The 48391-nt window shown below is 43.6% G+C and carries 45 protein-coding genes, 1 tRNA gene and 1 pseudogene; 18 read left to right on the forward strand and 29 right to left on the reverse strand.

Annotated elements, in window-relative coordinates:
• Nucleotides 1-14 precede the first annotated feature (14 nt).
• From AB6E08_RS13020 to AB6E08_RS13035, 4 genes are all read right to left on the reverse strand, one after another.
• Nucleotides 15-860, reverse strand: a complete 846-nt coding sequence (locus AB6E08_RS13020; protein WP_372159976.1) for a hypothetical protein — start codon at nt 858-860, stop codon at nt 15-17.
• A 194-nt stretch (nt 861-1054) separates the two neighbouring features.
• Nucleotides 1055-2296, reverse strand: a complete 1242-nt coding sequence (locus tag AB6E08_RS13025; protein ID WP_372064513.1) for an integrase domain-containing protein — start codon at nt 2294-2296, stop codon at nt 1055-1057.
• Between the two features lie 173 nt (nt 2297-2469).
• Nucleotides 2470-2546 (reverse strand) — tRNA-Val (locus AB6E08_RS13030).
• Nucleotides 2547-2811: 265 nt separating this feature from the next.
• Nucleotides 2812-3480: a DUF2726 domain-containing protein gene (locus AB6E08_RS13035; RefSeq protein ID WP_029223195.1), complete on the reverse strand. Its 669-nt coding sequence runs from the start codon at nt 3478-3480 to the stop codon at nt 2812-2814.
• Between the two features lie 286 nt (nt 3481-3766).
• Between AB6E08_RS13035 and AB6E08_RS13040 the strand changes: the two genes are divergently transcribed.
• Nucleotides 3767-3952: a hypothetical protein gene (locus AB6E08_RS13040; protein ID WP_009846910.1), complete on the forward strand. Its 186-nt coding sequence runs from the start codon at nt 3767-3769 to the stop codon at nt 3950-3952.
• Nucleotides 3953-4143: 191 nt separating this feature from the next.
• On the opposite strand, the gene AB6E08_RS13045 is transcribed toward AB6E08_RS13040, so the two are convergent.
• Nucleotides 4144-6102 carry a diguanylate cyclase gene (locus AB6E08_RS13045; protein ID WP_372064510.1) on the reverse strand — a complete coding sequence of 653 codons (1959 nt, stop codon included), beginning with the start codon at nt 6100-6102 and terminating at the stop codon, nt 4144-4146.
• Nucleotides 6103-6360: 258 nt separating this feature from the next.
• Here AB6E08_RS13045 and AB6E08_RS13050 point away from each other — a divergent pair, with 258 nt between their 5' ends.
• Entirely contained in the window at nt 6361-7467 is a 1107-nt protein-coding gene (locus tag AB6E08_RS13050) for a M20/M25/M40 family metallo-hydrolase (RefSeq protein WP_372064508.1), read from the forward strand.
• Between the two features lie 155 nt (nt 7468-7622).
• Here AB6E08_RS13050 and AB6E08_RS13055 read toward each other — a convergent pair whose 3' ends face one another.
• Together AB6E08_RS13055 and AB6E08_RS13060 are read right to left on the reverse strand one after the other, a co-directional pair.
• Complete coding sequence (locus tag AB6E08_RS13055; protein ID WP_012604104.1) at nt 7623-8045, reverse strand: DUF3859 domain-containing protein; 423 nt, start codon at nt 8043-8045, stop codon at nt 7623-7625.
• Between the two features lie 69 nt (nt 8046-8114).
• Nucleotides 8115-8483: an ATP-binding protein gene (locus AB6E08_RS13060; RefSeq protein ID WP_372064506.1), complete on the reverse strand. Its 369-nt coding sequence runs from the start codon at nt 8481-8483 to the stop codon at nt 8115-8117.
• A 275-nt stretch (nt 8484-8758) separates the two neighbouring features.
• Between AB6E08_RS13060 and metA the strand changes: the two genes are divergently transcribed.
• Both metA and pilW read left to right on the forward strand, forming a co-directional pair.
• Nucleotides 8759-9700: a homoserine O-succinyltransferase gene (gene metA / locus AB6E08_RS13065; protein WP_012604106.1), complete on the forward strand. Its 942-nt coding sequence runs from the start codon at nt 8759-8761 to the stop codon at nt 9698-9700.
• Nucleotides 9701-9869: 169 nt separating this feature from the next.
• Nucleotides 9870-10619 (forward strand): type IV pilus biogenesis/stability protein PilW, encoded by a 750-nt coding sequence (pilW, locus tag AB6E08_RS13070; protein WP_009846916.1) that lies wholly within the window; start codon nt 9870-9872, stop codon nt 10617-10619.
• 88 nt (nt 10620-10707) lie between these two features.
• Here the strand turns inward: pilW and rlmF are convergent, their stop codons facing one another.
• Together rlmF and AB6E08_RS13080 are read right to left on the reverse strand one after the other, a co-directional pair.
• Nucleotides 10708-12009, reverse strand: a complete 1302-nt coding sequence (gene rlmF / locus AB6E08_RS13075; protein ID WP_372064503.1) for a 23S rRNA (adenine(1618)-N(6))-methyltransferase RlmF — start codon at nt 12007-12009, stop codon at nt 10708-10710.
• A gap of 4 nt (nt 12010-12013) precedes the next feature.
• Nucleotides 12014-12511, reverse strand: coding sequence for a YgjP-like metallopeptidase domain-containing protein (locus tag AB6E08_RS13080; RefSeq protein WP_004734935.1), 498 nt, complete (start codon nt 12509-12511; stop codon nt 12014-12016).
• 153 nt (nt 12512-12664) lie between these two features.
• Between AB6E08_RS13080 and AB6E08_RS13085 the strand changes: the two genes are divergently transcribed.
• The gene (locus AB6E08_RS13085) at nt 12665-12901 is read left to right on the forward strand and encodes a glutaredoxin family protein (protein ID WP_372064501.1); all 237 of its coding nucleotides are present in this window, start codon (nt 12665-12667) and stop codon (nt 12899-12901) included.
• Between the two features lie 576 nt (nt 12902-13477).
• Here AB6E08_RS13085 and AB6E08_RS13090 read toward each other — a convergent pair.
• Nucleotides 13478-14350 carry a LysR family transcriptional regulator gene (locus AB6E08_RS13090; protein ID WP_102258528.1) on the reverse strand — a complete coding sequence of 291 codons (873 nt, stop codon included), beginning with the start codon at nt 14348-14350 and terminating at the stop codon, nt 13478-13480.
• A gap of 110 nt (nt 14351-14460) precedes the next feature.
• On the opposite strand from AB6E08_RS13090, the gene AB6E08_RS13095 reads away from it, so the two are divergent.
• Complete coding sequence (locus AB6E08_RS13095) at nt 14461-15660, forward strand: MFS transporter (protein WP_102453538.1); 1200 nt, start codon at nt 14461-14463, stop codon at nt 15658-15660.
• 85 nt (nt 15661-15745) lie between these two features.
• Nucleotides 15746-16312 carry a DUF1415 domain-containing protein gene (locus AB6E08_RS13100; protein ID WP_372064498.1) on the forward strand — a complete coding sequence of 189 codons (567 nt, stop codon included), beginning with the start codon at nt 15746-15748 and terminating at the stop codon, nt 16310-16312.
• A gap of 38 nt (nt 16313-16350) precedes the next feature.
• Here the strand turns inward: AB6E08_RS13100 and AB6E08_RS13105 are convergent, their stop codons facing one another.
• Nucleotides 16351-17421, reverse strand: a complete 1071-nt coding sequence (locus AB6E08_RS13105) for a diguanylate cyclase domain-containing protein (protein WP_372064496.1) — start codon at nt 17419-17421, stop codon at nt 16351-16353.
• 187 nt (nt 17422-17608) lie between these two features.
• Here AB6E08_RS13105 and AB6E08_RS13110 point away from each other — a divergent pair, with 187 nt between their 5' ends.
• Nucleotides 17609-18184 (forward strand): nucleoside triphosphate pyrophosphohydrolase family protein, encoded by a 576-nt coding sequence (locus AB6E08_RS13110; RefSeq protein ID WP_372064494.1) that lies wholly within the window; start codon nt 17609-17611, stop codon nt 18182-18184.
• A 136-nt stretch (nt 18185-18320) separates the two neighbouring features.
• Here AB6E08_RS13110 and AB6E08_RS13115 read toward each other — a convergent pair whose 3' ends face one another.
• The 16 genes from AB6E08_RS13115 to AB6E08_RS13190 all read right to left on the reverse strand — a co-directional run bounded on the left by AB6E08_RS13115 (nt 18321) and on the right by AB6E08_RS13190 (nt 34933).
• A complete protein-coding gene (locus AB6E08_RS13115; protein WP_017109820.1) occupies nt 18321-18809 on the reverse strand; it encodes a GNAT family N-acetyltransferase in 489 nt (162 codons plus the stop codon).
• Nucleotides 18810-19090: 281 nt separating this feature from the next.
• Nucleotides 19091-19192, reverse strand: a complete 102-nt coding sequence (cydX, locus tag AB6E08_RS13120; protein WP_004734907.1) for a cytochrome bd-I oxidase subunit CydX — start codon at nt 19190-19192, stop codon at nt 19091-19093.
• Between the two features lie 10 nt (nt 19193-19202).
• The gene (gene cydB, locus AB6E08_RS13125) at nt 19203-20339 is read right to left on the reverse strand and encodes a cytochrome d ubiquinol oxidase subunit II (RefSeq protein WP_372064491.1); all 1137 of its coding nucleotides are present in this window, start codon (nt 20337-20339) and stop codon (nt 19203-19205) included.
• Nucleotides 20340-20351: 12 nt separating this feature from the next.
• Nucleotides 20352-21938 (reverse strand): cytochrome ubiquinol oxidase subunit I, encoded by a 1587-nt coding sequence (locus AB6E08_RS13130; protein ID WP_372064489.1) that lies wholly within the window; start codon nt 21936-21938, stop codon nt 20352-20354.
• Between the two features lie 156 nt (nt 21939-22094).
• Nucleotides 22095-23513 carry a PLP-dependent aminotransferase family protein gene (locus AB6E08_RS13135; protein ID WP_372064487.1) on the reverse strand — a complete coding sequence of 473 codons (1419 nt, stop codon included), beginning with the start codon at nt 23511-23513 and terminating at the stop codon, nt 22095-22097.
• Between the two features lie 204 nt (nt 23514-23717).
• Complete coding sequence (locus AB6E08_RS13140) at nt 23718-25172, reverse strand: lytic polysaccharide monooxygenase (RefSeq protein WP_372064517.1); 1455 nt, start codon at nt 25170-25172, stop codon at nt 23718-23720.
• 489 nt (nt 25173-25661) lie between these two features.
• Complete coding sequence (locus AB6E08_RS13145; RefSeq protein ID WP_009846928.1) at nt 25662-26021, reverse strand: DUF6559 family protein; 360 nt, start codon at nt 26019-26021, stop codon at nt 25662-25664.
• Nucleotides 26022-26050: 29 nt separating this feature from the next.
• Entirely contained in the window at nt 26051-26809 is a 759-nt protein-coding gene (gene btuD, locus AB6E08_RS13150) for a vitamin B12 ABC transporter ATP-binding protein BtuD (RefSeq protein ID WP_371995732.1), read from the reverse strand.
• A complete protein-coding gene (gene btuC / locus AB6E08_RS13155; RefSeq protein WP_004734896.1) occupies nt 26796-27791 on the reverse strand; it encodes a vitamin B12 ABC transporter permease BtuC in 996 nt (331 codons plus the stop codon). Before btuC ends, btuD begins: the two co-directional genes overlap by 14 nt.
• 133 nt (nt 27792-27924) lie before the next feature.
• On the reverse strand, nt 27925-28953 hold the full coding sequence (locus AB6E08_RS13160; RefSeq protein ID WP_012604124.1) for a succinylglutamate desuccinylase: 1029 nt from the start codon (nt 28951-28953) through the stop codon (nt 27925-27927).
• 268 nt (nt 28954-29221) lie between these two features.
• The gene (locus AB6E08_RS13165; protein ID WP_372064484.1) at nt 29222-31018 is read right to left on the reverse strand and encodes a M3 family oligoendopeptidase; all 1797 of its coding nucleotides are present in this window, start codon (nt 31016-31018) and stop codon (nt 29222-29224) included.
• Between the two features lie 108 nt (nt 31019-31126).
• Nucleotides 31127-31762: an alpha-ribazole phosphatase family protein gene (cobC, locus tag AB6E08_RS13170; RefSeq protein WP_372064482.1), complete on the reverse strand. Its 636-nt coding sequence runs from the start codon at nt 31760-31762 to the stop codon at nt 31127-31129.
• Between the two features lie 25 nt (nt 31763-31787).
• Nucleotides 31788-32405 (reverse strand): bifunctional adenosylcobinamide kinase/adenosylcobinamide-phosphate guanylyltransferase, encoded by a 618-nt coding sequence (cobU, locus tag AB6E08_RS13175; RefSeq protein WP_372064480.1) that lies wholly within the window; start codon nt 32403-32405, stop codon nt 31788-31790.
• A 9-nt stretch (nt 32406-32414) separates the two neighbouring features.
• Nucleotides 32415-33221, reverse strand: coding sequence for an adenosylcobinamide-GDP ribazoletransferase (locus AB6E08_RS13180; RefSeq protein ID WP_371995737.1), 807 nt, complete (start codon nt 33219-33221; stop codon nt 32415-32417).
• Nucleotides 33221-34249, reverse strand: coding sequence for a nicotinate-nucleotide--dimethylbenzimidazole phosphoribosyltransferase (cobT, locus tag AB6E08_RS13185; protein ID WP_009846936.1), 1029 nt, complete (start codon nt 34247-34249; stop codon nt 33221-33223). Before cobT ends, AB6E08_RS13180 begins: the two co-directional genes overlap by 1 nt.
• A gap of 72 nt (nt 34250-34321) precedes the next feature.
• Nucleotides 34322-34933, reverse strand: coding sequence for a flavin reductase family protein (locus tag AB6E08_RS13190; protein ID WP_012604130.1), 612 nt, complete (start codon nt 34931-34933; stop codon nt 34322-34324).
• Between the two features lie 664 nt (nt 34934-35597).
• On the opposite strand from AB6E08_RS13190, the gene AB6E08_RS13195 reads away from it, so the two are divergent.
• The 3 genes and pseudogenes from AB6E08_RS13195 to AB6E08_RS13205 all read left to right on the forward strand — a co-directional run bounded on the left by AB6E08_RS13195 (nt 35598) and on the right by AB6E08_RS13205 (nt 39007).
• The gene (locus tag AB6E08_RS13195) at nt 35598-36293 is read left to right on the forward strand and encodes an NAD-dependent epimerase/dehydratase family protein (RefSeq protein ID WP_372064478.1); all 696 of its coding nucleotides are present in this window, start codon (nt 35598-35600) and stop codon (nt 36291-36293) included.
• Between the two features lie 185 nt (nt 36294-36478).
• On the forward strand, nt 36479-37852 hold the full coding sequence (locus tag AB6E08_RS13200; protein ID WP_009846939.1) for an L-cystine transporter: 1374 nt from the start codon (nt 36479-36481) through the stop codon (nt 37850-37852).
• A 393-nt stretch (nt 37853-38245) separates the two neighbouring features.
• A pseudogene (locus AB6E08_RS13205) lies at nt 38246-39007 on the forward strand (YdcF family protein).
• 161 nt (nt 39008-39168) lie between these two features.
• Here AB6E08_RS13205 and AB6E08_RS13210 read toward each other — a convergent pair.
• Both AB6E08_RS13210 and AB6E08_RS13215 read right to left on the reverse strand, forming a co-directional pair.
• Nucleotides 39169-39690: a DUF2058 domain-containing protein gene (locus tag AB6E08_RS13210; protein ID WP_012604134.1), complete on the reverse strand. Its 522-nt coding sequence runs from the start codon at nt 39688-39690 to the stop codon at nt 39169-39171.
• Between the two features lie 192 nt (nt 39691-39882).
• Nucleotides 39883-40926, reverse strand: a complete 1044-nt coding sequence (locus AB6E08_RS13215) for an AraC family transcriptional regulator (RefSeq protein ID WP_372064475.1) — start codon at nt 40924-40926, stop codon at nt 39883-39885.
• A gap of 169 nt (nt 40927-41095) precedes the next feature.
• Here AB6E08_RS13215 and AB6E08_RS13220 point away from each other — a divergent pair, with 169 nt between their 5' ends.
• The 7 genes from AB6E08_RS13220 (at nt 41096) to purT (ending at nt 48270) form a co-directional block, all read left to right on the forward strand.
• Complete coding sequence (locus tag AB6E08_RS13220; protein WP_372064473.1) at nt 41096-42109, forward strand: DUF2804 domain-containing protein; 1014 nt, start codon at nt 41096-41098, stop codon at nt 42107-42109.
• Between the two features lie 87 nt (nt 42110-42196).
• On the forward strand, nt 42197-43045 hold the full coding sequence (locus AB6E08_RS13225; RefSeq protein WP_372064471.1) for a sterol desaturase family protein: 849 nt from the start codon (nt 42197-42199) through the stop codon (nt 43043-43045).
• 206 nt (nt 43046-43251) lie between these two features.
• Nucleotides 43252-44676, forward strand: coding sequence for an exodeoxyribonuclease I (gene sbcB / locus AB6E08_RS13230; protein ID WP_372064469.1), 1425 nt, complete (start codon nt 43252-43254; stop codon nt 44674-44676).
• A 25-nt stretch (nt 44677-44701) separates the two neighbouring features.
• Entirely contained in the window at nt 44702-45073 is a 372-nt protein-coding gene (locus AB6E08_RS13235) for a CidA/LrgA family protein (protein ID WP_372064468.1), read from the forward strand.
• A 2-nt stretch (nt 45074-45075) separates the two neighbouring features.
• Nucleotides 45076-45753 (forward strand): LrgB family protein, encoded by a 678-nt coding sequence (locus AB6E08_RS13240; RefSeq protein WP_012604141.1) that lies wholly within the window; start codon nt 45076-45078, stop codon nt 45751-45753.
• A 286-nt stretch (nt 45754-46039) separates the two neighbouring features.
• Nucleotides 46040-46927, forward strand: coding sequence for a cytidine deaminase (gene cdd, locus AB6E08_RS13245; RefSeq protein WP_012604142.1), 888 nt, complete (start codon nt 46040-46042; stop codon nt 46925-46927).
• A 167-nt stretch (nt 46928-47094) separates the two neighbouring features.
• Nucleotides 47095-48270 (forward strand): formate-dependent phosphoribosylglycinamide formyltransferase, encoded by a 1176-nt coding sequence (gene purT, locus AB6E08_RS13250; protein ID WP_372064465.1) that lies wholly within the window; start codon nt 47095-47097, stop codon nt 48268-48270.
• Nucleotides 48271-48391 lie beyond the last annotated feature (121 nt).

Genomic DNA, 48391 nt, shown 5'->3' on the forward strand with positions numbered 1-48391 from the left:
ATCGCCCAAACTGGTTAAATTTTAACAGTGACAACTACCCTGCCAGATAGGGATAGGTAGCCTGAACAGCCACCGGAGACAACGGATGTGTTTTTAACATACAGAGTATATCCACAATTCGATAGCTCCCGTAATGCAGTAGATGCATGGTATTCCGGTTCCAGGTAATATGCGCTCTGTTGATAATCTTTGTCGTTGAACACCAGCTTTGAAACGTCACTCTCTCTAATAACGACTTCTAACAAGTTCACTGATAAATTGAGTTCACTTCCTATTGGAAAGTTAAAATCATTGTTACTACGTGTTGCTTTATCACAAACTACAAAACGCGAATTACTCATCCCATTTCTAATTTTCTGCATTATGGGATGACCATTATCGGTATTACTCCCAAGCTTAAAATCATAAGGAGAAACAGGTATTGACTCATTTAAGGCAAAGCGTTGCTCTTTGTCATCGAAAGTAACCACACCTTTGAATGTATCAGTCGTGATATTTTCAGAAGCTAAAAGCTTTTTCGTATCACTTTCTGTTACTTGTAGATATTCAACACCAGCAACTAATGTAGAAGCTCCTAAAAAAAGTGTGTTAATTTTGGGTGGATTAACACGAGAGAGATATTCTCCTTCCAAAAGATGATGCATGAGCATGATTTTTTTTGAATAATCGCTTTCACTTAAAACAACATCTTGCCTTGTCAGTTCATCCAGTTGCTTATCAATGCCCCATACGTTGTAACCATTGGGTACATCAACTAACAGCGGTATATCGAGCTCAAGACACGTTTTCAGCTTATCCTTCATTGACACTTTCGTATCAATGTCACTCAACTTATAAAAAACCTTGTTGATAAATCTCAAACCATCATCCTTGCAAGCTACCGATAAAGAGGTCTATTCATGCTATTAATAGCATAAATAGCAGAGTGTCGGAATCAATAAAAACTGGAAAATGATGTCGATGTCAACGTTCTTCTCATGCACGAGATAACATCATGGGAAATTTTTCAAATATTAATGGTATTGACACTCAGTTATGCTTGGAGCTAATCAACCTAACCCACAACCTTAAGGCTCTTTTTACCACTCATTGACAAGTTTCCCGTTGCAGCCTCTTCAATATGATCACTCCACCACGCCATGAGAACTTTACGACGTTCAAGGTAGTCTGTACGGTTGTATGCGCTTCTTACCTTATCTCTATCTACATGAGAAAGTGCAGCTTCAATGATGTCAGGGTCAAAGTTCTGTTCATTTAGAGTGGTACTAGCTAATGCGCGTAAACCGTGAGAAGTTTGCCTGCCCTTCATGCCCATTCTTACTAATGCCTTATTTGCTGTCTCTTTATTGATGTGATTTTTGTTACTTTTGTCGGCAGGGAAAAGGTATTCACTATCACCCGTGATGAAATCAATGGTTTCCAATAGATCTAGAGTTTGTTTTGTTAAAGGGACAGTATGCACTCTTCCCTTTTTCATTCGTTCAGCAGGAATGACCCAAAGCATCTTTTCTCTGTCAATTTCATCCCAACGTGCACCAGCAGTTTCAGCAGGTCTTGTCATGGTGTGAAGTTGCCATTCTAGCAAGCAGCGAGTGATAGGTTTAATTGACGCGTAGTTGATTGTTTTGAGGAGTTCAGGAAGTTCATCAGGAGTTAACGAAGCTTGATTGGTCACCTTAGCTGTTTCAAAGGCTTTACCAATACCTGCGAGCTTGTTGTGCTCAATAACACCTGTGTTTACTGCAAAGGTCATTATCTCATTGAGATTGCGACACAAGCGCCCTACTGTTTCTAATTTACCTTGGTTCGCAATAGGTTTAATTGTTTTGATCGCTTGAGGAGCTGTAATATCGCTAAGTGGACACTGACCTAGATCCGGCAAGAGGTACTTTTCTATTCGTTGTTTTAACTTTTTAGCCGTTTGCTCTTTGACGCTTGTTCTCTTCACTTCAATCCAATCATCAAATACCGACTGTAACGTATTCGCCAATTCTAACTGTTTTTCTCTAAGAGTAGTGTCACGGTGCTCTTTAGGGTCAATACCATCAGCAAGTAGTTCTCTCGCTTCAATAGCTTTGGTTCGAGCTTTAGCAAGCGATACAGATGGGTATTTACCAATACTGAGGTTTGCTCGCTTACGAGTAATTGGACGGTAGTAGTTAAAGAGCCATAATTTGGAACCATTGGGCTTTATTCTCAATGCAAGACCATCACCATCGAGCAGGCTATATTCCTTTTCTTTTGGTTTTGCTTGTAAGATCTGAGTCGCTGTTAATGGGGTTGTTTTCCTAGCCATAGTAACATCACCAATCCGTATTTCCTGTAGTGTTACTAACAGTGTTACTTTAAACGGTGGATTTTACAACACATCATCGGTTCTCTTAGGACTATGAAATAGCTAAGAGACTGATAAAACAAGGAATTACAGGCACAAAAAAGCCCACACTAGGTGGGCTCTTTCGTATAATTTGGTGCCCGCTACTGGACTCGAACCAGTGACACCTTGCATGTCATGCAAGTACTCTAACCAACTGAGCTAAGCGGGCAATGCTGTGAAACTTATCTAACCGCTTTATTAAGTGGCTAACGCTTCAGAACGAGATGGATAATAGCGAGTGATTTGGATCCGTGCAAGGATAAATTTGCACAAAACTGTTCGTTTGCTTTTAAAAACAACAATCAGAATAAATTTTAAACACAAAGCAGATCAATGGCTTGAACTAGATCACATTTAAGTTCAACTTCGATGATTACCTACACCAGCATGCTTCGTGTCTTTTATCCCTTTACTGAGCACTTCGGCGCAAGGTATTAGTTAGAATCTTCGTCCATGTCGAACACGACGTTGTAGTTCTCGGTATAAGTACAGTTAGGTTGACGGCTACAAGTAAAGAAACGTCGGCCTTTATAATCGCCATGGCTTGCGAGTTTGATGATCATAGGGCTGCTACATTTCTTACAGAATCGAACTTCTTTAGATGGCTCAATCAAATCGATGTGTGCTGCCAGTAACCTCTTCAAACGGCTCACTTGATAACTGTGCTTTATTGAAGCGCCAATAAGTGGAAGGCCAGCCGATTTACAAACGTGCATCAATAGCTTCTCGCGATCAACCTTTCCTTTATTCAGCTCTTTTCCATTATCCAATTCGATGATTACACGTGGCTCTAACGTTCGCGGGTCGCACACTACAAAGTCAAAATAACTGCGTGAGATTTTGTTGTTCGCAATAAACCAGTTCTTTTTATTGTTCGCCTTAGCGGGGACAACAATGTTAGACATGCTCACTTTAGCAAATACTTCCCCATGGTTACCCACTGCGGATTTGAGTGCGTTATAGAAGGTCGCTTGTTGCGCCGACATTAACGAGCCTTTCTTTTGATAAGCATGATCTTTGGTGTCATCATTTTTTACTAGATAGTTTTGAATAAAGTAAAAAAACACAACCAGAACAATTACAACGATAAAGATATTAGTCATTTTCCAACACAATCACATTTGTATAGGGATTAAGAGAGTGGTTAGCGTATGTAGAAAAGCGTCACGTGGCAAGCAAAAGAAACAGAGCTGCGAATTGGAATCATGACCTTTGAACGCTTTAATCGTCAGAGGCGGTCTCTTTATCGGCTTCGACAGTTCAAGACATACATCTCCTATTTAATAATCAAATCATCAATTACATATTAAATTGATTTAGATCAAATCGCACCAAGTTGTGACCAATTAGCATAAAAAACGTTAGGCAAATGTTAATAAGGAAATTACTATGGAACTCAAACAAGACCCAAGATGTTATACCGACGTGTGTGTCGATGGTAAGTGGTTCCATTATGACCACTGTGGCACTCAAGCTTATATGCTAAAAGGTGGCGCTTCAGCAGTCATTGAACTCGCTCGAGAACCAGCAACAGAGAGTGAGCTAGTTGAAATGTTAGAAAGTATCGCTAAGTAATACTCTTAATAGATAATATAAAAACTAAGCGAATAGGAGTTGACAACACCCTTACTCGCTTAGTTGCTTAGTTAAATGGTTGCTTTAGGTTCTTTTACTCGATTAAATTTAAACGCTTCTGCCTAAGGGGTATGATTCAGATGAGGCCGCCAAGTATTTAAATTACAGGTTCATTTAAGCTGTATTTTTAACTAAGCAATGACCACTTGGTTACGCCCTGATTGTTTTGCTTGGTATAAAGCGTCATCTGCTGATTTCAAATGCTGTTTGTAGGTACTGCTATTTAATTCTTGATACGTTAAATGAATGGTCGCACCAATTGATGTAGTTAACGCTAACGGACCGGAATACGTTTCTATCGTTTGATCAGCGATTGTTTGCCTTATCATTTCCAACTGTTTGTTTGGGTCTTGAGTGCCAGCAAGCAGTAAAACGAATTCTTCCCCACCCCATCGAGCCAACACATCGTTTGTTGATAGCGCTCGCTCTATACGCTGAGCAACCTCTACCAAAACTTGATCCCCAATATCATGTCCGTATGTATCATTGACTCGTTTAAATTGGTCTAAGTCCAAAATAGCAAGCGTATACCCGAACGGCGACAAACGGTATGGCATTGGCTGAGTTAACAATTGTTCCAGGTAGCGTCTATTGAATAAACCTGTCAACTCACATCTCGTCGATTGCTTAACCAACTCTTTGTTGGTCTTGTGCATAGTGCATAACCTTACCAGAAGTACAGCAAAGCTTATGATGACCATAACACCGAGTACGACAACAATGCGGTCTTTTAAGCTCTGTTTATCTAGCGTCACCTCTGCGAGCTCTTTTTCTGCATTAAGCAGTTCATTCTCTTTCGCTAATGAAGCCGTAGCAAAGTCTTGTTCTAATAAAAAGATATCACTCTGACGCTTTTCAAATAACAGCGCTTTGTTGCCCTTGTAATAAAGCTTGAAATACCGAAGTCCAATTTCACTGTTGCCTTTAGATTCATAGTATTCTGCAAGCGCTTTGAAACCAAGCACCTTCCAACTACGGCTGCCAACAATATCAAACATCGTAGACGAACGTTTTAGATCAAAGAAAACAAAATTATCTTGGTTCAAACCGATATTTGCTAAAGCTCTGTTTAAGTAACACTGACCCAGTTGGAGTGTGTACTTTGCAACACCCGGGTAACCAATACATTGGTTTGTTACTTTCCTTGCTAACTCAAAGTTCTTTTCTGCTAGCAGTACTTCACTCTGAGCTTTTAGAAGAAGGATTTTGTACCTTTCACTTACGCTATCATCATTAAATTTGGTGGCACTTTTATAAGCCTCTCGACCTTTTACTAAGTCGCCACTGCGTAGATAAGCAAATGATTCATTAACATATAACACACCGATGGTTGAACCATCGCGTAATCCACTTTTGATATAGAGTTTTTTGGCCTGTTCGATAAGTTTGAGTGCTTTCGGCCAATCTTCCAGATAGATATAAAGCAATGCCATATTCGACATCAACTTACTGTTATAGATATGCCGTGGGTATTTCTTGCCAAGATTTAAGCCCTTATGAAAAAAATATTGAGCTTCGGAAAAATCATTTTGGATGTTTTTGATCGACCCCACAGTGTTGTAGGCTTTTATCAACAGTTCTTCATACTGGATTGATTCAGCGATACTTATTGCTGCTTTAACTTGAGATTCAGCCTCTACTAATTCACCTTGACTCATCTGCTCAATCGCTAGTTCAACTAAAGATTGCGCCTTTAACCACCCCATATCTTCACGCTGTGCTAATGCCTTGATCTGTCGTGTGTATTCAGACACAGCCTGTTTATCGAGATCATGCTGTGCGAGATTCGATAAAATCATTAGTTCATAACCACGATAGATGGCTTTATGTTGCGTAGGGCTCGTTGCTTTTAAGGTTTCAAGCTTTTGGGAGGCAAGCTTTGGATCACCGCGAGACACATTAAGGATTTCAATGAGTTCAGCGCCATATTGAGTCGCTGATAACTCTTTTTCGGGACTGTACGCGCCTGGGGTTTCTGGTCGAATAGTCTGTAAATCGTCGTCATAAGTTGGATAGAGTAAATACAATCCTAGTACAACACTGATCAGTACGACGAGAAAAAATGAGCCTAACACTCTGTTGTTATTCATTTATAAGTGCCATTACTGATTGCATACCAATTTAATCGACGGTTACCTTAAGCGGTTTCACATTGTACCCGACACATATGGAGATTTAAATCCTGCACATGGGTCGACCCGCGTAGTATTTTTCTCATAAATTAGAATAATCAGATAATTTTCTTGATTTAACTCAGGCAATGATTCTGTAAAAAGGCGTTATAGTTATTTTCCTGTTCCAGCCTCCGTGACTTCTTTAGAAACAACGGAGCAAAATGAGAATTAACAATGACCCAAATTAATGAACAACGTCTCGTAGAACATTTCTGCGATCTAGTGAAAATTGATAGTGAATCTCGTAACGAAAAAGCGATTGCTGAAGCTTTGGCTGAGCAACTCGGTGAACTGGGTTTTGAAGTTCACAAACTGGCGGTTCCTGAAGAAGTGTCTAACGGTTTCAACATCTACGCTCGTCTAGATGGCACTCTTCCAGGTAGCACAGTATTCAGCTGCCACATGGACACAGTAACGCCAGGTATCGGCATTGAGCCAATCATCGAAGACGGTATCATCCGTTCAAAAGGCAACACAATTCTAGGTGGCGACGACAAGTCTGGTATCGCAGCTATCATGGAAGCGGTTCGTTGCATCAAAGCTGAAGGCCAAGAGCACAAAACTATCGAGATTGCGTTTACTGTATTCGAAGAAGGCGGTCTGTTCGGCTCTTTGAACTTCGATATGTCTTACATTCAGTCTGAGCACGCTATCGTACTAGATACAGGCGGCCCAATTGGCACTATCGTCAATGCAGCACCTGGCCAACAGAAAATCGTTGCGAAGATCAAAGGGCGCCCTGCTCACGCGGGTTTAGCGCCAGAAGAAGGCATCAGTGCCATTCAAGTTGCAGCAGACGCGATCACTAAGATGAATCTGCTTCGTATCGATGAAGAAACAACAGCAAACGTGGGTATTGTTGAAGGCGGTCAAGCGACTAACATCGTTATGCCAGAACTTAAAGTCGTGGCTGAAGCTCGCTCTCTAAACGGAGAAAAGCTAACAGCTCAAGTTGAGCACATGATCTCTACATTCCAAGAGAGTGCAAAACAGTTCGGTGCTGAAGTAGAAATCGAATCGACTCGTGCTTACGATGCATTCGTTATCGCAGACGATCACCCGCACATTCTTTCTATCAAATCCGCATTCGAGAAGCTTGGCGTAACAGCGAACACTAAACGCACTGGCGGCGGTAGCGATGCAAACAACTTCAACGCGAAAGGCCTAACAACGGTTAACCTTTCTACAGGTATGGCGAAAGTTCACACCACTGAAGAGCACATTGCAGTGAAAGACATGGTCGCAATCACTGAGTTTGTTGTGGCTTACGTGACTCAATAGTCTTACTGGTTAACTAGCCTGTCTTATTTGTTAACTAGACAATCTTACTCGTTGACGAAATAGAAAATGCCATCTAGTTAACGTCAAAAAGCCGAGTTCACATGTAACGTGTGACTCGGCTTTTTTGTTGTCTTAATTTAGACAGAAGTTCCAATCTAAAACCCCCTACGCTTCCAAAACTGCCCTTCGTCTTTCGCAACAAGGTCGAATGTCTTATCAGCAATGATGTTGCCTTTTAGCTCGACGGTCATGCGCCATTTACCGAGTTTGTTGGAGACAGGCGCCCAGATAGTATCGCCTAAGTAAAAATCCCAGTCATTGTTGCCGACATGCTCTTCACCATCGAACGGTTCGAGCACTTCACCCGTGTCGGTGGTGATGTTCGGGTGATAGATGCAGTAACGGATTTTTTCACCTTTGGCTTTTTTGATATTCAAGATATAGCCAAATTCCACGTCGATTTCAGCATCAACGGTAGTGGTGAACTCTTGGATTTTTGGAAGATCTTTAGATTTGGAATCCCACGTTGTATAGATGCCGTAAGATGTCATGTCGACCACAACAGAGCGCTTTGCCATTTCAATCGTTACCTTGGAGTTGTTCTATTAATTCTATTTGCCACTCACCCAAGCTGGATAAGCACGAGGCTATTCTTGCCAATCTTTTGCCATGCGCTTATTCACCGACGGTTCAATGTCGTGAATGCTGCCATATTGCTCTCGGCACACTTCTATAACTAAATCCGCTTTATATTTGAGTGCGAGTTGGCGGTAGGCTTTCATTTCCCACTGCTTAATAAAAGTATTCGACACCACAACGTCTAACCCTTGCTTCAAGCCGTCTTCTGCAGTGTTCTGACACCACTCATGCGCTTGCTGCAACTGCCTTGGGTCAAAATTATAGTCGCCTTGCTCATTCACGTAATACATATCCGCTTCGACATGCAATGCATCGTAGGTTTTTGCTTTTGTTGACTTGCCGGAACCGGGCAACCCTCGAATGAGTATTAACTTCATCTGTCACTTTACAGGCTAATTTTAAAACATGAGTTTATCTTAAATAGTGACGAGTTTCTCTGATAACTGCCGTTGCTCAACATCCGAAAACCGAGTCCTTATACTCGACTCAGATAATCACTGAATACAATGAGACTCCCCTCGACGTCGGAGAATGACTTCTGAAAGCAAACACAAATAATTTACAACTATCCATTTTGTATATCGACAAGCGTATCAAACTACTATAGATTTAGATGTATAGACGTCTACATATCTAGCTTAGGGAGAAAGCTTTGCCTATTCGCATTCCAGACCAATTGCCAGCATCTGATGTTCTTCGTGAAGAAAACATCTTTATTATGCCGTTATCAAGAGCATCGACACAGGAAATTCGTCCACTTCGAGTCTTGATCCTCAACCTAATGCCAAAGAAGATTGAAACTGAAACTCAATTCTTGCGCCTACTATCCAACAGCCCATTGCAAGTCGATGTAGAGCTGTTGCGTATTGATGACCGACCAAGTAAAAACACGCCGACAGAACACCTTGATAACTTCTACCGTCAATTTGAAATGGTCAAAGGGAGAAACTTTGATGGATTGATCATCACTGGTGCGCCACTTGGCTTGGTTCAATTTGAAGACGTTATCTACTGGGATCATCTAAAAACCATCATGGAATGGGCAAACAAGCATGTGACCTCAACCTTGTATGTGTGTTGGGCTGCTCAAGCTGGCTTAAAGCTCTTGTATGATTTACCAAAACGAACTCGTAAAGATAAGCTTTCTGGGGTTTACAACCACGAGATACATAACCCGTACCACCCAATTTTACGTGGCTTCGACGATACCTTTTTGGCACCGCACTCTCGCTATGCTGATTTCTCTCAGGAATACTTGGCCGAGCATACCGACCTTGATGTTCTTGCGACTTCTGATGTGGCGGGCGTATACCTTGCGGCAACCAAAGATAAGCGAAACGTGTTTGTAACCGGTCACCCTGAATACGATGCGCATACACTTCACAACGAATACATTCGTGATTTGGGTGAAGGCATGGAGCCTGTGATACCAATCAACTACTACCCGAACAACAATCCAGACAACAAGCCTGTAGCAAGTTGGCGTAGTCATGGACACTTATTGTTTTCAAACTGGCTTAACTACTGCGTTTACCAACAAACGCCTTACGATCTGGATCACTTCAGCGAAGACAACTTCACCAAGGACGACTAAGTTCTTTCTTCCGATTCACAAACACATTAAGCCGTCTTCCATAGGTTGTTGATAAAACACCAAATGGGACACGGCTCTTTTATGGTGTTTGGGTCGCATTCCATAATCGACATAACACTTAAATGTATTCGATTTCATATCATAGGTTTGTGTTCAAAAGGAGCTGCACATGCCTAACAAGTCGCTATTACCAAAATCCACCCTGATATCTCATCTAACGCTATTCGCCTCTCTTTCTTTGGTAGGTTGTGTTTCTGTAACCGAAGGTCCACCAAAAATGGCAAGTGATCCAATTGCGATGTCTCAATCACGTATTGAATTGGGTTTGGGCTACATGGGACAAGGTAATATGGTCAAGGCACGTGAAAACCTAGAGCTCGCTATCAAACACGCTCCTAGCTATTACCGCGCCCAACTTTCGATGGCACATTATTACGAGCAAGTTGGCGAAGTAGATGAAGCAAGAACCACTTACCGCAAAGCACTCAGTCTAGATTCAAGAAACGGCAATGTATTGAATAACTACGGTACGTTCTTGTGTAAACAAGGCGAATACGAGCAAGCTGATAAATATTTCAATCGCGCTATTGACCAACCCTACTACTACCTTGTCTCTGCAAGTTATGAGAATGCGGCATTCTGCGCGTTTAAGGCTGGTAATACCGACCAAGCAAAATACTACTTCACACGAGCGATTGACCACGATCCAAATCGCGTAAAATCGATACTACAGCTATCAAAAATTGAAGTGAGTGACGCCGATTACAACGACGCTAGGCTTCGTTTATTCAAATTCCACCAGCGTTATGGCTACCAAATTCCATCGCTTAAAATCTTGGTCGATCTCGAAAACAAAGCAGGTAACAGTGCTCTAGAGAAGAAATATCAGAGTAAGTTAGATGAGTTACTTTCTGCTTAGCGCATATGAAAAACACAAAAAACGGGCTTGTTGCGTTAACAACAAGCCCGTACGTATTTCTGCTTAATATCTTAACTAAGTACAGCCGCTATTTAAGCGCAACCCACTCTTGTCTTTGCTCGTCATCCATAAAGGTCCATGCGATAAAGCGACTCACCTTCTGGCCTTGTGACATCTCGACGACTTTCACTTGTTTAGCTCGCAGCTTACCCAACTCTGAACGAACTATATCGACGTTGTCTTTCTTAGAAATCAATGTCGTAAACCACAAGACTTGAGTAGCAAAAAATTGACTCTCTCTTGCCATCTTCATAATGAAAGCGGCTTCACCACCAGGGCACCAAAGCTCGGCTTTTTGACCACCAAAGTTTAGGGTTGGTTTATCGTGCTTAGTGGATTTATCTAACTTAACTGGCTTCTTATTCGTTTCTGGCTTGAACGACTGACCGGCTTTCTTAGCACGGTTTGCCGCTAGATTATCCAGTTTACGTTGTGAGCCCTTTTCCGCCTCTTCAAGAGAGCTGTGGAATGGCGGGTTACAAATAGTGACATCGTAACGTTCATTATCCTTAATCACACCCTTAAAGATAGATTCAGAGTCGGCTTGCAGACGAGCTCGGATCTTACCTTTTAGATTAGGGTTACTTTCCGCAATGAAGTTCGCTGTTTTGATGGAGATTGAATCAACATCAGTTCCCGTGCAGCGCCACTTATACTCTGTCACACCAATAATTGGATAGATACAGTTTGCACCAACACCAATATCTAATGCTTTCACAGAAGCATGATTATAGGGTTCGCCTTGACCATCGCTATTAAGGATGTCGGCTACTCTGTGAATGTAGTCTGCACGGCCAGGAATTGGCGGACACAAGTAACCAGCAGGAATATCCCAATGTTTAACGCCATAGTGATGCGCCAACAAAGCTTTGTTAAGTCGCTTAACGGCTAATGGATCAGAGAAATTAATGGTGTCTTCACCCACTGGGTTCTTGATCAGATGCTCTTTTAGCTCGGGCAAGGCTGCAACCAACAACTCGAAGTCATAACGACCAGTGTGCTGGTTTCTTGGGTGTAATCCACCTTGAGGTTTTTCAGCCGAGCGTCTTTTCTGAGCTGCGTTCTTGTTAAAAGCCGTTTTATTGAAAGAACCCTTATTAGATGATCCTTTATTTGCACCCGGTTTGCCTTTGCTGTCTTTTGCAAAAGGTCGCTTTGCTTTGTTATTGCCCGCGCCTTTAGGTGCACTATTCTTGCGACTTTTATCAGATATTTTCTTGGTAGAAATACGCTTGTCGCTGCCTTCTTTAGCTTGGTTATCTTTTGTTTTTGCTGATGAAGTACTGTTTTTCGACAGGCTTAGCGTCGTTCTATTTTGTGATTGGCTCATTGGGCTACTTCTTTAAATCTAAATACATCATGAATAAACGGGCATCCAACTCAAGTTGATGATATTCCGGTTCCATGTGACAGCATAGTTGGTAAAAGGCTTTGTCGTGCTCTTTCTCTTTGATATGCGCCAGTTCGTGTACCACCAACATTCTCAGCAAAGGTTCTGGCGCATTTTTAAAAACACTGGCGATACGAATCTCATTCTTCGATTTGATCTTTCCACCGTGATTCTTCGCGACGTAAGAGTGCAGACCTAATGCATTATTAATTAGGTGTATCTTGCCGTCATAAATCACTTTACTGATCGGTGGTGTTTTTTTCATATAACGATTTTTAATCTCAATCGCATAGTCAAACAGGGCTTTCTCGCTTTTTATTTCATGATTCTTTGGGTAGCGAGCTTCGAACCACGGCACCAACTTTCCCGATTCAACTAGTTGAGTTACCGGGTCGAGAATGTGCTTCGGGTAGCCTTGGATATAGCGTAAAGAAGGATGCATGCTGAAAGACCGTACAAGTTACACCACGACAATACGTTGTGGTCTTGAAAATTGAGCCGCATAGTGTAACTGATCACACTTTTCTAATCACCTAGGATTCGTTACACTTTAGCGAGATTCACCAAGAGCTAGACTCAAAAAGAGATTATAAAAATGAAACGTGTTGTATTGTACGTCGCAGACAAATGCCCGCACTGTAAAGATGCACAGCGCTATTTGGATTCAAAGAAAATTGTTTACCGCCTAACGAATGCAAAGATGCAGCGTGGTCGTAAAGAGTTGCAAGCGATGGGAGCTCGCTCTATCCCCTTACTTAAAATCGGCGACCAGGTGATGGTCGGCTGGAATCAGAAGAACTTCGATAAGATGTATAACTCAAAGAGTACCTAAGTGCTCTAAGCCAGTAATACTTCTATATAATAAAGCCCGAATGTCCAATCTAGGATACTCGGGCTTTGTTGTTCTATATTCATGACAACTTGTATATCGAAAATAAACAGGTCGCATTCTTGCAGTTTCTCTATTTACTAAATCCTTGTCAGACAAGCTTCTCATATAAAAAGTCTTTCGATAAAAAAGTCGATGCACCTAGCCCTAGCCTTTGATTTTAAAAGCTGCATTACAATTAGCACATTTGTATTTTTCTTTAATACCAAGGATTCTGTCAAAAATATTACGACGAACTCTAACAATTCTTTGTTCTTTACATTTACACTTCATACTTAATGGCTTCAGTTTTTTTAACGTGGGAGGCGACATATTTAATACCTAATGTAAGTTAACAATCACACGTTCACCAAATAATAATACAACGCACCTCACAGTTTTATATTTAAATAGTGTGATACTGAGCAATTAATCAGTAAAAGAACGTCATTTAAATGCCATAAAAATCACAAAATAACACATTGAAATGTAGTAGATATTTTACGTAAATTTGTATTGATAGATAACACAACAAGACAATCACACGTAGCGCTTAACGAAATCAATAAAGGTTCGGTCCGCCTTCGACAAGTACCCTTCCTTTCTCCAAGCCAAAGATAGATTGAGTTTTACAGGATCTTTAAATGGCACCCCCACGACGTCTTCTTCGTATTCTGTGACCAAACTCAGCAGCGCAGTAATGGCAAATTCTCGTTTTACTATAGAAAGAATCATTGGCAATAAGTTGGTTTCGAAGGCGATGGTCATATCGAGATTGTATTTTTTACAGGTCGCATCAATGAAATCACGGTGGAAATAACCCGACTTGAACATAATCAGTTCTTGAGCGAAAAACTCTTCAAAGGTAATGAATGGTTGTGACGCTAATGGGTGTTCTTTACCAACAACAGCTAGCATCTCAGAACTCAACAAGTGATCGGTTTCGAGATCATCTGGGACATTTTCATGATTGATAACCCCGATATCCAGCTCGCCGTTTAACAGCATTTCACGAATCGAAGCGGTACCAGCATCTATAAGCGTCAGTTTTAGGTTTGGGTATTGGCTTTTAAAGGCCATCACCACCTGTGGGAAAAAGTAGCTCCCCATCATACTTGGAGCGCCTAATCGAACCTCGCCTTTTTCTAGTCCCTTTAGCTCATTCATTGCGAGTTGAGCATCATCAAACTGCTGGGCGATTCGCTTTGCATGCTCAAACAGTACCTTTCCCTCTTCCGTTAAGGTGACGGATTTATCTCCTCGACGAAATAGAATCAACTCAAGCGTCTGTTCTAGTTTTTTAATGGAGATACTCAATGCAGGCTGTGCGATATGCAGCGCTTTTGCAGCCTGGGTAAAATTACCAAACTGAGCAACGGCCAGAAAATGTCGAAGAGGTTTTGATTCAAGCATGGCGATATATTTAATATATAGAGGTGATATTTTTAATATATTTCTTTAATCACACTTGTACTGATAACTTGTTCACAAATAGCTTACTTACTCGCGCAGGCACAACGTAAATGTTTGATAAAGGCAGTCCTCAATACAAACGCATCACCCAATCATTGGCGATTGGTTCATTTATCATTTTCTGTAACCTTTACCTCTTTCAGCCTATCTTGCCGCACATGGCGGAGCACTTCCAAGTATCTGAAACTCAGATCAACTGGCTGTTTGCCGCGACAACACTTGGGCTTTCCATCAGCTTGGTGCCTTGGGCAATCGCTTCTGAAACCTTTGGTCGAAAACCCATCATTCTGTTCAGTCTGTTCGCTATTCCTTTGATTGGATTGAGCATGGTGTTCACGACTACCCTGCTACAACTTGTTATTGCCAGAGCATTTATGGGAATCGCAGTCGCTGCTTTTGCAGGCGTGGCGGTTGCCTATATGGTCGAAGAGTTATCACCCAAAGCATTTGCAGTCGCGATCGGTGGTTATATTGCAGCCAACTCATTGGGTGGAATTTTCGGACGTGTATTGGGTGGCTTGATTACGGATTATTTTGACTGGCACGCAACGGTTTTGTTTTTCGTGGTCGGCTCCTTAATCGGCGCTCTCTATATTGCGTATAGTCTGCCTGACCAACAAAACTTCAAACCTCAAAAAGGGTTGTTCTTTCATCATAACCGCTCGGTTGTGATGCACTTAAGAAACCGTACCTTGTGGCTCGCGATGTTGATTGGTGGCGCTAACTTCGCGCTATTCGTTAACCTGTATTCAGTAATGGGCTTTAGGTTGGTATCCGAACCTCACTCAGTGCCTGTGGGCTTAGCTTCACTGATATTCCTATGTTACTTGGCCGGTACGGTAAGCTCTAAGCTCTCCAACAAATGGACACTTCGCTTTGACCCGTTAAACGGTATATTGATGGGCGTGTGTATTAGCTTAATCGGAATGTTGGTTTCTGCCGTCGACAAAGTCCCATTCATGTTAGCTGGGTTGTTATTGATCAGTGGCGGAGCTTTTTTCGCCCATACCCTAGCCTATTCTTGGGTAAGTCAAAAAGCGCCGAGCGCTAAGGCCACAGCAACCGCGCTATACCTTGTGCACTATTATATCGGCGGAAGCTTGGGTGGATTCTTGCTCTTGTATTGCTGGCAGTTGTTCGGTTGGAATGGTGTTATCGCCGGTGGGTCTATCTTTTATGTCGCGATATTTGCATGGGTCTACCAGTTAAAACAACTTCAAGTGTCAGCCTCTAAACTCGCACAAGCATAAGTACGACCGAGGTTGTAACTCAATTATTGCTTTTGATTAACGTCCGTTCTGATATCCTACGCAAAATTTCATTTCGGAACCTGTTATGTCGAACACTCAAAGCTCAGATCTTCAAACCATCCATGACCAAGTAAAACAGTGGTTAGACGATGTCGTTATTGGCCTAAACCTGTGTCCATTCGCAGCCAAGCCGCAACGCAATAAACAGATTAAGATCTTTGTGAGTGAAGCAAATACGGAAGAAGCGTTGTTGGGAGACATCATGACGCATTTCGTAGAGTTAGATAACACGCCAGTCCCAGAATTAGAGACGACTTTGGTGGTTGTGCCTAACATGCTGCAAGATTTCTTCGACTACAACATGTTCATTGATTGGATTGAAGCCTTGATCAAGCAAGAAGATTGGGAAGGCGTTTATCAAGTGGCAACCTTCCACCCAGACTATTGCTTTGGTGGTGCGGATCCAGAAGACGATGAAAATCTTACTAACCGCTCTCCGTATCCGGTTTACCATTTGATTCGTGAAGCGAGTATGGAAAAAGTGTTGAAGCGCTACCCCAACCCTGAAGCGATTCCTGATACCAACATCGCGAGAGTTGAATCTTTAACACCCGAAGAGCGTCGTAAGTTGTTCCCTTATCTATTCAGTTAAGAACTAACCTTTGAGCTTTAAGAGCTGACAGCTTCAACTTACCAGTCTGAGTGTTCTTGATGATATGGGCGAGATATAAACTGATCTCGTCCATTTTGTTTAGCAATGTACAGGCATTCATCGGCAACTTTGATTAGCGAGTCTAATGCCGACATTCTCTCCCCTTTGCTATCTCCAGTACTCAACTCAAAATGACACGCACCGATTGATATGGTGATAGGCTTACTATCTAGTGTGATTTTCTTCATTTCTTGTAAAAGAGTCATGAACTTATCTTCAACACAACTTGGTGTACTATTTGGATACCAAAGAATGAACTCTTCACCACCAAAACGCGCCACAAACTCTCCATCTTGAATATTATTGCGCAGAACGTTTGCCACTTTCTTTAAAACAACGTCACCCATTTGGTGACCGTAAGTGTCATTAACGACCTTAAAGAAATCGATGTCTACGACGGCTAGTGTCCCTTTACCTAGAGAGCCTTTTAACTGCTCCACTTCTGCATTCAACGTTTTGAACAAGCAACGTCGATTCGGCAAGTGTGTAAGAGGATCGTACAAAGCTTGATATTCAAGTTTTTCATTTAACTCTGTCAGTTTACGTTCTTGCTGTCTTCTCACCAGTTCCACTTCAATCCATGACGCCATTAACCGCATAACGTCGATATCGAACTCTTTAAACTCGCGATGATAGGGAGCTGGGCTTGAAAAGTTTAAGGTGCCATAAAGCTCATCATTGACGAAAATCGGGATACCAATGTAAGACTCTAGCCCAAAAGATTGGTAGGCAGGATGTGTCGCATACTTGTCATGTTTGCCGCAATGCTCAATACAAATAGGGCCAACAGATTTGCACGTAATCTCACAATAGGTCGAACTATAGTCGAAGATATCGCCACTATTGAGCTCAACCCCTTCAGGTGTGACAGAGTGTTCAACTAAGTAAGTATTACCCTCGACTTTAGATAAGATACCAATATCAAGGTTGAAGCGTTCAAGCCCCATGATAAGCAGCTGAGCGATCTGAATATCGAACCCTTTTCGATAATCATTGGTGATTTGATACAAACGACGTATAACAACTTCACTTTCATTAGCTTGGTGCATAACTGTGATCCTACGACGGAGAACTGATTGGCAATATTACGTGTGGCCTACTGTAAATTATATATTAATCAATTAGTTTTTATGCAAGATACCTCATTAAACCAATGAATAAAAGTCGACTTTGCGTTAGCACCCTATTCCCAGCTTTGGTAAAATACCCCATTAACGAAACAGAATGGATAGGAAAATGAACCTTTCTCAACTAAGCCAAGAAATCTACGATCACCTTTACCGCGACATTGAAGAGTTCCGCAGTACTTTTGATCTGCCTGTTGCTGCTCCTGAAACAATGGACGAAAAAGGCGATACGCTACACACATCTCTAGCGATCGAAGAACTAACAGAACTTGCAGAAGCTGACTCTAAAATCGAACAAGCGGACGCTATTGTAGACAGCGTTTATGTTTTGATGGGACGTTTAGTTCACCTTGGCCAAGCTAAGGTAGAAGACAACCTAGCAATCAGCTACCTGATCGACCTACTGTTGAATGTTTCTAAAAACCGTTCAATTGACTTTCTGCCTTGTTGGAACGAAGTACACTCAAGCAACATGAGCAAAGTGTGCCGTAACGAAACAGAATACGCAGAAACAGAAGCTTTCTATGCTGAGCAGAACATCAAACTGATGGCTGTTCAAAAAGGTGAATACATCATCGCTAAGTGTGCGGAAGATTTCGTATCGGAAGGCAAGACAGTTCGCCAAGGTAAAGTACTAAAATCAGTACATTACCGCCCTGCGAACCTTGAGTCTCTAACGGCTTAAGTAAGGCTACAACTGAAGCACTTTAAAGCCGCAGTTGACTGAAATCGAAAACGCCACGTTATTTTAACGTGGCGTTTTATTATCTATTAGAAAACCCTAGCTGTGGTAATTGGAGCCTTGTATTAGAAACAGAACACTATACCAGTCGTGCCATGTGATAAGCCGCCACATATTCGCCATTTCTGAAAGCGAACCCAGCCGACTCTCCTTCAATAACAAAACCGAATTTCTTGTAGAGACTGATCGCTCTTTCGTTATCGGTGTACACCGTTAGCTCCAGTCGTTTGATGTTAATCCAGTTATCACACAAGTCGATCGCGGTCGCGAGCAGTTGACTACCGACACCTTTGCCTAATACATCGTCTTTAACACCCATACCGAATGAAGCAACATGACGCCTTCTCGGGTTTACACACACTTCCATTCCCAAATTACCAACAATCTCATCGTCGATCATCGCGACATACGAGTACACGTTGTCGGGCATATTTGAGATTCGTTTCTGCCAGCTTTCCAGAGATGGATTTGGGAGTTGCAGCGTACCGGTATAAGCGTTTGTGCATTCGTAAACTTCTTTGATTCCCTTTGCATCTGACGGTTCAGACCGTCTCACTATAATACTCATCGCAACTCCTACTATTTTCATCGCTAAATATGAAACACATCCTTAATGTGCACCTAGACACACTATCAAATAGTAAATATTTAACAATAGGTTAGATGGAATTGTTTTGCTTAAATCTTATATAGAGTTGAGATATATGTGTACTTAAAAGAATGCAGCTCACTCGATTTAAGTCTTACCATCTTGTACCACGAAGGAAGAACCAAACCTTACGCTTTAGGAAGGCTCATAAAAAAGACCAGAGCATCATGCTTCTGGTCTTTTTATGAATCAAACGTCAATCAGAACTCAGTTTCTGAGTCACTTTTCTCTAGGCTGATGACATTCAAAACTGCAAATGCAGAGGCTAGGAATAAGCCTAATATCCAAACAAAATACCACATGAGAAACTCCTTAATACAGTGAATTGCCGTTGCGTTCGACATACTCGTTATCGAGTCGTCCAAACATGGTGCGATAACTAAAAGCGGTGTAACAAAGGATGATTGGCAACATCACAAATGCTACGCCTGTCATGATGTTCAAGGTCAGTTCGCTTGATGTCGAGTCCCAAAGGGTTAAGCTATGACTTGGATTAACACTCGACGGGATAATGAACGGGAACATCGAGAAAACCGCCGTTAAGATGATGCAAGCGTTAGTCAGGCTTGAACTAATAAAAGCAATCGCATCCCATTTCAACCTTGCGCCAATCAAAGCCAGCAATGGAATGGTCACGCTGCCGATCGGTGCAAACCACATCCAAGGGTACGTATCGAAGTTGGTTAACCAAGCGCCTGCTTGTGTGACGACTTCTTTGTTCAAAGGATTCGAAGCCGAGCTATGATCCATCGCACTGACTATCAGATACCCGTCAATATGGTTTATCGCCATACAGCCAATCACCATAAGGAAAGCGACAAATACAGCACTCGCCTGCGTCACTGTTCTTGCCTTTTTGTACACTGCGTCTGTGGTTTTCATCATCAACCACGCACCGCCTTGTAACAGCGCCATCAATAACCCGACTAGACCACACAAAAGCGCGAATGGGTTGATCAAATCGATAAACGAACCATGGTACTCAACCATCAAGAAGCTATTGAGCGTAAAAGGTAAGCCTTGCATCAAATTGCCAAACGCCACCCCAAACAAGATAGGTGGGAAGAAGCCTGAGAACGAGATTGCTAAGTCACATACTTGTCGCCACTGATCGCTGTCGATCTTTGCTCGATACTCAAGCGCCAAAGGACGCAACCACAATGAATTAAGCACCAAATACATCGCCACATAAAGGCTTGAAAACGATGTCGCATAAACCAGAGGCCAAGCCGCAAACAACGCGCCACCTGCGATAATTAACCACACCTGGTTTCCGTCCCAATGGGGTGCAATGGAGTTAATCATCACTCGTCTTTCAGAATTGGTTTTACCGATAAACGGTAACAACGCTCCAACTCCCATATCGAAGCCATCGGTGATCATAAAACCAATCAGCAGTACACCAATCAGAATCCACCAAATTAAACGTAATGTGTCATATTCGAACATGAGTCAGTCACCTTATTGTTGAACTTGTTGTACCAATTTGGCTTCAAGCGATGTTGTTGTTTGTTCATAGTGATAACGCCCCGTTTTCAAACTGCTTGGGCCTTTTTTAGCGACGGTAATCATCAAGTAACTTTCAACAATGATGAAGACCGTATAGAGGCCAATAATTAGCGCGAGAGACGTAAGTAAATTTCCAACGGTTTGCGAAGAAGCCGCGACCGCAACAGGGAGAATTTCACCGACCGCCCATGGTTGACGACCATACTCTGCAACAAACCAACCAGCTTCGATTGCCACCCAAGGTAATGGAATTGACCAAAGTGCCGCCTTCAATAACCAAGGCTTTTGAGTAATGTTTTTACGGTAGGTTTGTAAGAAAGCCGCGCCAAAAACAAACAACATAACGAAGCCACAACCCACCATGATTCTGAATGACCAGAACAGAGGCCACACAGTTGGAATTGAATCATCGGCTGCTTGTTGGATTTGTTGTTCAGTAGCATCAGTCACGGTGTCTGTGTATCGCTTGAGCAATAAGCCGTAGCCAAGGTCGTGCTTGGTTTGATCGAAAGCTTGCTCTGTCGCATGTGAGGTATCGCCAGATCGCAAACGCTCTAGCAATTCATAAGCAATAATACCGTTTCGAATACGCACTAAATGTTGATCACGCAAGTCATGAAGCCCTGTCACTTGCTCGTCCAAAGATCGCGTTGCAATAATCCCCATCACATAGGGAATTTTCACAGCAAAGTCGGTTTTGCCTTCTTCTTGATTTGGTAATCCAAACAAGGTAAACGCCGCAGGTGCCGGTTCGGTGTGCCATTCAGCTTCAATCGCTGCGAGTTTTACTTTTTGGACGTCACCCAGTTCATAGCCCGACTCATCACCTAATACGATCACCGATATGATAGAAGCAATGCCGAACGAAGCTGCGACAGCAAACGAACGTTTTGCAAAAGCAACGTCACGACCTTTAAGCAAGTAGTATGAACTCACGCCAAGGATAAACATCGCACCGCAGGTATAAGCCGAAGCGACTGTGTGTAAGAACTTAACTTGAGCAACTGGGTTGAGCCCCACTTCGGCAAAGCTAGTCATTTCCATACGCATGGTTTGGTAATTAAACTCCGATCCAATCGGGTTTTGCATCCAACCGTTAGCAACCAGAATCCATAATGCAGAAAAGCTTGAGCCCAACGCCACCAGCCAAGTCACCATAAGGTGTTGGCGTTTGGACAGCCTTTCCCAACCGAAAAAGAACAGTCCAACAAAGGTGGATTCTAGGAAGAATGCAACAAGGGCTTCGATAGCAAGAGGAGCACCGAAAATATCGCCGACATAGTGAGAATAATAAGACCAGTTGGTGCCGAACTGGAACTCCATGGTTAATCCGGTCGTGACACCTAATGCGAAGTTAATACCAAAAAGTTTGCCCCAAAAGCGAGTCATGTCCTGATAGATTTGCTTACCGGTAAGCACATAGATCGACTCCATGATCGCCAATAAGCAAGACATACCAATAGTTAACGGGACAAAGAGAAAGTGAAACATAGCGGTTAGCGCAAACTGTAAACGCGACAATTCAACTACATCAAACATTTAAGCTCCAAACATCATAATGATGAATTTCATATTAAGAATTGGAGCGTATTTCAGCACAGTTTGAACAAACCAAACTAGAACAGGTTGAATTATCCGACGCCGCGAGTGACAAGCTAGATTTCAAGTAAACATAGTCGAGGATCGACTAACGACTTAGGCTTGTGATTCCATGGTCTGAATCAAACTACCTAGTGTACGAATGGCTTCTGCTATTTTGTCGTCACAAGCGTACGAACAATTGAGACGAATATGATGAGAGAACTTTTTGTCGCTGCTGAATATAATTCCCGGCGCAACAGAGATGTTGTGTTCAAGTGCTTGCTCATAAAGCTTCTCAACACAAACAGAATGAGGCAACTCTATCCAAAGGAAGTAACCACCTTGGCTTTTATGCACCATCGCACTTGAAGGTAAGCTAGATTCTAACAATGCAATATGCGCCTTCTTCCTTTCATTCAAAAGCTTGCGAAGTTTTTTAAGATGGTTGTCATAACTATAAAACGTCAGGTAATGAGACAGTCCAAGTTGGATAGGAATACTGCTTGAGAGCGTCGAAAGGTGCTGCAATCTCTGAATCTTTAACGCTTGTTTCCTTGCAACTACCCAACCGATTCGAAAGCCGGGCGACAATGATTTGGAAAACGAACCGCACAGCATGATTTGCTCGCCGGTGTCATAGGCTTTAGCAGGCAATGAGCTTTGGTTGCCGACATGAAGTTCTCGATACACATCGTCTTCGATCATCGGGATCTTATGGTCATTCACTAACTCGGCGAGTCGCTGCTTGTTGTTATCACTCATCGAATAGCCAACAGGGTTTTGCGATTCTGTCATGAACCAACATGCTTTGATGTCCATTGAAGCGAACACCGACTCCAATACATCTAAATCGATACCGGTTTCAGGATCGGTCGGGATCTCAACAGCGGTAAGATTAAGCCTTTCAATGGTCTGTAACACACCGTAAAACGCAGGGTACTCTATCGCGACTAAGTCACCCGGTTCGGTACAGGATTGCAGGCATAAGTTAAGTGCTTCCATTGCCCCAGATGTGATCACAATATCGTCGGGCAATACATCTAGCCCACCAGTTTGATAACGTTGAGCGATTTGCCTGCGTAATGTTTCACTGCCCGGTGGCAGATTAGTAAGCATGCTGTTATCGGGCATTTGACGACTGGCATTGGCTAAACTGCGCGACAACGCTTGATGCGGAAACAAGGCAGGGTCTGGAAATGCCGAGCTGAGTGGAATGATACTAGGGTCTTTGGCTCGTTGAAGTACATCGTAAAGCAGGTCGCTGATCTTAACGGGATACGGCTTGATGGCTTTTTGTTGTGCGAGTTCTGAGGTGAACACATTTCTGCGCGGTAACACGAAATAGCCAGATTTAGGCTTAGAGCGCACATAGCCTTGGTCTTCAAGCTGTTGATACGCCTGAAGTACCGTCTCGATACTGAGTTTATAACGTTTACACGCGTCTCTAATCGATGGAATTTTCTCACCACTAAGCCAGATGTTTTGTTCTATCTGATTCTTGATTGTATTGGCGAGTATCTGAGATTTTTTCATCAAAAAGTCTTTTCTATCTAATGTGTAAAAGATTACTAAACCGTGGATATTCGAAGCACTCGGACATTCAGGTATAACAAAGCCCTACCCTAAACCCAATTACCTTCACGGTCGACTTGTTTATCTCTCCCACAAGAAAAGACACCACACTCATCAATAGAGTGTGGTGTCTTATTTATTTAGTTACTTAGTTTGACTAGCTGACTAGTTAGCTGGACGCCACACGCCCCATTGATCATTTTCGTAGGTCGCTTTAGGGTTTGTACCACCTTGAATCCACCACTGTGCTTTCCAAGACTGGTTCGAGTACGTTACTACTTCACCGCCTAGGTAAGTCGCTGAAGAGTCCCAAGTGCCATTGTCTGGGTCAGGAGTCGGATCTGGATCCGGCGTTGGATCTGGGTCTGGTGTTACGCCACCGTCATCAGCAATTACTTCAAAAGTGAAGGTTTCAACACTTTCGCTTTCAATCGAGCTAGCCATAAACGATAGAGTTTCGTTTGCAGTGATGCCAGTGGTATCAACTACGATAGAAGCCGTGCCGTTATTTTGAATGCTTACTGAAGAGCCTTGAGTTTGAGTCAATGTCGCCGCTTCGCTTGTTGCAATCACAACTTTGTCGCCAGCATTCACTACGTTGTCACTCTTCACTAGCTCGTAGATGTCGCCTTTCAATGGTTCAACACCACCGTCGCCACCATCAATCAGCGTTAACTGACCAGAAGCACGGCTATCTTTTGAGTTAAAGAAGTTACGTGAAGGATCGTTTTGGAAGTACATGTAGTGCTGCATTTCAGTGTGCCAGTCACCAATGAAGATCGCGCCATCTTTAAACTCTTCGTGCCAGCCGTTAATCTCTGAAGCCAACAAGCGAGCCCAATCGTTAACGTTTGAAGCGTCGATAACGATGTCGAAGCTACGCGCGACTTCACCGTACTTGTTGATGATGTCGTACTTAACCGTATCACCAATTTCTGGCGTACCAAACTGGTCAGAAACAAACAGGTCGCCACGGACTAGATCAGGTTGAGGTGTAGGATCTGGTGGTGGAGTTGCTCCCCCCGTGATAGTGATGTCTGAACAGTTGTAGAAACCTTCACCTGCAGCATCGTCACGTTGCCAACGTACGTATAAGATTGCATCGCCAGAGCGGTCTGAAGGAATCGTTACGTTGATACGGTATTTGCCACCACTTACAGGAACATTCCCAACTTCTTGGAGAAGGTCTAAATCTCCCCACGCTAGGCCTTTGCTCAGGTCGGCGTTTGGTTTGGTTAGGTAGAACTCCCAGAATGACGGGTTGTGTGGTGCAGTCGCATTGAATACATATTCAAATGTACCAGTGCTTAACTCGGTGCGAGTCCAACCTGTATGAGGTGCACCCATGCCACGTTTTTGCGAATCATTGGCGTAACATAACGTGCCGTCTGGAATCGCCGCTTTCACTGCATTGATGTTGTTGAAGTCTTGAATGTTTTTCGCATACTCGTTGCGTTGAACGAACGGATATGACCCTGAAATCTCTTTTGCTTGAGCACATGCTGCATTTGGTGGCGTACCCGACCAAACCCCGCCTTGTTCATAGCACGTATTCTGACGTGCACTTGGAAATTCAGACCAACCATGAGCGTTTACTACTGATGGTACGCTGGATAGCATAGCCATCCCCACTGCTATTTTTAGAATATTATTATTTGCTGTTTTCACTTTCCCACTCTCTATTATTTTACCCCCCCGTATGCAATATTGATTGGATATTTACTAATCAAGATTGCAGTTCGAGGGTTTATAGTTTCTGACTTAAAGAACACGGAAAATATATACGTCATAACTATCAATAAAAGTGGGATTTATTTTGAAAGGAATCAGAATCACACAACTCAAAGAAATGCGTTAGAGATAGATGATATTGGTTCGAATTATCAATTTTTACCGACAAAAATTACGCATTTCCTAAGAAAATAGATCGCTAGGAAGGTATTTTTTCATTGAATTGATTGGAGTGAAACGCTCGCATAAATAATGATATTGAGTGCTTTTTATCATCATTATTATTACGTTGTTGAGACTGCTGTAAAGTCGCTAAGCTATTGAGCGTATACGTTTATAAATGGATAAATCATTAAACGTTAATTTGAACGAGCTAAACTAATAGCGGCTATTCATGCCAAATCGATTCGACATATCATCGTCCATACGACCGCCCTTCCAACCGCCACCGCCCAACAAATTAAGTACATCACGCGCGTTATATTCCTCACCACCGAAGAAGTCATTAGACACATCATTACGCAGCAGTTGAATGGCTGGAGCAATTTCAGCAGCAAGGTCTTGTGGATCAGCAAACAATGCTAAGGCAACCAGTTGTTGGCGCTTACTCAATTCACATGAACTCGTTTCTACTTGCCCAATAGAGAAAAAGTCACTGCTTCCGTACGCTTTCACCAACTTTGCAGAAAGTGATTTAATTACTTTCTTGATTCGTCGTCGTTGAATATATCTAAACATATAGATTGCCTTGTATTGATGAGCCTAAGTTAACCAAACAATAGGTAAGTTTGATTGTCGACCGAGATGCTTTTTACTTGCGTATTAAATACGGATTCTAGCTGTTCAGGCACAAGCACTTGCTCTGCACTGCCTGATGCTTGTAGTACGCCCTTTTCGAGCAGCAGTACTTGGTCGGCATGCCTCAAGGTTCGGTTCAGGTCGTGGTTAGCCATAATAACCGCAATGCCCTTCTCAGCCACTCGTTCGATAAGCTTATACAGCAACGCTTCTTGAGCAATATCTAACGGCGCTGCAGGTTCGTCGAGGATCAGGAGCTTTGCGTAAGGATTAAGCGTCGGCCAAATTTGCAGGCACATTCCCGCCAAACGAACGCGTTGCCATTCACCGCCAGACAGTGTCTGAATTGAACGATGAAGTTTGTCTGTGATGTCCAACATCTGGCTTATCTCTTCCAAAGCCGTGTTGATTTCAGTATCAAGGCCGTGCGATGAACTTGGCAGTGATAACGCAAGGTATTGGAACACTTCCAAGTTGAAGGCCGGTCTTGCACTTTGACAAAGATAAGCGCGATGCAATGATAAATCTTGTAGTGATAATTCTGACAAGTCTTGACCGTCGAGCTTTATATCACCTTTGTAGCCATCACCGACGCCAGATATCGCTTCTAATAAAGTACTTTTTCCACTGCCATTAGGACCGATGACATGAGTCACCTGCCCTTGCTTGAGCTCAAATGATAGTGGTAATAAACGAGCGCCGACGCTCAGGCTCTTAATTTGAATCATGATTTTTAATTAACATCCAAATGAAGATTGGTGCACCGATACTGGTGGTCATCACACCCAAGGGTAATTCTGCAGAATCTAATAAAGTTCTTGCACAAATATCAGCAAACACCAGTAACGCGGCACCTGCAACGGCAGACAAAGGAAGAAGGTATCGGTTGTCGGTACCAATCGCTAAACGGAGTAAGTGTGGCACCACCAAACCCACAAAGCTGATCACGCCACCTAACGCTACTGCGCAGCCGACTAAAATAGACACAGCGAAGATTAGACGCCAACGTAATCTCGGAACGTTCACGCCTAACTGCGCAGCATGGGTCTCGCCAATCATCAGTTTGTCTAGCTTGCTACCTTGCAGGCACAGCCAGATAATAACGGGGATCATTACTAACGTGAGCGAGTGCTGGTACCAAGTTACACCACCCAAACTACCCATCAGCCAATACATCAATAAGCGTAAGCTAAGATCATCACTAAAATAGAATGCCCACGTCACCATCGCGCCAGAAAGAATGCCTAACGCAACACCCACCAGCAATAACTTGGCCGTAGTCAGTCGCATCGTTTTAACCATACTCACCAGAATCACGGTAAAACAGAGTGAGCCTAAAACGGCGGCAATCATAAATAATTCAGGCGTAGGAGCAAACGGCAAGAAGAACAGCACGATCACCATCGCCAAGCTTGCGCCGCCAGAAATGCCGAGCACACCGGGCTCTGCTAATACGTTACCCAATAAGACTTGTAAGCTTGCGCCAGATACGGCTAACCCTGCCCCGATAGCAATAGCCGCCAATAGTCGAGGTAAGCGTAAATCAATCAGTAGTTTTTGTTCTAACGTGGACAAGGTGCCCAGAGGGGAAATGAAAAGATCGCCAACCATTAGGTAAATCGCACTCAGCGCGACAAGCAGTGCTGCCATCAGATAAATGGCTCGGGTCCATTTGCGCTGTTTTTGGTGAAGAAGTTGTTGGAAATCCATATCAAGCTACTTTGAAATTGTTCGCGTAACCTTACCTGTATCCCCAAATAAACTCAAGGCTCACACCGTAATGTGAACCTTGATATTTCAACCAGTTGAGCGGTTGTTTTCGTCGTTTAAACCCGAGTCGGTATTAATCGTACACAAGCTGACCGTGGTCGAATCGTGTTTCAACTTCGCACACCATTAAGGCCGCTCGTTGACCGATAGCAACGTTGCGATTTGGGAACACTACTGCTTCGTTTTCATTCTTCGCCATCAATGGCTTATCACCATCATGACCAAACACTTCACCGTGCTTGAACGCCGTAAAGTTTTCAACGGCATCAGAGAACATGAAATCAAAATCATCATGCAAACGAACAATGGTTCGGCTTACGCGATAAGTAATGGTTTTCTTTGGCAAATGCTCTGGTTCTATTTCAGCAATCAAATTGCGCATTGCCAAATCGAAAGCCGTTAACTTATCAAGCTGGTTCTCACCAATTCTTGCTACCTGCCCTAGCTCCATTGTCAGTGCTTGGGCTTCAAAGTTTTCAGCGCTGTACCAACTGAAGGTGCTCGTTGGCGCATTGGATAACAACACCGCTTCAACGTGAGCACTGTTAATGAAATCGAACAAGGCTTTACTGCGAACTTCGTGGCGAACCTTAGGGCTTACGGCGAAAGAGTAATGCTTAGACAAACGGATCGCACAGTGCAGATCTAAGTGCCAACGAGTGGCAGGCACCGTTTCCTTGTAAAACTCAGTAACCAAGAACTTAAGGTTCTTCGCGATGTCCACTTCTCGATTACTCTCGTACTGTTTTTCATCAAACAGACGGTTCATATTCACATCAAGAAAACGCGTATGCGCATTGGTCGCTTCTGGGTGAGCAATGATGAACAAACATCTTGCTGTCACGACTTGGAAGCCGGTTTCAATATCCTCAATGAGCTTATCAATCAGCTCCATTGGTGAAGTTTCGTCGCCATGAACACCTGTTGAAAAGATGATGTTCTTGGTCTCAGAATTATACTCTGCGGGAATCACTTCCAATACACCGCGTTGATGAAGCTTAATTTGAACACCGTTACTCAGTACGGTCTGTCCTGCAACCACTTCTTGCTCAAGATCTAGGCTGTCAAAAAGAAATGATTGGCGAAAGAGGGTCTTCGTCATGCGCTACTCCTTAATTGCACGGCCGTATGTTAATAAATTGTACATAGAAATTGTGTTGCTAGGATCGCACTTATCAATAGAAACTCCGTTATCACTCACAAATACTACCCATATATTTTTGTATTACCTGCTGACTTTACTAACCGACATCTGTTCCAAATAATTTTACCTATTTAGAACAACTTTTGGTTATCTCTGTTTATATCAGCAAGATAAGAACCACGTAAGCTAACACAGCTCTTACCTACCATGAACAGATTGAGATCAATTAATCTTCCTGATCGAGCAATCTTTCAAATTCATCGATTTGAACTTTGACCATGTCGATGCTTTGTTGCCAAAAGTCAGCTTGAGTCAGGTCCATTCCCAAGTGTTTTTGAACGACTTCTTCCGCCATCATGCTGCCCGTATCACGAAGCAAGGAAACGTAATCACCGTAGAATTGTTCGCCCTTAGCATCGCGCTGAGCGTAAACACCTTTACTGAACAGGTAACCGAACAGGTATGGGTAGTTGTAGAAGCTCACTTGAGAGATGCTGAAGTGCAGTTTGCTTGCCCAGAAGTAAGGGTCGGCTTCTGTCATTGCATCGCCATACCACTCCTTCCAAGTGGTTTCCATCAAGTCACACAGCTGCTGAGCCGTTAGCTCACCTTTTTCACGCTGCTCATAGAAGGCTTTCTCAAACTCGAAACGTACTGGAATGTTTACCATCAAAGCGAGTGAAGAAGAAAGCTCTTCCCACAGCATTTCAAGTTTCTCATTGCGTGTTTGTGCTTGTTTTAACAAGTGGTCACGAACGATGTTTTCAGCAAAGATTGAAGCGGTTTCTGCTAGAGTCATTGGGTAGCGTGTCTGACACAAAGGCATGTCCTTCATCACCCAGTTATGGAACGCATGGCCTAGCTCGTGCGCCAATGTCATTAAGTCTGAGCGGCTACCGCTCCATGTCATGAACACAAGAGGTGTACGTGTCGCAGCAAACTTGGTGCAGTACGCACCTAGACGTTTGTTGGCAGCTGGTGCGGCATCAATCCAACCGTTCTCAACCATTAATGCGACAAAATCAGCCATCTCTGAATTGACTTCAGCAAAAGCGGTTTTGATCACTTCAATCGCTTCATCAAATGGATAAACCTTAGATTCAGTGTCACCCAGCGGAGGCATCGCGGCTAAATGGTTCCAAGGCTTCATTTCATCAAGCCCGTGAACTCTTGCCATTAACAGACCTGCTTTCTGGCCTACTTCGCGATTTGCCTTTGCTACCGACATCATGGTGTCTAGCGTTTCAGGTACGATGCGGCTGGCGTGTAGGCTTGGATCAAGGAAATGTACGTCGCTTATTTTCGAGCGCTTTTTGTTCTCTGTCAGTCGCCAACCCGCAAGCGCATTTAGAATTGAAGCAAAAGACTCTTGGTGCGTCTTCATTGCGCCTTGGACTGCGCGCCATGCCGGTTCTTGTTTGTCGAATTCGCTGCCGTACAACAAGCTCGCGGCTTGTGAAAAACCTAGCGCTTCGTCTTCACCGTTCAGCTTTAGCGACAGTTTTAAAGAACCGGTTAAGTTATCGTACAAACGACCCCATCCATCACGGCCATCAACCTTCATCGCGGCCAATAACTGCTCTTCAGCAACACTAAGGCGGCTGCTTGATAACTTACGCGAGCTTTCAATCGCAAAGCGTTGTCCTGCTACATCTGGGCTGTCATGCTCTAATACTGCATCGATAAATTCTGGTTCTGCGTGAATTAGCGTGTCTTCATATGGGCTAAACGCTTGAGACATTTCAGAGTTCAGCTTCGCTACACGACCAAGCAGAGCTTTGGCTTCTGTGTGCGTCGCGTCTACCGATGCGTGGCAATTAGCGAAGGTGTTGATCGTGCTCAGTAACGTGCCTGCCGCTTCAGAAGTTTGAATGGCGTTTTGCATCGCTAGAATGATATGACGCTTTTCAACGTGTAGGTACAACAGCTCAATACATTGTTGAATGAGTTCAATGTCTTGTTCGATTTTTGCATCATTAAGATCGCGATAAGCAATGCTTAGATCCCAACTCGGTGTTGTCATGACTAAATTCCTTTCACGTAGGTAGTAATACCAATCCGGTATAGCGACTGTTCACGCCGCTTTATACTTCTAATTACTTTTAATACTTCTAATATTTTTAGTAGATTGTTAATTCTTAAACTGTGTTTTTTGAACACTCAGCCCTATCGATTTGACGCTGATAAAGCTCTGCGCAAACTGAGTGATTTGAATATGAGTTATCGATGCGTTTTCTATCGATAGCTTCGAGTACAAACTCGGGTTTTTCCAATCAATATCAAGGCAATGCGCTAACAATATGCGAATCACACCACCATGAGTAACCAACAATATATTGTCACTTGGATCATTCAAAAGTTGCGACCAAGCTTGAGTTACTCTGTCGTGGAAGCTCTGTAAACTTTCTGCACCAGTCAGTTGATGATTAGCAGGATCTTGCCAAAAGGTTTCTAGCATTCCCCACTTGTCTTCAAGCTCATCAAATGGGACACCATCAACGTCACCGAAGTTCATTTCCTGAAAGTCTGGTGTTACAGATAAAGGCACAGACATACGCTGTGCGTATCTGTTTGCGAGATCGCTGCATCGCCTTAATGGCGAGGTAACCACGCAATCAAAGGTAATATCTTGTTTTATCAGCGCCCCACATATCCGATCTTGAAGATCAGGATTAACCAACACATCAGATGAACCATTAAGTGCCGCTTCGCCTTCGACTTTGCCATGTCTTAGTAGATAGATGTTTTTGGTTGTTCCATTTTCCATTTGTTCAACTAACCTTTGATACCAACTAATTATGAGTCGAGCTTTGAGTCGAGGGGCTCGACGGTTTTAAGCTCAATGGTAATCCGGCAGCAACCAGCGTGACGCGTTCAACGACGCGAGCTAGCGCTTGGTTCATTCGTCCTGCATTGTCCACAAACAAGCGCGACACTTTCCCCAGCGGCACCACACCTAAACCGACTTCGTTAGAAACCATGATAATTTGCGCTGGGCTTTGCTCTACGCTTTTCACTAAAACTTCAACCACGGCCTCAACCTGTTCATTGGTCGCATCATCACCCAACTCAAAAATAATGTTGTTCAACCACAATGTTAGGCAATCAATCAACACCACATCTTCTTTCTCAAAAGACAGCAGTTTTCCGGCTAATTCGACGGGTACTTCATGCTCAATCCACTGCTCGCCACGACGTTGTTGATGGTGCGCGATTCGTTCTCGCATTTCATCATCAAGATATGTCGCTGTCGCAATATAATTGAGGCGTCCATTTGAACATGCTTCAAGCGCACATAATGCCTGTTGTTCTGCAAAACTAGACTTACCAGAACGAGCTCCACCCAATACCAGATGGCTATTTCGCTGACTTACTTGATTAATTTGATTAGCTTGATTCGTGTTTGTCATAGGAACCTGTTATAGAAAACCATTGTAAAAAGCAGTAATGAACACAAGGTATGTCAGCAACTCCATCAGCTGTTGAGCGGCCCCCAAACAGTCGCCAGTAAAGCCACCAATTCGAGCCGTTAACCACTTTTTGAAACCTGTTCTGAACAGATAGGCGACGACAGATAAAACCAAAGCGAATTCAAGACCAAACCACAGGCTAGGCAGCACGCCTACAAGCAATAAGAAGGCAAGTTCACCTTTGGTTTGCTTGTTGGCCAAAGGCTTACTTTTACTGGTATCTAAATCGCTGACATAAGGCATGTCGTAAATCAGCGATGCAGCAATCGCGCGGCTAAAGGTATAACTGGTCACGATAACCATAAACAGAGCTGTCATGTTGACCAGCTCGTTCAACAGCACCCACTTGCCAAGCAGAGCCATAACAAGAGCAGACGCGCCATAAGTACCAATTCGACTGTCTTTCATGATGGTCAAACGGCGTTCTAAGGTCATACCGCCGCCAATACCATCCGCCATATCGGTTAAGCCGTCTTCATGGAAAGCACCGGTTAGCATCAAGCTAAAGCTCATCATCAAAAAGATGGCCACTGCACTCGGCAGTATTGCATCGAGTAGCAAGAACACACCACCACACAGAACACCAAGTAACAAACCAACCGTTGAAAAGTAGCGACCAGAACGGTTCATTCGCTCTTCTGAATAAGGCGTATTCTTCGGCATCGGCAAACGAGAAAAGAAACCCATCGCCAACGAAAAAAGTTCCCATTGGTATGTGATGCTATCTTTCAACGATCTTTTTGGTGCATCACTCATTAAACCGTGACTCCAGCACTCGCAAAACTCGCCATGTTGTTATAGAACTCTGCCGCCGCACGAATTATTGGCATAGCTAGCGCAGCACCTGTGCCCTCGCCCAATCTCAATCCAAGATCGAGCAGTGGCTCAGCGTCTAGCAGCTCTAATAGAATCTTGTGCCCCGACTCTTCAGAGCGATGAGCAAAGATCATGTAATCACGGCAACTCGGTTCAATTAGAGTCGCGACATACGCCGCAACCGACACGATAAAACCATCGACCAACACAGGGGTTCTGTTTTCGTAAGCGCCAAGGAAGCCCCCCACCATTTGAACTATTTCATAACCGCCGACTTGGCTTAACACCTCTTTTGCGTCAGGATTTATGCAACGAGCAACACCTTGCTTAACCACCGCCACCTTACGTGCAAGCTGTTCATTGTTGATACCAGTGCCTAAACCAACACACTCATCTGCAGTTCGGTTTGCTAGCGCACTTAAGATGGCAGACGCGCTGCTGGTATTGCCGATGCCCATTTCACCAAACATGATGATATTCGTGCCATTCGAAATGGTTCTAGATACAAGCTCAGTTCCCAGTTCAATCCCACGTTCAACAGTTTCTAAACTCATTGCCGCTTCATTGGCAAAGTTATTGGTTCGCGTACCTAAGCGCTGAGAAATCAACATGTCGCTGTCAGATTCAACAGGCAACAAAATCCCAGTGTCCACGACTGTAATTTCGACGTTGTTTACCGCACAAAAGCAATTAATCGCTGCGCCACCGCTTAAGAAGTTCAACACCATCTGTTGCGTGACGGCACTTGGAGCAATACTCACACCTTCATCTGCTATGCCATGGTCGCCAGCAAAAATGATGATACGTGGCTTATTCAATTCGATGTGCTCAACCGCAGTTTCTTTGCCTTGGCTCTGAATCAATGCCAGTTGATGTGCGACTTTTTCTAGTAAGCCAAGCGCACCGAGTGGCTTGGTTTTTTGGTCAATTCGGTGTTGGATGTACTGCGAGTATTGGGTATCTAACATAAGTTTAGGAACACTTAAATTTAAGGTAATGGATTTCTAGGGCTGCGATTCTGCTTAAGCTAAATCGTTACACTATTTAGGGCGTGCAACAGAGAACACATTGGAAAGCGTCGCGTATTCACCGCCACCAAGTCGAGATAAAGGGTCCAATGCCATCGCATCAATCTTCAGACGTTCACTCTCTTTATCAATCACATTTTCGGAAATGTACACGGTTTCAACTTGAGCAAAGATAAGGCTTTGAGGCGCCTCTCCCACTTCTTTTACTTCGTACAAGGTGCAGCCAAAAGCGACCGCACACTCTTTCACTCTCGGTAAAGAAAACCCCTCAAATTCAACCAGCTCAATATTATTCGCGGTTACTTCAGAATCACCGTAATCGAGTGTAGCTGCTGTTGCTGTCATTGTTTCGGCAGAACTTGAAGAAGCAATGTGAATCACTAGCTTACCCGTTTCTAAGGCGTTACGAGTGGTATCTTTGATTTCGCCCGACGGCTTTTTCCCAACTGATAACATCAGTAGCGGCGGATTGCTGGAAACAGGCGTGAAATAAGAGAAAGGCGCTAGGTTGTACTCTTGGTCGGAAGATTCCGTTAATGCCCACGCTATCGGGCGAGGCACAACGGTTTGTGTCATCAGGTGATAAATCTGAGTGGGAGCAAGAGTATCAAGTTTGAGGTTCATAGCACGTCCTTGGTCTATGTGAATTACGGTTCAGTTTACGTGTTAAGCAATGCTGTATCTATGCCTAATCAACAGAAACGGTAGAGAGTGTTCTTAATTTGAACAGATCACACCGGTATTTTCTCAAATTGACAGTCAAATTGACGAACCCGAAACACCTACAATACTGATAATAGATTTATCAATAACTTACATTTTGGCATCGTTTATGCTTGATCTAAAGTACTTGTTAATCTCTCCATTGATGAGTGCCCATACTGTGAATACCCACATCGCAGTTGCTTTAAAAGAAAACAATCGATTGAAAGACAAAACCAAACAATGATTTAGGAGGTGAAATGATTCCAAACACAAGTAAAAGAAAACCAAATAAATCGAGTAAGAAAACCAGCAAAAAGGTAAGGAAAATCCCGTTCTCCTTCACCTAATAGTGTCGAAGCAATAAGACAACAAAGTAGCAAAGTAAATAACAAGCCCGTCGCCCAGCGGGCTTTGTTATCTTTAACACCTTAATTGAGGTTTACCTAGCTAAGCACATACCTTCCGTATAAAAGCCCATCATCAAACCCCATCTTCCTAACGCTCATTCATGAAACTTTTGTTCGCTTAAAATTCAAACACTGTTTATATTAAACAAGCACTTGTAGAGCGAGTAAGGAATAGAATGAGTATTAATGGAGATAAAACATCGGTTGTTATAGCTGGTGCGACAGGGCTAATTGGTCATCATGTCCTGAGACTGCTCATTAACGAGCCCGCTGTAGAACACATCTATGCTTTTTCACGAAGAGCATTAGGTGAAGAATTTCACTCCAACAAACTCGATACACTCATCCACAACGATCTACAAGTAACGAGTTGGGACGACACCAAAGCGACGCCCAACTTAGGCATTATCTGCTTAGGCACAACCAAGAAAAAAGCAGGTTCAAAAGAAGCGCTGCGAAAGATCGATGTAGAACTGGTTAGCCAAGTGGCACAGTCGATGAAATTCCTTGGAGTTCAACGTGTCGCAGTCGTTTCTAGCTATGGCGCTTCGCCAGACTCCTATTCACACTATCTGCGCTGTAAGGGACAAATGGAGCAAAACCTAAAACGTATTGGCTTCAAGCAGCTCTTCATCGCTCGTCCTGGCCCGCTGGTGGGTGAACGTGCCGAACCCAGAACTGATGAAAAGCTCCTACAAAGAGTCTTCCCTTTAATATCTCCGTTAATGTTTGGAAAATTCAAAAACCTACGCCCTATCCAATCGGAAGATGTAGCGAAAGCAATATTATTCCGATTGTTCGAAAATAATTTCCAAAGTATCGAAATCTACACCTCGACTGACATGCTTAATTTATTAGCGAAATATCATTAAAACGTCTATCTATTCACCACAATGTTGAATATCCATCCAACCCATTGGGTGGATATTACTAATCGTTCTAATAAATTACTTTTCCTTATTTTACGTTTTGTTACAGGTCGCTATTTTAGCTAACAGTATTTGCGCCCATATATCTAAGCGCCCTATCGATTCATGGTTATTCATAAGGAAAAACAATGTCATTTTCAGCTATCGCTGCCTTAGCGGTATTCACTGGTATCCTCTTTTTTCTCTACGGACAGCAGAAAAAAGAAAACACACTTTCTCGCCTCGTTTTACTCGGTTTAGTTTTCGGTAGTGCTTTTGGCCTTGGTCTTCAACTGCTATTTGGTGAAGGCAATCCTATTATCAAAGAGACGCTCGACTGGGTAAACATTGTGGGTCGTGGTTACGTTGGCCTACTAAAAATGGTCATCATGCCATTAGTGTTAGTTTCAATGATTGCGGCAGTAGTGAAGCTTGAGAAAGGCGGCTCACTAGGTAAGATTTCCGGCATCACCATTTCTGTGTTGCTAGCAACAACGGCAATTTCTGCGATTGTTGGTATTGTTGTAACACAAGCATTCGGCTTGTCGGCTGAAGGTTTAACTGAAGGCGCTCGTGAAACAGCACGTATCGCAACACTAGAAAGCCGCATCGGCAGCGTTTCAGATCTAACTATTCCACAAATGCTGGTTAGCTTTATTCCGACTAACCCATTTGCAGACCTAACAGGGGCTCGCTCTACTTCTATCATCGCGGTAGTTATCTTTGGCGTGCTAACGGGTATTGCTGCTCGTAAGGTGATGGCAGAGAAAGAAGAATTAGAATCTCCAATCCGTACGTTCGTTGAAGCGGCTCAATCTATCGTTATGCGCTTAGTTAAGATGATCATGGCACTAACGCCATACGGCATCGCAGCATTAATGGCGAAGGTAGTCGCAACGTCAAGTGCTTCTGACATCCTAAGCCTATTGGGCTTCATCGTTGCTTCTTACGTCGCTATTATCCTGATGTTCGTCGTTCACGGTGTGTTGGTTTCTTTTGTTGGTGTCAACCCGAAAGAGTACTTCCAAAAGATCTGGCCAGTACTGACGTTCGCTTTCACGTCTCGTAGCTCTGCAGCAACTATTCCCCTGAACGTTGAAGCTCAAATCACTAAGTTAAACGTACCACCAGCGATTGCTAACCTGTCTGCGTCTTTCGGTGCAACAATTGGTCAAAATGGTTGTGCGGGTATTTACCCTGCAATGCTTGCAGTTATGGTTGCGCCTACGGTTGGTATCGACCCAATGGACATTAACTTCATTCTGTCTCTGATTGCTATTATCACAGTGAGCTCATTTGGTATTGCCGGCGTTGGTGGCGGTGCAACTTTCGCTGCACTTATCGTACTACCCGCGATGGGTCTTCCTGTGACTATCGCAGCACTGCTTATCTCTATCGAGCCACTTATCGATATGGCACGTACTGCGCTTAACGTATCTGGTGCAATGACAGCTGGTACAATCACAAGCCGCCTATTGGCTAAAAAGGACAAACAGCAAGATTTGGAACAAGCGAACGCTTAATGGGTTCGATTGATCCAATAACTTGAGTCTCGTTACACAAAAACCGATGCACATGCGTCGGTTTTTTATTGCTTACTTGTTTTGTTTAATCGCATAGAACAAGGTTTTCAATATTCGATTAAAATAATAGAAGAAGCTCATAGGTATAGAATAAAAGATGAACAAGATGTAAATGTCCTTATTATTTTTAAGCCTGTATTTAGAAATCAATAATCGAACAATAATAAAGCGTTTTTGTTTGTTATTTTACGAGCATCCACATTCTATAACGCAAAACACTATCTTTGTTCAATAGCGCTATAGGTTGACTGTGAAATATCGGTAAAGCTGATATATTACGCGACGCTTCAAACATGCCTATCATTCTGGCACCCGTTCGATAACAGGATCCTCATGAGCTTTATTATATTATTACTTCTTCTAGTATTCGTTGGCGTTACACGTTTATTTCAGTGGCGAAAAACCTCTAGTTTTATCAAACTTCTTCTTATCTCTTTATTTATATTGATTGGTTCGGGTTTAATCCCTCGCTATCTACTAAACGACCTGCAAGCCAATTATGAGCGCAAACCTGACATTCAGTGGACCTCTCACAATGCCATTGTCTTGCTTGGTGCTGGTACTCAACTCATCGCAAGTACACAAGAATTTGAGCCGACCTTTTTCTCGTTCGGTCGCATCAATGAAACGGCAAGCCAATATAAAAACTGTGCGGAGGCTCAAACCATATGCAAAGTGATTGTTAGTGGTGGAGATGCACAAAATAATGGTGCAACCGAAGCGGAAGTTTATCAACAGCAGTTGCTTAGACTCGGCGTTCCACTAGCCGATATCATTCAAGAATCGAATAGCGTCAACACTTAGAAAAACGCGCAGCTCACCAGTGACCTAATGAAGCATCACCAGTTCGACAACATTGTTCTTGTTTCATCAGGCCTACATATTCGTCGTAGTGAACTCTACTTTAATCATTTTGGATTAAACGTCGTCCCAGTACGAGCCGACTACATGGCTGCTCAAATTTCATGGTTACCATTATGGTACAACTTCGCAGTTACAGACTTTGCATTGCATGAACAATTGGGTTTTGCTCGTTACAACCTTTACAACTTTATGGGGTGGAACAGCAAACGTGAGAAGCCCGGTGACGCCTGATCGCTTCAACCATGATCTAACTAGTTAGCTAGTTAGCTAGTTAGCTAGTGGTCATTTAGTATCTAGAAGATTCACAGCTCATAAACAAAAAAATGCAGCCACAATCGAAGGATTGTCAGCTGCATTTTTAATTCGTGCTTCTACTCAGTACTAACGGGCAATTACCACATTAGATCATCTGGGATCACGAAGTCTTTGTACGGGTCATCTTCGTCTACTTCATCTGAGCTTGAAGCTTGAGTATCAACGATAGACTCTTCGTCACGCATCGCGATCTTGTTCGCTACCGCAGTAGGGATAACTACATAGCTTTCGCCTTGACGCGCGATACTTAGAATGCCTTTACTTAGTTGCTTTTGAGTCAGCTCTTCTACGTAAAGGTATTTAACTAGCGTACCGTCGGTGAAGTTGTATTTGATCTCACCGTTCTTCTGTTCGATCTTGTTCATCTCAATCAGTTGCTTCACTTGAGCTTTAATTTCTTTGCTCAACTGCTGTTCTTTCAACTGTTGGTTTAACTCTTTGTCTTTCGCTTGCTGCGCCAGTTTAGTTTCTTCTGCTGCCGCTTTTGCTTCACGAGACTGAACGCGAGACTTTTTAGAGCCTTTCTTCGCCTTCTTTAATTTTTTCTCATTTACCAAGCCAGCTTTAAGCATTTGCTCTTGGAGTGTTAACTTTGCCATGACTTTCCCAGTTCAGGATTAAAAACGGCACTATCATACCTGTTTTTAAGGTTTCTGTTTACTGAACAAGAGTAAATTACAGAACAATCGCAAAATTTGTGCTGATAGATCTAAGCTGTGTCCATATTCCCTTCTTGTTGCTCACAACCTCCACTTTTCCACGAAATACCGTTTATACGCACATCGAGCCAATTACCCAGACGCACTCAATCTGCCACGAAACTGCGCGGGCGTTTTATTGAGCCACCCTTTAAACGCCCTTCTGAAATTTGCAGGGTCGCTATAACCGAGCCTTTCACCTATGTCATCAATGCTCATGGTTGTGCCGAGTAACAGCTCTTTGGCCAGTTCCACTCTAACTTCGGTAAGCAATATTTGATAACTGGAATCATGGGTCACTAGCTCTCGCCTGAGTGTACGAGAGCTACAACCAAACTCATCCGCGAGTTGTTCTATATTCGGGAAACTGCCTGCGGTTTGATAAAAGATCGTTTTGATCTGGTTAGTCAGCAGGTGCTCAGAGTCCAGCGTTTCCACTATCGACTGGCAAGACGCGAGATAGCGCTTCAGGGTCGCGGCATCATGAGTCAATAAAGTTTGTGATAAAACGGAGACATCAAAACGCAGTTCACAATAGTTTTGTTCAAAAATTACCGGGCACTGGAAACGCTCGTCATAAAGCTTGGTGTAATTAGGGCGAGCATAAGGCAAAGCCAAAGTATGAATATCCAACTCATGACCAGTCAGTTCTTTGAACAAAGAGACGATTGAACTCAAGAAATACTCACTGCAGAAAGGTAGGAGATCGCCCACTTCCAAGGTGTTCTCAATCTGAATCACTGCTTGCTCGGAATCTAGAAACAATTTAACCGAGAAAATAGGACCGTTCAGGCGCAGATATTTAAAGCCCGACTTGATGGCCTCCCCGACATTTTGACTGGTCGATAGCGCATAACCCAACACACCAAAGTGGCTCAAGCTAGCGTGTTCGCCCAACCAAAGCCCTAAGCCATCGTGAGGAAAGCTCTGATTCGCCGCGCTAAATAACGAAAGCTTGTCAGCGTAAGTCAACTTTCCATTCGGGTCTCGCCAATCCATGTTCGGCAAACCCACATCATTGAGTAACCTTTCAGTATCGAGACCTCGTTGCTCTAACGTATTCAACAGCAGCGCGATATCTAATGTACCCAACTGATGCCGATGTCCGGTCGGCTTATACTCCGCGATAATCTCCAATCGTCTCTCCTTATATCGAGCCCATTCCCATCAACATGACTACTCAGCTTCAACAACACTACTGAAAAAATCGTGATTGGTAACGCGCTCTTGTCCGAATATGACCTCCCAATTCTACGCTACTCATCGCACAATGGCTTTAGTTGTTAAATTTATGTGAACTATCGCAATGATAAAAACGAATCCTGCTCCACACAGTTTGATTGATTCTAATGGTCAGCCGATCATTGGACATTTCGATGGCATCCCAAAGCACCTGAACATCGAGAACTTTGACTACCGAAACTCGATGGATGCAAAAGCAAACCTTTGGCAGAAGCACTTCCACTACAAGCAATTTCAATTTGTCAGCATCGTCACCGACACGCACATTATCGGCGTGGCAATCGCGGATATTCGCTACTTAGGCTCGGCATTTTGTTATCTGTACGATATTGAAAACAACCATCTAGAAGAGTCATCTTGGTTGAGGCCATTAGGGTTTGATAAACAAGTTACCGCTTCGCCATTTGACGGCACGACAAACATTGCAGGCCAAAGCATCATCTTTAATATTGAAGGCGGGCAATGGCAAGTTCGATTGAATACCAAACTCATCAAGGCCGATATCGCTTTAGAGCCTAAAGCCGACAGCTTGCCCTTGGCGATGTGCAGCCCAACGGGTTATTCAGGTTGGACTTACACCCAAAAGCACAATGCTTTGCGCATCAGCGGTGACATCCAAATCAAGGGAGAATCACTCGTTCTCGAACAAGCTCGTGCCGGTTATGACTTTTCAGCGGGCTACATGAGACGCGAAACCAGTTGGCGCTGGGCAAGCATCAATACGCAATCCAATGGCACGGATATTGGCCTAAACCTCGCGGCGGGCGTGAATGAAACCGGAGGCTGCGAAAACGTGTTATGGGTCAATGGAACCAGACACTTGCTTAACCCAGTACAGTTTACGTTCAGTCGCCAAGACACGAACTTGCCTTGGCAGATAACATCACAAGATGGACGTATAAACCTGACCTTTACGCCCTTAAATAACCGCAGCGAAAAGCTCAATTTATGGCTGTTAAAGAGTAACTTTCGTCAGTTCATTGGTCACTTTTCTGGCTCGATTGAAGACAACAATGGAGTGACACATCACCTCGATGGTGTTCTTGGCCTAACAGAAGATCACTTTGCTCGCTGGTAACGTAATTCTGCTGATTGAATCTCAGGCGAGCAAGTTTAAGTAAACTTGATACTAAGAACGCGTATGGCGTCTCAACAAGGATAAAACATGAATATCGACGCATTAATCAATCACCCAGAATGGCTACTGCTGGTATTAGCGCCCTTATTCGTGGTGTGCATGTTGGCTGAGTATTTTATCGGTCAGAAGCAAGGTCGACTACCAGACAATTCCAACTATAAACTTTCAGAAGTGATGTGTAACTTCACGCTGGCGGGAATGCATCAACTCTCCGATTTGCTCACTGGGTTATTGGTCGTGCAGCTGTATCTATGGCTGTTTGGTTGGCGCTTAATGGACATTGAAATGGGCGTGCTGAGTTTTGTCGTATTGATGGTGTTACAAGACTTTTTCTATTATTGGTTCCATAGAGCAAGCCATCGTATTCGCTGGATGTGGGCCGCGCACGTCGCGCACCACAGTTCAGAACAGATGAACTTCAATACGGCTTTCCGTCAGAGTTTGATGTACCCATTCGCAGGCATGTGGCTATTTTGGGTACCGCTCGTCATCATAGGTTTCGAGCCTAAATGGGTCATCTTTGTAGTGCTTCTGAACCTAGGTTTGCAGTTCTTCGTCCATACACAATGGATACGAAGCTTGGGGCCACTTGAATACATCTTTAACACCCCTTCGCATCATCGAGTACATCACGGCAAAAACCCGCAATACATAGATAAGAACTACGCCGGTGTTTTGATCATTTGGGATAAATTGTTTGGTACGTTCGAACCGGAAGTTGAAACCGTACGTTACGGCGTCACTAAACCAGTAAACAGTTTTAACCCTATAATCGTCACCTTTCAAGAATGGAAGGCTATATTCAAAGATTTGAGAAACCGAGAGCTAACCATTAAACAGAAAGTCCAGTTGATACTCTCACCCCCATCGGATTAAACGGACGATAGACAGATTGTATTAACAAAGATACCGCCTCAACTGGATTCAAAGACATCCCCACCGACTCGATTGAATAGTAAAGCACCGTTTTCCGACAATTTATTTGTGATCTGGGTTGCACGCGTACCGCATACTATCAGATACTGAACAAAACTAACCTTCAGCCACAGTAAACGTTCTGCGCTTGCTGTTCAGGAATTTCAATGAGTTCAGATAATCAGCCGACCTACTTCTTTTTCGATTACGAAACTTGGGGCGTTAGCCCAGCAAAAGACCGTCCGAGTCAGTTTGCAGGTGTTCGTACCGACCAAGATTTCAATGTTATTGGAGAGCCTCTGGTTATCTATTGCCAACCTCCTGCTGATTACCTCCCTGCACCTGAAGCTGCATTGATTACCCGTATCACGCCACAGAAAACGGCTTCACAAGGTCTTCCTGAACCTGAGTTTATCGCTAAGATCCATGCTGAGTTGGCGAAACCAAACACCACAAGCCTTGGCTACAACAGTATCCGATTCGATGATGAAGTAACGCGTTACACCTGTTACCGAAATTTCATTGACCCATATGCGTGGAGCTGGCAGAACGGCAACTCACGTTGGGATCTATTAGATGTAATGCGCGCTGTTCACGCACTGCGCCCTGAAGGCATTGTTTGGCCAGAGAACGAAGAAGGTTATCCAAGTTTCAAACTGGAACACCTATCTGTGGCAAACGGCATTGAACACGAGAACGCGCACGATGCGATGGCCGATGTTATTGCGACCATCGAGTTAGCAAAGAAGCTTAAAGCTGCACAACCTAAGATGTTCGATTACCTTTACAACATGCGTCATAAGCGTAAGCTAAATGACCTAGTTGATATCGTAAACATGACACCATTGATGCACGTTTCGGGCATGTTTGGCCGTGACTGCAACTACACAAGCTGGATTGTGCCTATGGCTTGGCACCCAACTAATCAAAATGCGGTTATCGTGGTTGATTTAGCTAAAGATCCAAGCCCACTACTAGAACTGGACGCTGATGAACTCAGAGACAGACTCTACACCAAACGCAGTGAACTGGGTGAAGACGAGCTACCCGTACCAATCAAATTGGTTCAACTGAACAAGTGCCCTATTCTTGCTCCAGCCAAAACGCTGACGGCTGAAAATGCCGAAACCATCGGTATCGATCGCCAACAATGCTTGAAGAACTTGGCACTGCTGCGCGAACATCCAGAGATCCGCGAAAAACTGATCGGCCTGTACTCACAAGAACGCGAGTACGAAAAGAGTGATGATGTTGATACACACCTTTACGACGGTTTCTTTTCACCTGCTGATAAAACAGCGATGAACATCATTCGTGAAACTGACCCGAACAACTTGGCAGCTTTGGATATCACCTTCAGTGACGAACGTATTAAACCGTTACTGTTCCGTTACCGTGCACGTAACTTCCCATGGACGCTCGACGAAGCTGAGCAATTGAAATGGGCAAACCATTGTCGTGAGTTTTATGAGTGCCGTTTAGAAGAGTACATGCTCAACCTTGAAAACCTCGCGCACGAACATGAAAGTGACGAGAAGAAAATGGCTATCTTGAAGGCGGTTTATCAATACGTAGAAAAGTTAGCTAGTTAATTCCATTATCAAGAGACGTAACACTTTGAAAGAAAGATTGATCCAACTGGTTTACTGCTTAATCTCCTTCACCTTAATCATAGGTGCACTTACAGTAGGTAACGCGTTACAGCACTTTTTGGATACCTCAATCCCAGGCAGTATTTTTGGCATGTTGATTCTGTTTGCTGCCATGGTGATTGGTATTGTTCCTTCGCACTGGGTACAACCCGGTGCAAGCTTGATTATCCGCCTAATGATCTTACTGTTTGTTCCGATCAGTGTTGGGTTAATGGATCACTTCGACATGCTCATCACGAAGGCATTGCCAATTATGGCCAGCGCCGTTGGTGGCACGTTGCTGGTGTTGGTGTCCTTATCATGGTTTTTAGACCGCTTGCTTTCGAGAGGTAACTGATCATGTGGATTCTACTCACCATCGTGGTATTCCTGTTTGCTCGCTGGGTAAGTCAAAAAGTAAACTCACCGCTGTGTAACCCCCTGCTGATCAGCATTGGTATCATCATTCCGATACTCACGTTCTTCAAAGTACCGTTTGAGACTTACTATGCGGACAACACCTGGATTACCTACATGCTGCAGCCCGCGGTAGTTGCCCTTGCTTATCCGCTTTATGAACAGCTACCTCAAATCAGAGCCAACTGGCGCATCATCACCTTTGCTTGCACACTAGGCAGTGTAATGTCGATGACAACGACAGCATTGATCGCTGTGGCTTTTAAAGCAGACTTAAGTTTGATTGCGAGTTTATTAGGTAAATCAGTCACCACGCCAATTGCGATGGAAGTATCGAGCCATTTAGGTGGTGAAGCAGCGATTGCGGCAATACTGGTATTGATTGTTGGTCTGTTTGGGGCGATTTTTGCTTACCCAATCTACAATCTCATTGGTATTAAGAGCCCTATTGCCCGAGGTTTAACCATGGGTACCGTATCTCACGCTTTAGGCACTGCAACCTGTGCTGAAAAGAATCAGGAAGATGCAGCATTCAGTTCTTTGGCTCTTGTGCTTTGCGGCGTCATTACCTCAATCATCGCACCGAGTATATTTTCGCTCGTGGTTTGGTTCTATTCTTAACCTAAACGATCACTACGCGATTCAGCCCAACCAGAATGCTGTTTATTACAGTGTCTGTTTGGGCTTTTTATTCGCATTTATTTAGCAATAGCAGCCAAATCGCGCCCTGTTTAGGCCAATAAATGGGATATCAATGGTAGTTTTTACTCTTGCAATCGATTTCATCTGTGACCTCACTCTAATTATGCAAACCAATGTAACAACAACAACGCAGTGGTGATCCATGTCACAGAAAATTCCTGGGCATTACATAGAATTAAAGCCTAAGGTCAATTAAGGATTCAACATGAACAGTCGTATTACCCTGGCGCTGGAAAGTGCTCCAACAGCAATCAAAGCACTTTTGAGTGACATCGTATTAGCAGACAACTTTGACGCGACATTGTCTCCAGAACAATTTGCTAGCCTACTGCAAGCAAGTGGTTTAGCGGATGACGAGCTACGTATTGCGCTACTTCCTTTTGCCGCAGCCTATTCTTACGCTCCGTTATCTGACTTTTATGTTGGTGCAATCGTGCGTGGTTTGTCCGGCACTCTGTATTTTGGTGCAAACCTTGAAATCGCTGGTGCTCAACTTGGCCAAACAGTACACGCTGAGCAATCTGCAATCAGCCACGCTTGGATGAAAGGCGAACAAGGTATTTCTGATATCACCATCAACTTCAGCCCTTGTGGTCACTGTCGTCAATTCATGAACGAACTGACCACAGCAAAAGAACTTAAAGTTCAGCTTCCACAACGTGATGAAATGTCTCTGCAAGAGTACCTACCAGACTCGTTCGGCCCTGCTGATTTAGGTGTGACGACTGGCCTAATGACTAAGCTTGATCATAAACACACGACTGAAGAAACAACGCCTATTGTTGTAGAAGCGCTAGCAGCACTAAACCGCAGCCATGCTCCTTACACCAAAAACCTAAGTGGTGTTTCACTGCAATTGACGTCGGGTGAGGTTTTCACTGGTGCTTACGCTGAAAACGCAGCGTTCAACCCGAGCTTACCTCCTCTGCAAGTGGCGTTGATTCAACTTAAACTGGCTGGCTTCGATTTTGAACAGATTGAAAACGCAGCCTTGGTTGAAATTGCCGAAGGTAGCATCAGTCACCTAGCGGATACGCAATCTACATTAGAAGCGATTAATCCCGACATTCCAGTGACTTACTTAGCAATCTAAGTACATCTGATTAACAAAATTTTAAATAAGCAGCCCTATTTTACAGGGCTGCTTTTTTTATGCTTCTAATTCACACCTCAACTTGCGCAAACGTTTGCTTTTATTCTTCAAATAAGTATGATCACCCCGTTTTCAATCAATCGTTCAAAAGATCGGAAGGAATTTCTATGTTTGGTACTGCTACTCGTGAAAATGCTACTCGTGTACTTCTATTAGGTTCAGGTGAACTGGGTAAAGAAGTTGCTATTGAGTGCCAACGTTTAGGTTTGGAAGTTATTGCATGTGACCGCTATGCAGACGCACCAGCGATGCAAGTCGCACATCGTAGCCATGTACTAGACATGTTAGATGGTGATGCACTTCAAGCTATCATTGAACTTGAAAAACCAGATTATGTGGTTCCTGAAATTGAAGCTATTGCCACCAGCAAGTTGGTAGAGCTAGAAGCGCAAGGTTTGAATGTCGTTCCAACTGCGAATGCAACCAAGCTAACCATGAACCGAGAAGGCATCCGACGTCTAGCTGCAGAAGAGCTAAAGCTGAGCACTTCTCCTTACCGCTTTGCAGACACCTTTGAAGACTTCGCTGCCGCTGTTGAATTCGTGGGCATGCCTTGCGTTGTTAAGCCAGTAATGAGCTCTTCAGGTAAAGGCCAAAGCGTTATCAAAACAGAGGAAGACATTCAAAAGTCTTGGGACTACGCACAAGAAGGCGGTCGTACTGGCGCGGGTCGCGTAATCGTTGAAGGCTTCATCGACTTTGATTACGAAATTACGCTACTTACCGTTCGCGCAGTCGACGGTGTGCATTTCTGTGCGCCTATCGGTCACCGCCAAGAAGATGGTGATTACCGTGAGTCATGGCAGCCACAAGTCATGTCAGACAACGCACTCAAAACAGCGCAATACACCGCTGAACAAGTGGTTAACGCATTAGGTGGTCACGGTATCTTCGGCGTAGAGCTGTTTGTTAAAGGCGATCACGTTATCTTCAACGAAGTATCCCCTCGCCCACACGATACTGGCTTAGTGACTCTTATGTCTCAAGACTCATCGGAATTCGCACTGCACGTACGCGCGTTTACCGGTATGCCGATCAAATCCATCACGCAATACGGACCATGTGCATCAGCGGTTATCCTAGGCCAAGGCACTTCAACCAACATTCGTTTTGAAGGTCTTACAGAGGCACTAGACGCACCACAGACGCAAGTTCGCTTGTTTGGTAAACCTGATATCGATGGTCGCCGTCGTCTAGGTGTTGCGCTGACTCGTCGCAACAGCACTGAGACTGCGATTGAAGATGCAATTGAGAGTGCTTCTAAAGTAAAAGTAATTTACTAACCTGCTATTCAATTCTGAACAATCACGATTTCAAATCTGAATAATAAAAAAGACGGGCTATCGAGCCTAATGCCGATCAGTTAAAGCCAAAGTGATCGGTTGAAGGATCCTTCCGAGCTGT

The organism is Vibrio sp. 10N.247.310.24 (genome assembly GCF_041467175.1).
GTDB lineage: Bacteria > Pseudomonadota > Gammaproteobacteria > Enterobacterales > Vibrionaceae > Vibrio > Vibrio tasmaniensis_A.

Bases quoted from the DNA above. Each gene is read 5' to 3' on its own strand.
- AB6E08_RS13240 (WP_012604141.1), top strand. From the start codon at position 45,076: ATGTGGATTCTACTCACCATCGTGGTATTCCTGTTTGCTCGCTGGGTA.
- AB6E08_RS13115 (WP_017109820.1), bottom strand. From the start codon at position 18,809: ATGAGTATTATAGTGAGACGGTCTGAACCGTCAGATGCAAAGGGAATC.
- AB6E08_RS13145 (WP_009846928.1), bottom strand. From the start codon at position 26,021: ATGTTTAGATATATTCAACGACGACGAATCAAGAAAGTAATTAAATCA.
- cdd (WP_012604142.1), top strand. From the start codon at position 46,040: ATGAACAGTCGTATTACCCTGGCGCTGGAAAGTGCTCCAACAGCAATC.
- AB6E08_RS13190 (WP_012604130.1), bottom strand. From the start codon at position 34,933: ATGAACCTCAAACTTGATACTCTTGCTCCCACTCAGATTTATCACCTG.
- AB6E08_RS13040 (WP_009846910.1), top strand. From the start codon at position 3,767: ATGGAACTCAAACAAGACCCAAGATGTTATACCGACGTGTGTGTCGAT.
- AB6E08_RS13195 (WP_372064478.1), top strand. From the start codon at position 35,598: ATGAGTATTAATGGAGATAAAACATCGGTTGTTATAGCTGGTGCGACA.
- AB6E08_RS13225 (WP_372064471.1), top strand. From the start codon at position 42,197: ATGAATATCGACGCATTAATCAATCACCCAGAATGGCTACTGCTGGTA.
- rlmF (WP_372064503.1), bottom strand. From the start codon at position 12,009: ATGAGCCAATCACAAAATAGAACGACGCTAAGCCTGTCGAAAAACAGT.
- AB6E08_RS13200 (WP_009846939.1), top strand. From the start codon at position 36,479: ATGTCATTTTCAGCTATCGCTGCCTTAGCGGTATTCACTGGTATCCTC.
- AB6E08_RS13080 (WP_004734935.1), bottom strand. From the start codon at position 12,511: ATGCATCCTTCTTTACGCTATATCCAAGGCTACCCGAAGCACATTCTC.
- AB6E08_RS13165 (WP_372064484.1), bottom strand. From the start codon at position 31,018: ATGACAACACCGAGTTGGGATCTAAGCATTGCTTATCGCGATCTTAAT.
- AB6E08_RS13060 (WP_372064506.1), bottom strand. From the start codon at position 8,483: ATGAAGTTAATACTCATTCGAGGGTTGCCCGGTTCCGGCAAGTCAACA.
- AB6E08_RS13220 (WP_372064473.1), top strand. From the start codon at position 41,096: ATGATAAAAACGAATCCTGCTCCACACAGTTTGATTGATTCTAATGGT.
- btuC (WP_004734896.1), bottom strand. From the start codon at position 27,791: ATGGATTTCCAACAACTTCTTCACCAAAAACAGCGCAAATGGACCCGA.
- cobT (WP_009846936.1), bottom strand. From the start codon at position 34,249: ATGTTAGATACCCAATACTCGCAGTACATCCAACACCGAATTGACCAA.
- AB6E08_RS13055 (WP_012604104.1), bottom strand. From the start codon at position 8,045: ATGGCAAAGCGCTCTGTTGTGGTCGACATGACATCTTACGGCATCTAT.
- AB6E08_RS13130 (WP_372064489.1), bottom strand. From the start codon at position 21,938: ATGTTTGATGTAGTTGAATTGTCGCGTTTACAGTTTGCGCTAACCGCT.
- AB6E08_RS13140 (WP_372064517.1), bottom strand. From the start codon at position 25,172: ATGCTATCCAGCGTACCATCAGTAGTAAACGCTCATGGTTGGTCTGAA.
- AB6E08_RS13105 (WP_372064496.1), bottom strand. From the start codon at position 17,421: ATGCACCAAGCTAATGAAAGTGAAGTTGTTATACGTCGTTTGTATCAA.
- AB6E08_RS13180 (WP_371995737.1), bottom strand. From the start codon at position 33,221: ATGAGTGATGCACCAAAAAGATCGTTGAAAGATAGCATCACATACCAA.
- cydB (WP_372064491.1), bottom strand. From the start codon at position 20,339: ATGTTCGAATATGACACATTACGTTTAATTTGGTGGATTCTGATTGGT.
- AB6E08_RS13160 (WP_012604124.1), bottom strand. From the start codon at position 28,953: ATGACGAAGACCCTCTTTCGCCAATCATTTCTTTTTGACAGCCTAGAT.
- purT (WP_372064465.1), top strand. From the start codon at position 47,095: ATGTTTGGTACTGCTACTCGTGAAAATGCTACTCGTGTACTTCTATTA.
- AB6E08_RS13035 (WP_029223195.1), bottom strand. From the start codon at position 3,480: ATGACTAATATCTTTATCGTTGTAATTGTTCTGGTTGTGTTTTTTTAC.
- pilW (WP_009846916.1), top strand. From the start codon at position 9,870: ATGCCTAACAAGTCGCTATTACCAAAATCCACCCTGATATCTCATCTA.
- AB6E08_RS13210 (WP_012604134.1), bottom strand. From the start codon at position 39,690: ATGGCAAAGTTAACACTCCAAGAGCAAATGCTTAAAGCTGGCTTGGTA.
- cobC (WP_372064482.1), bottom strand. From the start codon at position 31,762: ATGGAAAATGGAACAACCAAAAACATCTATCTACTAAGACATGGCAAA.
- cydX (WP_004734907.1), bottom strand. From the start codon at position 19,192: ATGTGGTATTTTGTTTGGATATTAGGCTTATTCCTAGCCTCTGCATTT.
- AB6E08_RS13100 (WP_372064498.1), top strand. From the start codon at position 15,746: ATGTCGAACACTCAAAGCTCAGATCTTCAAACCATCCATGACCAAGTA.
- AB6E08_RS13095 (WP_102453538.1), top strand. From the start codon at position 14,461: ATGTTTGATAAAGGCAGTCCTCAATACAAACGCATCACCCAATCATTG.
- AB6E08_RS13110 (WP_372064494.1), top strand. From the start codon at position 17,609: ATGAACCTTTCTCAACTAAGCCAAGAAATCTACGATCACCTTTACCGC.
- sbcB (WP_372064469.1), top strand. From the start codon at position 43,252: ATGAGTTCAGATAATCAGCCGACCTACTTCTTTTTCGATTACGAAACT.
- AB6E08_RS13085 (WP_372064501.1), top strand. From the start codon at position 12,665: ATGAAACGTGTTGTATTGTACGTCGCAGACAAATGCCCGCACTGTAAA.
- AB6E08_RS13025 (WP_372064513.1), bottom strand. From the start codon at position 2,296: ATGGCTAGGAAAACAACCCCATTAACAGCGACTCAGATCTTACAAGCA.
- cobU (WP_372064480.1), bottom strand. From the start codon at position 32,405: ATGACAAACACGAATCAAGCTAATCAAATTAATCAAGTAAGTCAGCGA.
- btuD (WP_371995732.1), bottom strand. From the start codon at position 26,809: ATGATTCAAATTAAGAGCCTGAGCGTCGGCGCTCGTTTATTACCACTA.
- AB6E08_RS13135 (WP_372064487.1), bottom strand. From the start codon at position 23,513: ATGAAAAAATCTCAGATACTCGCCAATACAATCAAGAATCAGATAGAA.
- AB6E08_RS13045 (WP_372064510.1), bottom strand. From the start codon at position 6,102: ATGAATAACAACAGAGTGTTAGGCTCATTTTTTCTCGTCGTACTGATC.
- AB6E08_RS13090 (WP_102258528.1), bottom strand. From the start codon at position 14,350: ATGCTTGAATCAAAACCTCTTCGACATTTTCTGGCCGTTGCTCAGTTT.
- AB6E08_RS13050 (WP_372064508.1), top strand. From the start codon at position 6,361: ATGACCCAAATTAATGAACAACGTCTCGTAGAACATTTCTGCGATCTA.